Source organism: Terrabacter lapilli (assembly GCF_039531305.1).
GTDB classification, from domain to species: Bacteria; Actinomycetota; Actinomycetes; order Actinomycetales; family Dermatophilaceae; genus Terrabacter; species Terrabacter lapilli.
This window is the reverse complement of sequence record NZ_BAAAPU010000003.1, coordinates 642,854-700,132: the sequence shown is the minus strand read 5'-3', so window position 1 is coordinate 700,132 and position 57,279 is coordinate 642,854. Positions and strand designations below refer to the sequence as shown.

Here is a 57,279-nt window from a genome sequence, read left to right as displayed (position 1 = left end):
GGAGCGGATCCGCGGCAGCGAGGTGAAGTTGTGCCGCGGCGGCGGGCAGGAGGTGGCCCACTCGAGCGAGGCCCCGTAGCCCCACGGGTCGTCGGACTCGACGAGCGGGGCATGCCGCCAGGTCTTCCACACGTTGTACATGAACGGGATCATCGAGGCGCCGAGCAGGAAGGCACCGAGGCTCGAGACGATGTTGTCCGCCTGGAACCCCTCCTCCGGCAGGTAGTCGGCGTAACGACGGGCCATGCCCTCGACGCCCAGCCAGTGCTGGATGAGGAAGGTGGTGTGGAAGCCGATGAACAGCATCCAGAAGTGGATCTTGCCGAGCTTCTCGTCGAGCATCCGACCGGTCAGCTTGGGCCACCAGAAGTAGAAGCCGGAGAACATCGCGAACACCACGGTCCCGAAGACCGTGTAGTGGAAGTGCGCGACGACGAAGTAGCTGTCGTTGAGGTGGAAGTCCAGGGCCGGGCTGGACAGGATGATGCCGGTCAGGCCACCGAAGAGAAAGGTCACGAGGAAGCCGATCGCCCACAGCATCGGGGTCGCCAGGACGACCTTGCCGCCCCACATCGTGCCGATCCAGTTGAAGAACTTGATGCCAGTCGGTACGGCGATGAGCATCGTCATGACGGCGAAGAAGGGTAGGAGCACCTGCCCGGTCGCGTACATGTGGTGCGCCCAGACGCTCCCGGACAGCGCGGCGATCGCGATGATCGCAAACACCATGGACTTGTAGCCGAACAACGGCTTGCGGGAGAAGACCGGGACGACCTCGCTGATGATGCCGAAGAACGGCAGCGCGATGATGTAGACCTCCGGGTGGCCGAAGAACCAGAACAGGTGCTGCCACAACATGGCACCGTTGTTCTCGGGCGCGAAGATGTGCGCGCCGAGCCTGCGGTCCGCCCCGAGCAGGAACAGGGCCGCGGCGAGCAGCGGGAAGGCCAGGATCACGAGCAGCGAGGTGACCAGCACCGTCCACGTGAACATGGGCATCCGGAACATCGTCATCCCAGGCGCCCGCAGGCAGATGATCGTGGTGATGAAGTTGACCGCACCCAGGATCGTGCCGAAACCGGCCAAGATGAGGCCGAAGACCCACAGGTCGCCGCCGAGGCCGGGGCTGTAGCTCACATCGGACAAGGGCGCGTACGCGTACCAGCCGAAACTGGCGGCGCCGTCGGGTGTTAACAGCCCGGCGCACACCGTCAAGGCGCCGAAGAGGTAGAGCCAGTAGGCGAACATGTTCAGGCGCGGGAACGCAACGTCGGGTGCGCCGATCTGCAACGGCATGATCGCGTTCGCGAAGCCGGCGAACAACGGTGTTGCGAAGAGCAGCAGCATGATCGTGCCGTGCATCGTGAACAGCTCGTTGTACTGGGCGGGGTTGTCGACGACCTGCAGGCCGGGAGCCGTGAGCTCGGCTCGGATGAGCAGGGCCATGACGCCGCCGAGCAGGAAGAAGGCGAACGAAGTTCCGAGATAGAGGTTGCCGATCACCTTGTGGTCAGTCGTCGTGAGCACGGCTACGACACTGACGCGCGGTGCGAGCGCGGGATCAGGAGGGGTGACTGACGCGGGATCACGAGGGGTGACTGAGCCGTGCCGCTCCGACCGACGGCTCGCGAGCTGTGTCACCGCCTTTCCTCGAAGCAGGCGACCGGGCGAGCCGATCCCCGGCGGGTCGCGTCATGGTTCAGCACCACCGGCGCGCAGGGGTGCTCGGTGTCGACACGACCACCGAGCGACGGGACGTCGAAGTCCCTGGTCTGGTGCTGGGTTTCCGTCATCAGTGCCATGTCCTCAAGGCCGGAGGGAGCGCGCCAGATGAGCTTGATGGCGCATCAGGATGCGCGGGCGAGCGCAAACCGGACGGACTGGGCGGACTCTGTCGAGGACCGCCTTTCTTGCTCACCCGCAGCCCACATTCGCGGGAAACCGCGAGGGTCTTCATCGGTCAGTCGACTGCACCTGCGCGCCGGGGCGGCTGCCCCGTGCACCAGCGGGCCGGTCTGAGCAGCGCCATGGAAGGCAGGACGGGCCGAGTGAGCGGGTGTCGGCTCGACGAGTGGGGGCGGGTTTCGCGCGGTCGGCCAGAGGCGTGGATCAACGAGGGTTGTGCGAAACCCCCTGCTTGGCAGTCAGATTCGGTGTGGGCTCAGAGGTCGAGCACCAGGTCGCTCGTCGGTCGGCAGATGCAGATCAGCACTTCTTCCGGGCCTGGCACCTCAAGTGGCTCGGTGGTGTACGCGGCCTCTCCTGCCATCACCGACGTGACGCACGTGTGGCACACGCCGCTGCGGCATGACCACCGCGTGGGCACATCGCACGCCTCGGCGAGTTCCAGGACGGCGTCGAACCGGTCCGACCAGCTCACCGTCAACCCGGTGCGTGCGAAGGTGACGGACGGGCCATCGCCGGGGGCACCGGGTGGCTGGTGGGGTGGACGGGTCGGGGCCGCGACGACGCCAGGGTTGACAGACGCCACCGACCCGAATCGCTCGGTATGGATCTTGCTCGCCCTGACTCCGGCCGCCACCAGGGCTGCGGTGATGTCATCCATGAAGGCGGGAGGTCCGCACACGTACGCCGAGGCGTCCGTGGGCAGGCCCATGGTGGTGACGACCTCAGCGGTGAGTCGCCCTGGTTCCATCCCCGCCGGCAAAGGTTCCCGGCCAGCGCTCAGGTACACCGTGGAGTGCGCCGACGACATCGAGGCGAGCAGCTGTTCGACTTCGTGGGCAAACGCGAGGGTGTCGAGACTCTTCGTGGCATGAACCCACCAGACGTCCCGACGGGTGTGAGTCTCCGCGAGCTCGTGCAGCATCGCCAGCACCGGAGTGGCTCCGATCCCGGCTGAGATCAGCAGGACTGGGTCGGTGCTGGCGTCGAGCACGAACTCACCCCGCGGGGCGGCGACCTCTACCGGGCCACCACGCTGCAGGTGTTCATGCAGGTAGCTGCTGACTGCCCCAGCCCCCTCCCTTTTGACGCTGATCCGATAGGTGGCGCCGTCTGCCCGGGATCCGGGTCGTGGTGTGATCGGTGAGGTCACCCGGGAGAGGGAGTAGCTACGTATGGGAGCAGGCTCCCCTGCGCCGGCGACGCGCAGGGTCACATACTGCCCCGGCCTCACCCGGGGAAGCGGCGTCCCGTCCGCGGCGCCGAGGTAGAACGAGGTGACCAGCTCGCTTTCCCGGACCACGTCTTGAACCAGAAGCGTGCGGAAGCCCGACCACGCAGGCTGAGCCCGGACCATGACGCCTCCGGGCGAACGTGTGCCGCTTCCCGCTTGCAGCATCTCCCGGAACGAGCCCTTCCAACCGGGACTCAGCGCCGCGATCTGGGCTGCTTGCTCCACCAGGTTGTAGTCCGGGTCAGGAAGGTAGAGCAGCGCGTCCACCGTGGCCACGCTCAGCGCGTGCGGCCCGCGCTCGAGGAGCGTGATCGGGTTCCCGGCTTCGACGTAGCCTTCGGTGAGTACGCGCATGTAGAAGCCCGGTCGGCGATGGGCCACGAGGAGCGCAGGCAGTTGAGGTTGGCCAAGTCGCATCCCGACGCGGAAGCACGTCACTCGGGGCTGGGTGACCTCGAACTGGGCTTCCCCGATGGCGAACCGGTCGCCGATGCACACCTCGTCGTCTGCCAGACCCTCGACGGTGAAGTTCTCGCCGAAGGCAGCCGCTGGGAGGCGGTCGATGTCGAAGTGTTCCTCCCAGTGCCGGTACGAGGCGGTCTGGTACACCAGGACGGCCCGTTGCTCCCCGCCGTGCCCGGCAAGGTCTCCCTGCCCGTCGCCGTCAATGTTGAGGCGCCGCACCAGTCGACGTCCCTCCACCGGACGCTTCCAGACCCCGGTCAGGACGGTGCGACCCGACCAGTCGACCCGCTTCGGGAGGCCAACGTTCACAGACACCAAGGACGCCATCTCAACTCCTTCGAAGCGACCATCTGGCTGCCCCAGCCGTGTGCCCCTCTCGGCTCACGCGGCACTGGTGAGCGGGTTCACGGGGTATCCGGGAAGCGCAACGCGGACCGCGACCCGGTCTCGATGGTACGACCGCGATATAGGGCGTCCGCGTCAGGCGTGAGCCCCAAGGAACCCACGGATGTAGCTGGCGATGGTGTCCAGTTGGCTCTCGAGGGCGAAGTGTCCGGCATCGAGCAGATGGATCTCCGCGTCAGGCAGGTCTTCCTTGAAGGCCGGGGCTCCAAGTGCGCCGAAGATCTTGTCGTTGGCACCCCAGACGGCGAGCAGCGGCACCTGGGTCGTGCGGAAGTAGTCGTGCAGTGCCGGGTATCCGTCGATGTTGTTGATGTAGTCGTGGAACAGCTGGAACTGCACCTTGTCGTTGCCGGGCCGGTCGAGAAAGGCCTGGTCGATCGCCCAACAGTCGGGATCGACAAGGTCCGGCTCGTGGACGCCGTGGAGGTACTGCCACTGGGTGGCTTCGGCGCTGACGAGGAAACGCACTCCGGGCTCCGTCTCCGGACCGGGATTCTTGGCGTAGGCCCAGATCGGCTCCCAGAACTCCTCGACGAATCCGGCCTCGTACCCGTTGCCGCTCTGGGTGATGATGGCCGTGATACGTCCCGGCTGCGCGAGGGCAAGGCGCCAGCCGATCGGTGCACCGTAGTCGTGGACGTACATCGCAAAACTGGCGATCTCGAGCTTCTCGAGCAGCTTCGAGGTGACGTCGGCCAAGGCGTCGAAGGTATAGGGGAACTCGTCGAGTGACGGCATGGACGACTGACCGAACCCGATGTGGTCCGGGGCGACCACGTGATACGTGTCGGCCAGGAGGGGAATCAGCCTGCGGAACATGCGCGAGCTTGTCGGGAACCCATGCAGGAGGACCAGGGTCGGTGCCTGCGGGTGGCCGGCTTCGCGATAGAAGACGGACAGACCGTCGATGTCGACGCTTCGGTGGTGTGTGGCGATCATGGCTGCAACTCCTCAGAAGGTGCCAAGGTGGACGCGCTCGCTGCCGCAGCGGGCGCGTGAGATGCGAGCGGCCCGGCAGGGGGTGCGGCGCGGAGAGGGCGGTGGTGTCCGGCCTGCTCACCGGCCTCAGTTTCCGGACGAGCCGCCAGAGGACGCATCGGTCAGACGACTGCCCGCGACCTCGGGACGCGGAGGACGCAGCACTGTCACTAGCGCTGTCTGACGGTGGCCGCCGGCGCAGCGCTGACGACGTCCTCGATGATGACGGGGCGGGCCAGATAGAGCCCAGTGGCGCACTGTGGGACCGCCAGCGCGGCCAGCGCGAACAGCGGAACCGTCCATGCCCCGGTCAGCGTGTGCAGGACCCCGACCCCGAACGGACCCACCACCGAGAGCAGGTAGCCCACTGACTGGGTGAAGCCGGACAGAGCGGCTGTCCCATTCTCCGTCCGCGCCCTCAGACCGATCAGCAGCAGGCTGACGGGGAAGATGGCGTTGGCGACCCCGAGCAGCACCGCCCACAGCCACGCTCCGCTCACGGGGGCGACGGCGAGGCCGATGTACGCCACTGGGTAGAGCAGCGCGAGGGCGCACACCAAAGGCCCTGGGTGCCCGGTGCGGGCGACGAGCAGCGGCATGGCCAGGGACAGCGGGACGACGGTGGCGGTCACGACTCCCAGAAGCATCCCCGCCGCCGATGCGCTGAACCCCGCGTCGCGGTAGATCTGCGCGAGCCAGCCGAAGCCGGCGAAGGCTTGGATGGACTGCAACCCGAAGAAGAGGGCCATGACCCATCCGAGACGCGTCCGGGCGACCGCCCGGAAGGTCAGGCCCGAACGCGTACCACGGACTCGGCGCCCTCGTTTCCGAGCCGGCTGGATGGCGTCGAGGTGTCTCCGGTGGGCTGCCGCCCATACGTGCGGCACTCGTCGGACGAGGCCGGCGACAGGAAGGACACCGATGCAGGCCACCGCCCCCCACAGTGCCAATCCCCAACGCCACGATCCGGCGAGGGTCGCCACCGGCACGGTGAGCACCGAGGCGGCGAGGATGCCCCCGGCCAAGACGGTCGTGTAGATCGACGTGACCTTGCCGACCCGCGATGCGAAGTGAACGTTGACCAGGGAGGGCAGTATCACGTTGCCGATCGCCATCCCGGCGAACGCCACCGCCGACAGCACCAGGAACGAGAGGCCGTTGGGCGCCGCGGACCGAGCCAACAGCCCGGCAGCAATCACCGAGCCGGCCAAGACCGTGAGGTTTCGCAAGCCCACGCGAACCTCCAGCCACGGCGTGAGCGCCCCCACCAAGCCGAAGCACAGGACCGGCAGGGTGGTCAGGGCCGACACCAGTACCGGCGTCAGCGACAGATCACTCTCGAGTTCCTCCAGGACGGGACCGGCGCTCACGACCCCCGGCCGCAGGTTGAAGGCGAGCATGATGATGCAGGTGATGCCGGCACCGAGCGGGACCCGCCTGAGAAGGTGCACACTGCGCCGTGCGTCACCTTCACGTGTGTTCGTTCCCATCGCGACCTCCGGATATTGGTGCCGCGGTGCCCGGCGCGACGGACACGCGCCGGTGCTGCCGTGGGCCTCGACGACTCCGTGGACCGACCATGAGGCATCGCGGCGGTGTGGCCATCGGCCGTTCGACAGCGAGACGGCTACCGCTCGACACCGTGAGGGTTGGCTCAGCTTCTCGAGGAGGGTGGCCCCATGCGTGCTGCCCGTGCATCCAGCGCGCCGCGTAGCGCGGCCCGGGAGGTGACACCGAGCTTGGGGAAGACGCGGTAGAGGATGGCGCCGATGCTTCGGTGCGAGAGAAAGAGCCGTTCGCCGATCTCGCGGTTCGTCAAGCCCGACGCGGCAAGCTCGGCAACCTGCCGTTCCTGAGGCGTCAACGGCTGCGCATCGACCTCCGAGGTGCTCGGCAAGGTGGGCTGACCGGTCACGCGAAGCTCCCGTTCAGTGCGTCGCAGCCACGGATGCGCCCTGAGCTGCTGGAAGCCGGCGTGAGCTGCGTGCAGGTGTCGACGTGCCTCAGGCAGTCGATGCTCGTGGCGCAGACGCTCTCCGAAGCCGAGCTGGATCCGGGCCCGGTCGAAGGGCCACCGGGTGGTGGCCGGGTCCGCCAGCGCCTCGGCGAAGAGGGCGGACGCGTCCTGCGGGTCGGGCGCCGCCAGAGCTGCGCTGCCTGCGGTGAGCATGGCGAGCCGGGCGGAGACCTTGGGCAGCTCCGCCTCACGCATGGCTGCCACGTGCGCGGCAGCGGCCCCACGGCGGCCGGTCTTGACGGCCGCTTCCACAACGTCGTACAGCATCCAGAGGCGGTGGGGTGCGTACCGGCCCAGGTCGCCGGGTGGGCTGGCGGCGGTCACGTGCCCGTATGCGGCCTCGAAGTCTTCCTGCGCGATGGCGTGCAGCGTCTGCAGGTGCGCGGCGAAGGTCGTGCACATGCCGGCGCCGCGTTCGCTGCCCCAGTCGGCCATCTCGTCCACGGCTTGCAGGCGGTCGTCGAGGTCGCCCCGGCAGACCTGGACGAGCCGCTCCATGTAGCCCGCCAGGATGACCCGGTAACGGCGGTACCCGTGCGTGTCGCCGAACGCGCTGCCTTCGGCAGCCAGATCCAAGGCTTCGTCCCACTGGCCGGTCAGCCAGTCGTCGATGCAGCTCGAGATGAGGGCATGGATGGCAAGCGCGACGCCCTCCCCTTGCCGGCCGTCGTTGATGAGGCGCCGCAGCGTGGGTCGGCAACGGTCGAGACGGTCGGTGTAGAGGCCGGCCAGGGCCAAGCGCGTCACCCGGATCGGGTCGAGCTCATCGGCCAACCCGGCCAAGGCCGCGTCGAGCTGATCCATGCCGTGCGCTGCATGGCCAACCGGGTCACCGAACATCCGGTGGCACAGGTCGACGTCCGCAGGCACGTTCTCTCCCAGCCTGGAGAGCGCGCGCCGGAACGGTTCCCAGAGCGTCTCCCGACCACCGAACGAGTTCATGATCATCAGACTGTGGAGGGCGTCGATGAGGTGCGGGTCGGACGGGTCCGAGTTGCCCGGATGGTTCTCGATGGCGCGGACCAGCAGATGGTGCGCGGCATCGACCTCGCACTGGCCGTTCAGCAGTAGGTAGGACGCGGTGACCGTCGCGGCCAACGAGCCGGTCAGGGCTGGCTCGAGCCGGGTGGCGTCAGCGAGCAGTTCGGCTGCTCGTTGTAGGTCGCCTGTGACGTTGGCGCCGACGAACGCCGCCTGGATCTCTCGCTTGGCCCGCTGCGTACGGTCGGGGCTGAGCTCCGCCGCGCGCTGCAGCGCGGTCATCGCCGCCTGCACGCCTCCTGTGGCGAGGGTGCGCACGGCCAGCGCCTCGAGCATCGACGCCACGGTCTCGTGTGGCCCGGTCGCCGCGTCTGCCAGGTGCCAGGCGTGCGCGGCGGACTCCGTGGGGTACACGCCGGCGAGCGCGAGGTGGGCTGCGCGCAACTGTTGCGGTGCTGCTTGGTGCACGACTGTGGCGCGCACCAGTGGATGCACGAACTGGACCCGTGCCGGTAGGTCGCGAACGCGTACCAGCTCTGCCGCCTCGGCGGCGATCACCCCGCGGACGTGCGGGTCGAGCGAGGCGGCCTGGATGGTGGACAGATGGTCGTCCGCCCCGGCGACCGCGGCCAGAAGCAGTTGGGCGCGGGCATGCTTGGGCAGTTGTTCGATCCGGTCGCCGAACAGTCGGGTGAGCCGGTTCGCCACGGGCATGCGGGCCGGAAGCGGCGCGTTGCCGGACCGCTGTGCCGCGGTGAGAGCCATCGGCATCTCCAGCAAGGCGAGGGGAAGCCCGTCAGCCTCCTCGACGATGCGTGCCTTGACCGGTGTGGCGAGCTGGGGAAAGCGCACCTGCAGCAGGGCGTCGGCGTGGGCCCGGTCCAACGGACGCAGCTGACGGTCGGGAAGCCCCGCCAGCAGCAGCGGCCCGTGCGTGCCGGCCCGCACGGTGGCCAGCACCCCGACCCGGCTTCCTCGCAGGCGCCGCGCGACGAAGGCGATCACCTCCGCGCTGGCGGGGTCCAGCCAGTGCGCGTCGTCGATGAGCAGCAGCAGCGGACCGCCCTGGCACGCCTTCTGCAGGAGGGTGAGCGTGGCTGCGGCCAAGACCTCGCGCCGCGCCGGCGGTCCTTCGCGCAACCGCAACGCGACCTCCAGCGCCTCCTGGGCATTCGGCGGCAGCTCACCGATCGCCCCTCGCAGTGGGGTCAGCAGCGTGCCCAATGACGTGAAGGGGTCAGGGGTGTTGAACTCCGTCGCGGTGACGCCGTGCACGGGAACCATGGCTTCTGCAGCGAGGTCAGCGGCGGCACTGAGCATCGCGGTCTTGCCGACCCCGGGCGGCCCGGTCAGCAGGATCGCTGCGCCGCTCTGCTGGAGGTAGGCGACGAAGTCACGTAGAAGCGTCAGTTCGTCGGCGCGCCCTGTCAGCCGGGGCGGTCTCGGGCTCACGAGGCTGCTTCGCCGTCACGCGCTGGAGCGGCACGAACGCGGCCTCGCGCGTCTCCAGCGGGTTCGCTCTCGCGCGGCGCGGGGTGTGCCGGCGAATCGGGCACCGCGTCGGTAGCGTGACCCGGCTCAACGGCCGGTGCGTCCGCCACGTCGCCGGCCACGTCGCCGGCCACGTCGCCGGCCTGCGCGCCGGCCTGGGCGCCGGCCAGAGCGTCGGCCAGGGCAGCGCGGGTGCGGACGCCGAGCTTGCCGAAGACGTTGCGCAGGTGCGCCCCGACGGTCCGAGGCGAGATCTGCAGCCGGGTGGCGATCGCTTTGTTGGCCATGCCGGTCGCAGCCAGGTGGGCCACCACGCGTTCCTGGGCGGTGAGCGGGTCGGCGCCGGTGGGTGCGCGGGTGGACTTGATGCGGCTGGTTGCCAGGAGCTCGGTGCGGGCCTGCTCGGCCCACCCGCGCGCCGAGAGCTGTTCGAATGATGCCAGGGCGTTCTGCAGATGGTGGCGTGCGTCGCGCGTGAGTCTCGCTCGACGCAGCCCTTGCCCGTAACGCAGCTCGATCCGGGCCAGGTCGAAAGGCCACCGGCCGGCATCGGGGACAGCGAGTGCGGCTTCGAACAGGTGAGGGTCGAAAGCTGGAGCGGCTATGGCGGTCGCGCCGGCCAGGACCAGCGCGCACCTACTGGACAGGGCACCCATCTGGTGTGCGTGCATCGCCTCGACATGGGCGGCGGCCTCTGTCGGGTGCTGTGAGAGTACGGCGGCCTCGACGACGTCCAGCGACATCCAGATCGCCCACGCCAGGTGAGGTGCGAACGTGCCGGGTTGGCAGACGGAGGTCACCTCTCGGTAGGCGCGGTCGAAGTCGCCGGCGCCCAGAGCGAGGATGGTCTGGGCGTGGGCTGCGTACACCTGGGCTATGCGAACCCCGCGTGGGACCGCCCAGCTGAGCAAGTGTGCGCACGTGCGTCCAGCCGCTTCTGAGTTCCCCTGGGCGGCCGCGAGCATGGCGATCGAGAACTCGAACGGGGCGGTGTAGAGCAGGTATCCGCTCTGCTCGCACAGGGCCAATCCTGCACGTGCGCACCGCTCGGCCTCGGCCCAGTGACCTGTCTTGATGCACTGGATGGCGAGCAGCGACAGCGCCAGTATGCCGGGGCCGACCGGGCCTCCGGCTTCGGCGTCTTTGGCCTGCCGCAGTAGCAGTGCCCGGACCTGGTCGACCCGGTCGAGGTGCAGGGCGGCCATCGCCACCCGTCCGATACGGCTGGCATCCGTGCGCTCACTCAGTCCAGCCATCGCCGAGTCGAGACGAGGCAGCGCTCGTGACGCGGTCCGGATGGGGTCGGCCAGTGTGTCGATCCTCAGCTGAAGGTCAGGCAAGTCGGCGAGGTCGAGGCCAGCGACGACCGTGTCGAACGTCGCCCACAGCCGGTCGTCGGATGCGTAAAGGCACAGGTTCAGGAGGTGATGCAGCGCGTCGGCGACTGCCGCAGGGGTGGCGCTGCCTGAGTCCGCAGAGGGATCGAGCCAGGTGCCGACCGGGTTGGGACCCCTTGTGGTCGCCACGCCGGTCGTCGCGCGGGTCGCGGGGTGGATCGCCGAGGTGATGGCCGGGGCCAGCATGCGGTGGGCGGTGCCCAGCTCGCCGGTGGTGCTCATGAGAACGTGGGCAGCGACAGTCGCGGCTTGGACCGTGCTCAAGGCTGCCGGTTGCGCTTGGCGTGCCTGAGCGAGCAGGTTCGATGCTTGCTGCAAGCTGCCGAGGCTGTTCGCGCCGACGTGGGCGGCACGGGTCAGTCGCCGTGCCCGGTCGTCGAGCGAGGTGCTCAGCTGCGCTGCCAGCAGGTGAGACTGGATCGCCAGGTTGGGGCTGCCGCGGCGCAGCGCCCGTTCTGCGACACCCTCGAGCAGTGCAGCGACCTCCTCGTCGGGTCCGATGAGGCCTGCAGCCATGTGCCACGCGTACCGGTCGTCGTTGGGGTTGAGCTGGTGCGCGAGGGCGAGGTGGGCGGCGCGGCGGGCGCTGCTCGTCGAGAGGCGAAGCACGGTCGTGGCGATCAGCGGGTGCCGGAATCGGATGGTCCCGGTGCGCGGGTCTGTGCGGATGAGCCCGCGCTCCTCCGCTGCCGACAGCCCAGTCCGTTCCTCCTCGGCGAGGTGAGTCATCAGGGCCGGAGGCCCGTCGTCGAGTGCTGCCAGAAGCAGCGTCTGCCGGGTGTCAGCGGGCAGCGCAAGGATCTGCTCGGAGTACACGCGCTCCAGCCGTGGGCTGAGCGGGAGGGTGTCGGCACCCGGTGCCGCTCCGCGCGACTCCCCGGCGCTCATCGCCGCGGGTAGTTCGACAAGTGCCAGCGGGTTCCCCGCTGCGGCTGTGACGAGCGCGTTGAGGACCGGCTCGGAGATGGTCGGGTTCACCTTCCGGACCAGCGCCCGGCCGAGCGCTCCGCTCAGTGGCCTGAGTCGGTGCACGGGCCATCGCGGCGCTGACGCGGCGGACCAGGCGGATGATGGTGCAGGTCTGCAGGCGGCGAGTAGGCCGACTCCCGGGGCGCGGGTCGCCAGCGCGCTCGAGGTGAGGACCTCCGCGCTTTCCGCGTCGACCCACTGGAAGTCGTCGACCACGAGGAGTAGCACGCCATCGAGGCGCCGGACGAGTTCGCTGAAGGCCGCGGTCACCGAATCCACCGCCGCCGGGACGGTCGTTTCGAAGCCCAAGGCGGCGTCCAGGGCTGCGCGCATCTGACGCGGCAGCCGGGCCGTCAGATCCCTCACGGGAGTGAGCAGCTGCCCCACTGCCGCAAACGGGATGTCCCTCTCCGAGAGGCTTCCTTCCGCCCACCAGACTTCGAACCCCCGGGCCATGGCGGCACGTCCTGCCCAGTGCATCAAGGAGGTCTTCCCCAGCCCGGCCCGTCCCTCCAGGCACAGGCTCCCGCCGCGTTCGGGAATCTCGTCGAGGAGCTCCTCGAGGAGGGCGAACTCGGACTCACGCCCGAACAGGTCGCCGGTCTGGTGCGGCACGAGGGCGAATGGGAGCACAGTCATCACCATCACCCCTTCGGCAATCGGTCCACTGCGCCGCACGGAGGGCCAGCACTCCTCGGCGGAAGCCGCTCGCACGGGAGGACCGGACCGAGGCGAAGCGCGGGCCTTGAGAACTGCAGCGCCCCAGCCTCCCGCCGGGCGATCGCGGCTGTCTACCGCTGAGGGCCGTCGCGAACATGCCGATCGGGCATGCCCTTTTCGAGCAGTCCGGCGGGGAACTGTCGCGGCAGGCACGAGCCGGGCAGCTGCTCGTCCGGGCCTGTGACAGGGAGGTACGTCCATCGGCTTCACGTTTTGGGCAGTCGCATGGCCGATGTGAGCGACGGCGATCCGGCGGGAGCATCGGGGCTGCTGGGGGCAGAGCCGCCTGGGGACGACGCCGGGGCGGGGATGACCTCCAGTGGGGGCCGGAGCCCACCGAACACCGTTGAGACAACCCATTACCTCGGAACGGTAGAGGCCGCTCGTGCTGGCGACTGCGCCGACAGGTCCCGGCGCAGCAGGAGCGCCCGCCGCTGAGACACACCAGAAGGAGCCTGACCATGACCGACACCGAAACGACACCAATCACCGTCGCCCTCGTGCACGGTGCCTTCGCCGACAGCTCGGGCTGGGCCGGCGTCGTCGAACGCCTCCAGGCTGAGCTCGTGCCCGTGCAGGCGGTCGTCAACCCACTGCGAGGGATCGCGCACGACGCTGACTACGTGGCGAGCGCCCTTGCTCAGATTCCGGGCCGCGTCCTGGCCGTCGGACACTCGTATGGGGGCGCCATCATCACCAACGCTGCCAGCCGAGCGGGCAACGTGGTGGGGCTGGTGTACGTCGCTGCGTTCGCGCCGGACGAGGGCGAGGTGCTGGGCGACATCACCGCGGACTCGAAGGACTCCGTTCTGAACACCGCACTCGTGGAGCTGCAGTTCCCGACTGCGGACGGAGGGCACGCGACCGAGTACGCCATCCATCCCGACCACTTCCAACACGCGTTCGCGGCCGACGTCTCCGAGGTCGAAGCCCGGGTCATGGCTGCCGTGCAGCGACCGGTCGCTGCCGCCGCCTTCACTGAGAAGTCCGGTCCTCCCGCGTGGAAGACGCTGCCGTCCTGGGCTGTCATTCCGACCGCCGACACGGCTGCGGGCGCCGACGTCGTCCGCGCCATGGCCAAGCGTGCCAACGCCACCGCGGTCGAGGTCGACGCCTCGCACGTCGTCATGGTCTCGCACCCAGAGGCAGTTGCCGCCCTCATCCAGCAGGCACTCGACGCCCTGTCCTGACCATCCCGCAACAGGCACTCGAGCGCGCCCTGACGCGTCACGTCGATGCTTCAGCGGCAATCGCCACGCCGGGCCGTCGATCACCATGGTCCCCTCGTGCCGGCACACCGGGAGTAACACGATGAGTCACAGCTACCACTCACTCGCCTTCACTGACGCCGTCCTCGCCGCCCAAGCACGGTACGGCAGCAGAGCGGCGATCGAGCGCTACCACCGCGCCCACGGTGCGCCGCAGCCGCGACACACCGCCGTCGGAGCACAGGCGTCCACGCCGCAAGCGCGGCCCGGCACCGGCGATGCGCTCACCCAGCTGGAACGTGAGTTCGTCGGCGAGCTCGACGGCTTCTACCTGGCGACCGTCTCCCAGACAGGCTGGCCGTACGTGCAGTACCGCGGTGGCCCCGCGGGATTCGTGCGCACTCCGGACGAGCACACGATCGCGTGGGCCGACTTCCGCGGTAACCGCCAGTACATCAGCATGGGGAACCTGGCCCTCGAGGGACGGGCTGCGTTGATCTTCATGGACTATGCCCGCCAGGCCCGGTTGAAGGTGTACGGCTGGGCCACGGTGCACGACGTACCTGCACCTGGTCGTGGCGCCCACGGGCTGCGGGACACCCATAGAGCGCGTATCCGCCCGGCTGACCCCGCGTCGGGCGACTCGTCGCTGGCCGTGCCGGGCTACCCGGGACGAGTCGAACGAGAGCTGCACGTCGACGTGATCGCCTACGACTGGAACTGCCCGCAACACATCACCCCGCGGTACACCCTCGATGAGCTCGCACCGCAGCTCGATCCGATTCTCAACCGCGTCACGCAGCTCGAGGAGGAGAACCGCGAGCTGCGCGCTGCGGCTTCTCGCGGTCGTGGTGAGGGACGCGGAAACCCACACCGGACGGGATCGCCGACATGAGCACGTCGCCACCCGAGGAGCACTCGCGCACCCGCCCCCGGACTCGGACTCGGACTTCTCCACGGTCGAGCAAGGCAGGGCGGTCGACGTGGAGGGCCCCCCGCCCTCCCGGTCGTCTGCATCCGCGGGCCAACCTGTTCGGGGTGCCGATGGGCGTAGCCGGGCTGGCGCAGTGCTGGACTGCCGCGGCCGCCGCGGACCACGTGCCGCAGTGGCCCGGCCTCAGCCTGTGGGTGCTGACCGGGATGCTGTGGCTGGTCATCTCGGTGGCCTTCGTGGGGAACGCCGCTCGGTCCCACCGGTGGCGCTCCGAGGTCACCGACCCCACGTTCGGCGTGTTCAGCTCGCTGGGGGTGCTGGTTCCGACACTGCTGGCTCTCGTACTGGCCCTCCATTCCGTCGCAGAGTGGCGGGTCGTGTTCCTCGTGTTCGTGGGCCTGTCCACCGGCTACGGCGGATGGGTGACCGCCGGCTGGGTCGTGAACGGTGGTTCCCTGGAGCGTTGGCATCCCGGCTACCTGTTGCCGACGGTGGCGACCGGCCTGGTGTGCGCGGCCGGGGCCGGGCAACTCGGGTATCGCACGCTCGCAGTCGCGCTGTTCGGGTACGGCCTGGTCTGCTGGTTCAGCCTGACGTCCATCATCTGGCTGCGTCTGTTCACGCTGCCGCCGATGCCGCCCGCTCTGGCCCCGACCTTGGCGATCGAGCTCGCCCCACCGGTAGTGGCGGGCAACGCATGGTTCACGGTCACCGGAGGCCGGGTGGACGCCGTGGTCCTCGTCCTTGGCGGCTATGCGGCCCTCATGGCCGTCGTCCAGCTGCGGCTGCTGGCACTGTATCGGCGCCTCAGCTTCGCGGCAGGTTGGTGGGCCTTCGCGTTCTCCTACGCGGCTGCCGTCGCCTTCGCCATCCGATGCCTGACTGCCACCGGGGCCGCCACAGGGCTCGTGGATGTCCTCCTGGGGGTCATCACGCTGGGCATCGGTGCCCTGACCGTGCGGTCACTGGTGGCCCTGCACGCCGGCACGCTGCTCCCCCGCGAGCTTCCGGCTGCGGCTCCGGGCCTCCCGGTCGGGCAATCTGGCCAGCGCACGAGCTGAGCTCCATGGGGCGCCTTCTCGGCGGAACCGGTGCAGTCCGTGCACCTCGCCTCGTCCGGCGTCACGTCGTGGCCGACGCATGCGGACCGGCCGATCGCCTCACTGGGAGGGTGACCAGGAAGCAGGTGCGTCCGCGCTCGCTCTGTACGTCGATGGTGCCGCCGTGCCGAGCCACGACGATCCGGGCGGCGACGTCCAAGCCGATCCCGGTGCCTTCCCCGATCGGCTTCGTGCTGAAGAAGGGGTCGAAGACCTGAGCACGGATGTCCGCTGGGATGCCGGGCCCGTCGTCGATGATCTCGATTCTCACGTGACCGAGGTGGCCCCGGGTCCTGATCGTCAGCGTGCCGCCACCCTCGAGCGCGTCCACAGCGTTGTCGATGAGGTTCGTCCACACCTGGTTCAGCTCGGCGGCGAATCCGGTCACCCGCGGGGCGCTGCGGTCGTAATCCCGCACCAGCTGGACGTGTCCGTCAGCGAGGCGACGCCGGAACATCAGCAACGTCGCATCGAGCAGGTCGTTCAGGTCGAGCAGCTGCTGTTGATCGCGGCCGGTCGGGCCGTACGCGCTGACACTCCGGAGCAGCGTTGAGATTCGGGCGGTGGCCTCATCGATCTCCTGCAGGAGCAGGTCCGTCTCCAGTGCGTAGTTCAGCCACCGCAGGGCGTCATCGGCCATCGCGGGGCCAGCCTGCGTGACCACCGTGTCCAGGAAGGGCGTGTCGAGGCCGACTTGGACGAAGGTCGGGGCGAGGTCCCAGCCGTCGCGGATCCCGTGCTCTTCCAGCCAGGTCGCCATCTGGTCTTGGCGGTCTGCGATCTCCAACCCGGACAACCCAGCGGAAGAAAGGGCCGTCTGAGTCACCCGCTCCTGCAGGGTCAGCAGCGCGCGCAGCTGCTCCGGGGCAGACGCGGTCGCCGCGAGGCGGGCCAGCAATTCGCGGCTGCGCCGAACTCGGTTTGTCAGGGCGACCGCGGCCGCACGCGCTGCCGCGGAGGGATTGTTCAGCTCATGAGTCAGGCTCGAGGCCATCGCACCCAGCGCTAGCAGTCGATCGCGCTGCTGCGGAGCGGCTGGACCTGTGACCACGTCAGCCGGGTCCTGCTCTTGCAGGTGGACCGGCAGCGGGAACCACTCGCGCATGACGGCGGCGAGGGTGGCGGCAGGGAGCACGAAAAGCCGGCACGTCCCCAGGGCCCGCATGGAGGTGGTGTACACCTGCTTGTCCGGCTCCCCGAGGTGCGCGTGGGTGGCCCCGCCGCAGGCGCCGGGCTGGTCGGTTCGGAAGACCTCGACCTCCTCGGCGCCGACGTCGGCGGTGACACTGATGTGCCCGTCGAGCAGGATGAACAACGACTGGGCCCGTTCTCCTCGGCGGTAGACCCACCCACTCTCGCGGTGCTCGACATGCCCTTGGCTGCTCAGACGCTCGAGATGCGCCTTCGCAAGCCCACGGAACAGTGGTAGGGCGCCGAGCTGCGCCGCGAGGTGCTCTCCGGCGGAGGTGCTCATTGCTGAGCCAGGTAGCGGTGAACCAGCATCACGGCCATGGCACCTTCCCCGACCGCCGACGCGACCCGTTTGCCGGACTGCGCGCGCGCGTCACCAGCGACGAACACCCCGGGCAGGCTCGTCTCCAAGTGGTAAGGGGCTCTCGGCAGCGGCCAGATCGTTGTCGGCGCCAAGGCCGAGGAGTCCGCCGTCTTCCGCATGTCCGGACGTCTGACCGTGGGCGGGGAGTGCTTCCCGGGTGGGCCGTGCCCCAGGTCGGGACCAGCGAGGATGAAGCCGTGACCGTCTCGGGCGACGACACCTTCGAGCCACGCGGTGTGCGGCTCTGCTCCGATGAAGACGAACAGCCACCCGGTCGGCAAGGTGTCGGCTCGACCATCGCGGACGTCGCGCACTGTGACGGATGACAGGTGCTCCTCACCGTGCGCGGAGACGATCTCGGTGCAGGCTCTCACGGTGATGTTCTCGAGGGACTCGACCTGTTCCACGAGGTAACGGGACATGGAGGCCTCGAGGGAGGGGGCGCGCACCAAGATGGTCACCGACCGGGCGAGTCGCGCGAAGTGCACCGCTGCCTGCCCCGCGGAGTTGGCGCCCCCCACGATGACGACGTCCTTGTCTGCGCAGTCTTCTGCCTGTCGCGGACTCGCGCCGTAGTAGACGCCGCGACCGGTCAGCTCGTCCAGGCCCTCACCGGCGAGGCGTCGGTAGGAGACTCCCGTCGCCAGAATGACCGCGTGGGCGGCCACGCTGACGCCGTCATCCAGCACGACGCTGTGCTGGGAGCCGGCACCACGCAGCCCGACGACCGTCCTGGTCGTGACCACCTCGGCGCCGAACTTCAGCGCCTGCCGACGAGCCCGCTGCGTCAGCTGCGCCCCGGAGACCCCGTCCGGGAACCCGAGGTAGTTCTCGATGCGGGAGCTCTGCCCCGCCTGCCCGCCGGCAGCGGTCCGCTCGACGAGCAGCGTACGCAGGCCCTCGGATGCGCCGTAGACGGCCGCCCCGAGCCCGGCGGGTCCAGCGCCCACGACCACCAGGTCGTACACCGACTCGGACGGGACCGTGCCCAGACCGAGTGCCTCAGCGACCTGCGTGTGCGTGGGGGCCACCATGACCTGCCCGGTTGTGGTGATGACGACCGGTAGTTCGGTCACGTCCGCGCCGGTGGCCGCGAGCAGCCGCAGCGCCTCCGGCTGGTCCGTGGGGTACCACCGGTAGGGGACCTGGAGACGGGCCAGGAAGTCACGCAGGTCAGCGGTCCGTCGGCACCACTGGTGACCGACGACGCGCAGCTCGGCCTGCGCCCTGTGCCCTCCGGCCAGCCAGGCACTCAGCAACTCGTCGAGGACCGGGTAGAGCATCTCTTCCGCAGGGATCCAGGGTTTGAGCAGGTAGTGGTCCAGGTCGACGACGTTGACCGCGTCGATGGCAGCACCGGTGTCGGCGTAGGCGGTCAGCAGGACGCGTCGGGCCGAGGGGACGAGGTCCATCGCCTGCTCGAGGAACTCGATCCCGGACATCCGCGGCATCCGGTAGTCCGCGACGAGCAAGGCCACCTGCACCCCACGCAACATCAGCTCGCGCAGCGCTGTGAGTCCTTCCTCACCGGACTGGCATCGCACGATGCGGTAGTCGCCGCCGTAGCGTCGGCGCAGGTCTCGAGCGACCGACCGGGACACCTCGGGGTCATCGTCTACCGTGAGGATGACCGCCGACGCTGTGGCCGGTCCGCCGCTGGGGATGGCGGCGGAACGGCCGTGCACGGACACGTCACTCCACCAGGGTCGCGACCGGCTCCCCGGACTCGACGATGTACGTCGACAGCATCCGCCCCGTGCCGGGGCCGAGATCCAACGCGTTGTGCGGTGTCCGGGGCGGGATCAGGAAGCCGTCACCGGCGTTGAGTACCAGTGTGTCCCGGCCGCGGATCTGCATCTGCACGGTCCCGGCCAAGATGTAGCCGACCTCCTCCCCGGGGTGGAAGTGCCAGCCCGACTCGACCCCTTCGGGAATCTCGGTTAGGACTTGGACGATGTCGCGCCCCGGGATCGAGGAGCTGCTGTGCTGCACCTCGGTGCGTTGCAGGGCGGATGCCAGCTCGTCAGACGGGCGCGAGTGGCCCGTGGCTTCCTCGGCGGGGTTCCTTGTCATGGATACCTCCTAGAGCCCCGCGGCGGCGGCGATCATGGCGGTGACCTCGTCGGGGTGGGAGATGCCCACGACGTGTGATGCGCCGGCGACCTCCACCACCTTCTGGGCTTTCGCCCGGTCTGCCATGATCTGGTGCGCTCCGGCGGGGATGTTGTGGTCGAGCTCGCCGAAGATGAACCAGCTGGGCAGGGCCTGCCACAGGGCCGTGCTCCCGGACGGTTCGGACAGTGCCGCCTCGGTGATCGGGCGCTGGGTCGCGGCCATGGTTGCGGACGCCTCAGCGGACAGATCGGCCGCGAACTGAGCGTGGTAGCGATCTTGCGCGATGTACACGTCGGTGCCGCCGCCGGGCAACGGCACAGTGCGCAGCGTGTCGCCCAACGTGCCGCCGCTCACCAGGGAGGACGCTTCAGCGCAGCTCTCCCCCGGTGCGAGTGCGAAACCGGCGACGAAGACGAGCCCCGTGACCTCGCCTGCATCGACCGGGACGTTCGTCATGACGGCGCCCCCGTAGGAGTGCCCGACCAGCACGATCTTGCCCGGGATGCTGCGCAGGAGCGCCGTCAGCTGTTCGGCATCGGCAGCGACGCCACGCAGCGGATTCGCCCACGCGATCACGGGATAGTCCTGCCCCAGCAGGGCAGCGACGACACCGTCCCAACTCGCGGAGTCAGCGAAGGCGCCATGGATGAGGACGACAGACGGTTTCATGCAAGCTCTCCTGGTCATCGACGACGGCATGGACCTCGATCCCACCTCCCCTGAATGTGACGTGGCGTCGGGGCGAGGCGGGTGCCGGTCGATCCGGCCCCTCAACACTCGCGCGCCGCCTGGCGCCTTGCATCCGCCATCCGACTGCGGCGCGGCCAGTTCAGTGCTCGATGTGCCCGGCCCACCTGCGACCCGGCTGTTGGCTTCGCATGAGAACGGGGATGCGGCTCGGACGCACCTCGTGTGCCTTGCGTGTGACTCGACGAGACAGTCGATGACCGGGTGGACACACCGGCATTCCGAGCGCTCCATGGGAGTACTGCGATAGAGATACGAAACCAGCAAGAGACCGTGATAGGAGCGCCGATGAACCGCCCCGAACCCAACGAGACAGCGCCCGGTGACGACGCCGCCATCAATCTCGACGCGCCGCCGAGCGGAGACGGCTGCCGGGACTGCGAGGTGGCCACCCCACCCGGGTGGTGGCTGCACCTGCGTCGGTGCACCGCCTGCGGGCACATTGGGTGCTGCGACTCCTCCCCCCGCCAGCATGCCAGCGCGCACTTCCGCAGCACCGGGCACCCAGTCATCCAGAGCTACGAGCCGGGAGAGGACTGGTTCTACGACTACCGCACCGCCCGCGAGTTCGCCGGCCCGGCGTTGCCCGCGCCCACGTCCCACCCCGCGACGCAGCCGACCCCGGGGCCTTCTGGGCGTGTTCCGCTCGACTGGCGTCGGCAGCTGCATTGACCGCCCGCGTGGGTCCCGGCTGACTGCTCGAGCGTGTTGGGGGGCGATGTCGGCTCCTGATGAACAGTCATGCGGCCGATGCCGACGCCGCCTGGTCGCGGCGAACCTTGTTGGCGAGCCCGGCGTCCCGCACTCATCTATCGGGTGCTGAAGGCCGGAGCGACCCCTTCAGACACCCAGGAGCCGACTATGACTGAGGACGCGAAAGTCGTCGTGGAGCAAGCCGCACAAGCATTCGCCGACGCGAACGCGAACCCGCCCTTCACGAACCAGCGGCCCATCGTGGAGACGCGAGAAGGTCTGAACGCCCTGCAGTCGGAACCGGTCGTCGCCCCGTACGCCGATGTCAGCGACCTGACTGTTCCCGGCCCCCAGGGGGACATCAGCATCCGAGTGGTGCGACCTCCCGGCGCGCACGGTCCGCTCCCAGTGATCCTGCATATCCACGGTCTCGGCTGGGTGTTCGGCGGCAAGGTCACACATGACCGGCTGATGCGTGAACTCGCAGTGGGCAGCCATGCCGCGGTCGTCTTCCCGGACTACAGCCTCTCCCCCGAGGCGAAGTACCCCACCGCGCTCGAGGAGATCTTCGCCGTGGCTCAGTGGGTGACCAAGGCCGGGACTGAGCAGAACTTCGACACTGACCGCTTCGCGATCGTCGGCGACTCCGTCGGAGGGAACATGGCTGCCGCCACGACCCTGCTGGCCAAGCAGCGGGGCGGAGTGCACTTTGTTCAGCAGGTGCTCTTCTACCCGGTCACCGACGCCACCTTCGACACGCCGTCGTCGCATCAGTTCGCCGAAGGCTACTTCCTGCGCCGCGACACCATGCTGTGGTTCTGGGAGCAGTACGTCGCCGACCCGAAGCAGCGCACCGAACCCACGGCGTCGCCGCTGCTGGCCACCGTTGAACAGCTCGCCGGCCTGCCGCCGGCCCTCATCGTCGTCGGAGAAGCCGACGTGCTGCGGGACGAGGGAGAGGCCTACGCCCACAAGCTGAGGCAAGCCGGGGTCCCGGTCGTTGCTGTGCGTTATCAGGCCGCCATCCACGACTTCGTCGGTCTCAACCCCCTTCGTGGCACCGACGCCGCCCAGGGAGCGATGACGCAGGCGACCGCAGTGCTGCGTGCCGCCCTGCGCACGTAGGTCCTCCGCGTTGATGAGAGCGCCGCGCAGCAACCGTGCACGTGATCGGGCACCCTTCTTCCCCCCCAGGGCGCCGGCCGTCGCGTACGACCACTGCGGCAGCCGAGCCGCGAGCATCGGCGGCTCCCCCGACGGCCGCGCAGCCGGGCTCGTCCGACGGTGCCGAGGCCCCGAGTACCCCTTGGGCCGCGCGGACGCCCTACGTCACGTCGCTGCCCTGGATCAGGAGTACGGACGGGTCGTCACGGCGCACCGGTCAGCGGCCCATCGTGCCGAGGCCGATCCCGTAACGCACGACCTCTTGACGGCGCAGAGCGCCGAGTTGGAGAGGTTCCACTGGTTCGTCTCCGCCCACACGCAGTCCGATTCGTCGTGATCCCGACCGCCCTGCGATGGGTGGGTGCCACACCCGCTGGCGACCGGCCGACGAGAGAGCGGCAGCCCGGACGCCTGAACCGAGCCTCGCCATGAACGGGTGCTGGGTAGCTGCAACAAGCAGCCGCCAGTCGGTCGTGCCGAACAGCGGACGTTCGCCCAGTTCAGCGCATGCACCGGCCCACCCGCGGGGTGGGCACGGTGCGGGCGCTGATCGCCGGGCACGCTCGTCGAGCCGGAGACTCAGTGCCGGTCGGCGACGACGCCGTGTTGCTCGGCCATGTGCTGGTCGGCCCGACGTTGCGCCTGGGCGCCGGTCAGTCCGTGCTGGCGCGCGTGCAGGTACGGGGCGTACCAGTTCCACCAGTCGTGCTCGGGCGCTGCCTTCTCGAAGGTGTCGTGGTGCTGCGCGGTCTCGTGCAGCAGCTCAGCGAGGCGGTCGACATCGCTCGTGGGGGCGGCCTCGTCCTCTTCGAGGTGCTCGGACCCGGATCCGGAAGCATCGGTCTCCCAGAGGCGGCCGGGCAGCCGCGTGGTGATCTCCTGCAGGACCCATCGGTTGCCTTCTGAGTCCTGGAACGAGGCGTAGGTGGCGTAGGACCGCCGCTCCGGGTCCGGGCCTGGGGCCTGGCCCTCGAGGCCGGGGTGGAAGCCGCCGGCGAGCCCGCCGCCGGCGTCGTGGAAGGCGTCGCTGACCTGGACGCCGCGTGACCGTAGTGCAGCTCGGGCCTCCTCGATGTCGTCGACGACGAGCAGCAGTCCGTCGATGGCTCCGGCCGGGGCCGCGGTGACGCGGGTGCCGAAGATGACGGAGGCTTGCGACCCGGGTGGGGTCAGCTGCATGAGCCGGTAGCCGGCCTGGTCGTCGACGTCGGCGTCCACCCGCCAGCCCAGGCCGGTGTAGAAGGCTTTGGCGCGGTCGTAGTCGGCGACGGGGACGACGACGGCCTCGAGGCGCAGCCGGACCGTGGCCAGGTCAGCAGGGTCAGCAGGGTTGGCCGCGTCGACGGTGGTGCGTGTGTTGGTGGTGACGGTGTCGGGAAGGGTGGTCATGGTCGTTCTCCTGGTCATTTCACGGTTGGTGTCGGTGGATGTTGGTGCGTCGGGCGCCTGGTGCCGGCTGCCTCGGATCGGCGGGCGGGTAGGAGACCGCGCGGTGTGCCGCGGGTGCGGTCGGGATGACTGGCTGGTCTGTCGGGTCGGGTCGAGTCACGACAGGACTGTGAGGGTCTCGCTCTCTTGTCCCTGGCGGATGGCCCGGGCGCCCTGCACGGCGAGCCCGAGCAGGGCCAGGATGACGACGACGGCGGCGTAGGAGTCGAAGGTCGGCACCAGACCCCATCGAGGGGCGAGCTGGCCTGCGATGACGACGGGGACGCCGAAGGCGAGGTAGGCGACGGTGTAGACGGCGGAGAAGAGGCTGGCGCGCTGGTGGGCGCCGGCGTGCGGTGCGATGAGGCGGACCTGACCGCCGAAGGTGCCGCCGAAGCCGGCTCCGCCCAGCAGGGCGCCGACCCACACGAGCGGCAGGACGGTCGCCGTGACGCCGGCGAAGACCACGATCATGCCGAGCAGGACCAGGCCGAGGCCGAGGAGCGTGCCGCGTCGGGGGTCGTGACGGGCGAAGACGAAGCCGGCGACCGCGGCGGCGAACGGGCCGACGAAGGCGGTGAACCCGGTGACGAGGCCGCCGTGCAGGCCGAAGTGCAGGCGCAGCACGGCCGGGGAGAGGCCGAGGAAGAACGCGGGGAACATCCACCCGGCCACGTGCACGGGGATGCTCGCGAGGAACTCACCGCGGGCCGCGGTGGGCACCGCGATCGTCGGGGCGAGCGACCGTCGGGCGCCGGGTCGGCGCACGCCGGTCTCGGGAGTGGCCAGGACGAAGACGATGGCTGCCAGCATCAGGGCGGTCAGGGCCGCGAAGACGATGGTGTTGGCCGAGTCGGTCAGCTGGATCGCCGCGCCTGTCAGCAGGGCCCCGAGGCCGAGGCCGCCGGCCACCGACGCGGCGGACAGGCCGCCGGCGAGCTTCTTCAGATGCGCCGGCGCATGCTCGGCGATGGCGGCGCTGAACGCGCTGGTGCCCAGCCCGGTCGCGACACCCTGCAGCACGCGGGCCACGATGAGCCAGCCGATCGACGGGGCGAGCAGGAACCCGACCATCGAGACCGTCTCGACGACCAGGGCCCCGAGCAGGACCGGCCGGCGCCCGAGGTGGTCCGAGAGCGAACCGCCGACCAGCAGGGCCACCAGCAGGGCCACCGCATAGACCGAGAAGGCGATGGTGAGCAGCCCCGCGGAGAACCCCCACTGCTGCTGGCGCAGCCCGAGCAGCGGCGTGGGGGCTCCGGCGGCGAGGAAGAAGACGGCGAAGATGCCGGCGGTGCCGGCGAAGGCGACCGAGGGACGCATGGTGGTGGTGGACATCAGAGACTCCTTGAACCGATCTGTCTAATGGACATGAGCCCAGTTAGACAGATCGGTCCAAGAAAGTCAAGAGCCTGTTAGACAGATCTGTCTGATACCATCGAACCCATGACAACGCGTCGACCCAGCGCCCGAGAGCGGCTCCTGACCGCCGCCGACCGGCTCTTCTACGCAGAGGGCGTCCACGCCGTCGGGATCGACCGACTGCTCGATGAAGCCGGAGTGGCCAAGGGCTCGCTCTTCTACAACTTCGCCGGCAAGGAGGAGCTCGTCGGCGCCTACCTCGAGGGCCGCGCCGCGCAGCGCCGCGAGCGGATCGCCGCACATCAGGAGGGCCTCTCCGACCCGGTCGAGAAGATCCTCGCCATCTTCGAGGCCCTGGCCGAAGCGGCCGCCTCGCCGACCTACAACGGCTGCCCGTTCGCCAACGCCAACGCCGAGGCCACGGCCGACGGAGTCGAGGCACGCGCGCTGCGGCAGTTCCGCGACTGGCTCCACGAGCAGTTCCGCACGCTCACACAGGAAGCGGGTTACGCCGATACCCACGTGCTGGCGGACCAGCTGCAGGTGCTGTACGACGGGGCCGTCTCCACCTCACACCTGGACCAGCGAGCCGAGCCCGTTCGCGTCGCCGAGGGGATTGCCGCTCAGATCCTCACGAGCTCGACCCGGCGCCTGGATCCGCCCTTCGAGCCTCAGGGTGCCGCTCGCGAACCCATGGACGCCTGATCCACACCGTCAGCATTTCGGTCGACCGGCCGCTCCCCGGCGTTGCGGAATCGCGCGCCACGTGGCGCGCCATCGTGGCCGTCGACGGAGTCGCCGACATCCTGCGGACCAACGGGGACACCGGAGACACGAAACCGCAGGTCACAGGCTTAGAGGTGGATGAGTCGGCCGATACGCCGGGTTCTGTTCCACGACCCCGTTACCGGAGACGCGGCGACGGCCATCCATCTAGGCCGGCCATTGCTGGCCGGCTCGAGCGTCCTACCCGCGCACTCGACCGGGCCGGTCTCCCAACGCCCGGGGGCGTCGATCGTGCGCTGTCTGGACTTGCTCCGGGTGGGGTTTACCGAGCCGCTCCAGTCACCTGGAGCGCTGGTGGTCTCTTACACCACCGTTTCACCCTTACCGGCTGCCGAGGCCGCCGGCGGTCTGTTCTCTGTGGCACTGTCCCGCGGGTCACCCCGGGTGGCTGTTGGCCACCACCCTGCCCTGTGGAGCCCGGACGTTCCTCGGCAGGACCGAGGTCCTGACGCGACCGCCTGGCCGACTCATCCGCGACCAGCATAGAGGGCGTATGCCGTCCGCTGCGTCCGCCTGCCGGGCGCGCCCGCTGCCCCACGCCTTCACCGACGCAGCCGTCGCCGCGTCGCCTTCCGACGACGTCTTCACACCAGCCGACGGAAGGCGAGGACAGCCACGTCGTCGTGGCGGTCGGGGTCCGAGACGACCTCGGCGAGCTGCTCGAGCACCTCGTCGAGGTCCGCGTCGTCGCCGAGGTCGGTGAGCAGCTCGGCGGCGGTGGCCTCGAGCCGCGCCATGCCTGTCTCGATGCTCTCGGTGCGACGCTCGATGAGGCCGTCGGTGTAGAGGAGCAGGATGTCGCCCACGTGGAAGGTGGTGTGCGCTGCCGGCCGGGGCACCTCGCCGAGGCCGTGGACCGGGGACCCGTTCTCGGTGATGAAACGCGGCTGGCCCTGGTGCACCAGCAGCGGGGGCGGGTGCCCGGCGCGGACGAGCGCGAGCTGCTCCTCCGCCGGGTCGAACAGGACGTAGACGCTCGACGCCATCTGGGTCGGTGGGTCGGCCGTCATCAGCCGGTCCATCGCGCAGGCCAGAGCGTCCGGCTCGGGGTTCTGGGTTGCGAGGATCCTTGCGGCAGTTCGCATCTGGGAGCCGGCGACCGCGGCGTCGATTCCCCGTCCCATGACATCACCCAGCACCGCGAGCACGCGTCCGCCGCTGCCGCCGCTGACGTCGTAGTAGTCGCCGCCGACGTCGGTGCGTCCCGCCTGGCGGTAGACGGTGCCGATCTGCCACCCAGGCAGGTCGGGCAGGTCCTGGGGCAGCAGCGTCGCCTGCAGCACGGACGCGACACGCCGCGTCTGGGAGTAGAGGTCGGCGTTGTCGATCGCGATCCCGGCTCGGCGTCCCAGGTCTTCGGCGAAGGCCACGTCTTCCGCGGTGTAGTGCCTGCCGGACTCGGCCGAGACGAAGCTCAGCACGCCGAGCACCCGGTCCTTGGCCATGAGCGGGACGGTCATCGCGCTCTGCAGGCCGAGCTCGCGAGCCACCCGCAGGTGCTCCTCGTCCTGCGCGGCGGCCACGAGCATCTCGTCGGTGATGGTCTCGATGAGCAGGCTCTCACCCTTGCGCACCACGTCGCCGGCCCCGCCCGGCCGATCGGGGTCGTTCGGCCAACGGGTCTCGAGCTCCTTGGCCAGCTGCACCTTCGCCGGGTCGACGTGGGCGACCGCCAGGGTGCGGAGCACGCCGTCGTCGACCATCTGCACGGAGCACCAGTCGGCATGCGTCGGAACCGCCAGGGACGCGACCTGGCGCAGCGTCTGCCGATAGTCCAGCGACGCCGCCAGGGCCTGGGAGGCGTCGGCGAGGAACTCGAGCTGGGCGGCCCGGGCGGCGCTCTGCTCCTCGGCCCGGAGCCGCAGCATCGTCTGGGCGCACACGTCGCTGAGGACGCCGAGGACCCAGAGCAGGTCCGGGTCCACCGGCCCGACGCGGTTGTCGAAGCGGAACCCGAGGGCCCCCACCGCTTCGCCGGTCGAGCGGGAGATGAGGGGCAGGGTCACCGACGAGCGTTCCGAGCCGTCGTCGAGCTCGGGATAGCGCGCGACGAGGTCCGCGCGACTGGTGATGCTGACGACGCGGTTGGTGCGCACGGCATCCGTGAGCGGTGACCGCTGCTCGAGGAGCAGCTCTGCCCACTGCTGCGCCTCCGAGGTGCTGACGCCGTGCGTCGCGATGGTGCGCAGTCGTCTGCCCCCGTCGTCACGCACAGCCAGCACGGCCCGCGAGGCCCCCATGACCTGGCAGGCCCGCTCGGTGATGACCTCGGTGAGGTCTGCCATCTTCGTGGCCGCTGCCACCTGAGCCGCGATCCCGGCCAGCGCCGCGAGCCGGGGCGAGACCTGGCTACGGCTCGCCTCGGGTGTCTGCCACGGCGCGTTCATGGGTCATTTTTACAGGCTGTGACCCCAAACGCCCACGGATGGCGCGGAAGTGGGAGCATGCACGTGTGACAGGATCAACGGTCCCTGCCTGCAGGGAGATCGGGCGGGTCGAGTTCGGCCCCGATGACCTGCGTCGCGTCCGGGAGGTCGTGCGCTCGATCGCCCACGAACGCATCCCCGACCGTGCGGACAACGCCGTGCTCGCCGTTCACGAGGTCGCCGTCAACAGCATCGTGCACGGTGGCGGTCACGGGGTCCTGCTCATCGCCGAGACGGCGGACTCGCTGATCTTCATCGTCGAGGACGAGGACGGTACGGGCTCGATTCCCCGGCTGCGCGCCGCTGACAACGACGCCACGAGCGGTCGAGGCCTCTGGATCGCCGAGCGCCTGAGCGACCGGCTCGTCATCGACTCCCGCCCGAGGCACACGCACGTCGGGGTGCACCTGTCTCTCGTCTCCTGAGGTCCGCTCCGGTTGGTCGGGTGTGGACCGCATCCTGAGCGCGTGACCGATCCCGCGCGCTTCAGTCGCCCGTGTCGACCACGTCGATGACCTGGTCGAGACCCATCAGCCGCAGCAGCTGCAGCGGCATGCCCGTGCAGAGCAGCTGGAGCCGCCCGCGTGCGCTCTCGACGCGCTGGTGGAGTCCGATGAGGGCTCCGATGCCGGAGCTGTCGAGGAACGTGACCTCTCGCAGGTCGACGACGACCGCCCCGCCTGGCCCCACCTCGATCGCGTCGAAGGATCTGCGGAGCTCGGCGACGGTGTACGTGTCGATCTCGCCGGCGAGCCGGGCGGTCGTCACGCCGTCAGAGTCGGACACCACAGCGCTCACATCGTTCCCTCCCAGGACGGTGACCTTCCCACCGTAGGGGGTCCGGGCGTGTCGCGGCTGGAATGTCGGCTGAGACTTTGCCGTGCGGGGCGTCATCCGGTCGTCGAGAGCGACGACCCGACCGGTGCGATCACGACGAATCAGCCGAAGATGGGCGTGAGGCTGCCGGGGGGCAGGTCCTTCTCCACCGAGGCGAGCCGCCACTTGTCGGCGAAGACCGCCACGTGCATCCCGTCCTCGCGGACCAGTGCCTCGGCGCCGGGTCGGCTGTCCACGATGGACGTCACGGCGGCAGGGACGGCGCGTGCCACCGAGTAGCCGAGCGTCTCGAGCCGGATCGGCGCGCCGAACTCGTGCTCCATCCGGTGCTTGGCGACGTCGAACTGCATCGGCCCGACGGCGGCCAGCACCGGCGCCTGCGCGCCGCGCCGGTCGGAGGTGAGCACCTGCACGACGCCCTCCTCGCCGAGCTGCTCGATGCCGCGGCGGAACTGCTTCTGCTTGCCGGTCACCGCGGCGCGCGCCACGGCGAAGTGCTCGGGGGCGAAGAGCGGGATCCGGGGGAAGGCGACCTTCTCCTCCGCGAAGAGGGTGTCACCGACCCGCAGCGCGTTCGCGTTGACCAGCCCGATGACGTCACCGGGGAACGCCTCGTCCAGGGTCGATCGGTCCCGCCCGAAGACGCTCTGCGCGTACTTGGTGGCGAAGGGCCGTCCGGTCTGCGCGTGCGTCACCACCATGCCCCGGGTGAACTGTCCGGAGCAGACCCGCACGAAGGCGAGGCGATCGCGGTGCGCGCGGTCCATCCCGGCCTGGATCTTGAAGACGAACCCGGAGAACGGCGCGGTCACGGGACGCGGTGTGCCGGCCTGGTCGGGACGCGCACCGGGAGCGGGAGCGAGCGTCACGAGCGTGTCGAGCAGCTGGCGTACCCCGAAGTTGAGGACGGCCGAGCCGAACAGCACGGGCGAGGCCGCGCCCGAGAGGAAGAGCTCGTGGTCGTAGTCGTGGCCGGAGGACCTCAGCAGGTCGTACTCCTCGACGGCATCCGTCCAGACCGACCCGAGCAGCCGCTCCGCCTCCGCGGCGCTCATCCGTTTCGCGAGGGCCTCGGTGGCGCCGCCGGGCGTACGCGTGAACTGCACGAAGTCCCCTGTGGCACAGTCGAGCACGCCGTGGAAGTCACCGGCGACCCCCACCGGCCAGGTGAGCGGCATCGGATGCAGGTCGATCCGCGTCGAGAGCTCGTCCATGATCGCGAGCGCGTCGAGACCGGGACGGTCCCACTTGTTGACGACGGTGATGACCGGCACTCCCCGCGCCCGGCACACCTCGAAGAGCTTGAACGTCTGCGGCTCGATGCCCTTGGCTGCGTCGACGAGCATGACCGCCGCGTCGACGGCAGCGAGCACGCGGTAGGTGTCCTCGGAGAAGTCGGCGTGGCCGGGGGTGTCGAGCAGGTTGACGACCGTGCCGTCGTAGGCGAACTGCAGGACGGCGGAGGTGATCGAGATGCCGCGATCCTTCTCCATGTCCATCCAGTCGGAGACCACGCCGCGCCGGTTGCCCTTGCCGTGCACGGCGCCGGCCTCGCCGATGGCGTGGGCGTGCAACGCCAGGGCCTCGGTGAGGGTCGACTTGCCGGCGTCGGGGTGGGAGATGACGGCGAACGTACGCCGGCGGGCGGCCTCCGCGGCCAGCGCGCTGTCGCCGGAGACGGCGTGGGGGCCGGCGGGGGCGGCGGCGGGCGGGGTTGCGTGCAGGGTGGTGTCCATGGTCCTCCAGTGATCGCTCCCGAGTGTGTCACCGCGGCGCCCGGACACTGGAATCGGCACGGCCGGAGAACGGTAGGATGGGTGGCCTGAGTCACAAAGAGGGCAGACGGCAACGATCCCCTGCTCCCGTTCGTTCGTCCCTCGGACGAACACGATCGCAACCGACTCCGGGAACATGACGCACCAGCCAGCTGAAGACCTGACCACCCCCAGAACCGGCTCCGCGCCACCCCCAGACCCAGAGACACACCCAGGGCCACCGGACACCCAGACCGAGCAGCGTCCCAAGGCCAAGCTCCTCGACCTGTCACTGACCCAGCTGCTCGGCGGCTCCCTGGCTGCCGCGACCGCTGCGGCGCTCGGCTCGCGGCTCGGCGTCGTCGGCACGATCACCGGCGCCGCCGTGCTGAGCGTCATCTCGGCCATCGCGGCGAACGTCTACACCAACTCCATGGCGCGTGCCCGCGACGCCGTGGTCGTCGTGCGGTCGCGCCGGCTCGCCGACGGCCGCGTTGTCCAGGTGGCGACCGAGCGGGTCGCCACGCCGCGTGACCACGCCGGCGGGCCCGGCTGGTGGCAGCGGCTCGACAGGGCCACCACGCGGCGGCTGCTGGTCATGGCCGCGGCGGTCTTCGCCATCGCCGCCGCCGTCATCACCGTGCTGCAGCTCACGACGGGGGCACAGGTCACCGGCACGGACCTCGGCACCCGGACCTCCCTGAGCCGTGTGCCCGCCCCGGATCGCTCTCCGGCCGGCCCCCCGGGCGGCTCGGCGCCCGCCCACACGGGAGCCACCTCGCCGAGCACCACGCCGTCGACCTCCGGTGCCGCGACCGGGCCCACGGGCACGATCACGCCGTCCACGACGATGGACAGCCCTCCGCCGACGACGGTCACCCCGTCGGCCTCGAACCCCCAGCCGACCCCGTCAGGCACGCCGGCGCCCGCCGGCGCCTCGGGTACGGCGACGGCGCCGGCCGAAGCCGGCCCGACCGCCCCCTGAACCCCTCACCCACGAGGCCCGAGGGCGTACGCGGCCACCGGGCTCAGCGGCATACGCACCCGCTCGACGGCGGGAGGCGTCAGACCAGCGTGAGCGTGAGCGAGCCGGTGGAGACGTCCGCGGCGTCGACGCGTACGGCGACGGTCTCGCCCGTCGTGGCGCGCCCGGCCGCCCTCGCCACGACGGCGAGCTCGATCAGCTGGACGACGACGCCCTTGTCGTTCTCGTCGACGACGACCGCATCGAGGGTGCGCCCGAGGTAGGGCCGCAGCTCGGCTGCCTCGACGGCGTCGGTGCACGCGCGCTCGACCGCGTTGGTGCGACGGTCGGAGGTCGCCATGAGGTCGGGCAGCGTGGGCAGCGCCTCGCGGACCCACTGCGGCACCTCCTGCCCGGAGCACAGCGCCTCGCAGACCACCAGGCCGAAGCGGTCGACCAGACGGCGCAGCGGCGCGGTGACGTGGGCGTACGGGTTGGCGACGGCCGCGTGCAGCGGCTGCTCTGGCGCCGTCCCGTCGAACGGGGTGTAGCCCGCGCCGCGGAACAGGGACGTCGCCTCGTGGATGAGGGCGAGGTGCCGCGGGTTCGTCCGGTCCAGCGTGCGCAGGAACTCGCCGTAGGCCAGGCCCTCGGGCCACGACACACCGGCCGCGGCTGCCTGTCGGCGGAAACGGGCGAGGTCGCGCGGCTCCGGCGGAGGCATGGTGCGCAGGATGCCGACCTTGCCGCGGAGCATGAGGTCTGCCGCCCCCATGCCCGTGAGCAGCGAGATCTGGGCGTTCCAGTCCTCCGCGGCCAGCACCGGACGGAAGGAGATGCGGAAGGCGCCGTGCTCGTCCTCCTCGACCTCCTGCTCCGGCATCGGGAGACTCGCGCCGCCACGCCTGCGCTCGAGCAGCACGCGCTTCTCGCCGACCTCCTTGAGCAGCACGAGGCACTCCTCGGCCGTGCCGGCGTCGACCTCCTTCTGCACCTGCTCGTAGTCGTAGCGGCGGACGCTGCGCACCAGGGCCCGGTAGACCTCGACGGCTGTGCCCTCCCCGTCTGCGTCGAGCGTGATGTCCCAGACGAAGGCCGGCCGCACCTGGTCCGGCAGCAGGCTGGCAGCGCCCTCGCTGAGCTCGGCGGGGTGCAGCTGGACGCGCTCGTCGGGGCAGTAGACCGTCTGGCCGCGGCGCCGGGCCTCCGCGTCGACCGCTCCCCCGGCCCGCACGAACGCCGGCACGTCGGCGATCGCGTAGCGGACGCGGTAGCCGTCGCCCCGGCGCTCGATCGACATCGCCTGGTCGAGGTCCATGGAGCTCGGCGGGTCGATGGTGACGAACGGGACGGCCGTCTCGTCCCGCCCCGGGAGCGCCGCCGCACCGGCGGCAGCGGCCGCCTCGGCCACCACGTCGGGCGGGAACCGGTCGGGCACCTCGAACTCGCGCCGCACCGCCTCGAAGCGCTCCGCGAGCTGCTGTGCCACCCCGCCGGGCTGCGCTGCCGGGCGGAAGACGATGTGTCGCTTGGCCATGGCGCCACCCTATGCACGCGGCCACGGGGCCGCCCGGGGGCGCGCCTGTCCTCCCTGCGGGTCCCGACACGCGGGAGCAAGCGGACATCGGTCGGCTGGTTGCCTAGGCTGGCCCCCGTGCTCATCCTGCTCCCGCCGTCCGAGGGCAAGCTCCCACCACGGCGCGGACGCCCGCTAGACCTGTCCTCGCTGTCCTTCCCGGAGCTGACACCACTGCGGGAGTCGGTCCTCGAGACGGTGGCCCGGCTGAGCACGGAGCCCGATGCCGCGGCGCGCCTAGAGGTCAACCCCAACCTCGTCGACGACCTCGAGCGCAACACCCGGCTGCTGACGGCGCCCACGGCGACCGCCTCGCACGTCTACAGCGGCGTGCTCTACCAGGCGCTCGACCTCGACTCCCTCGACGCCGCCGCCAAGCGACGCGCGAACCGGTGGGTGGTCGTGGTCTCGGCCCTCTTCGGCGCCCTGCGGCTGTCGGACCGCATCCCCGCGTACCGCGTCAACATCTGCAGCGCCCTCCCCGGCGTCGGCCACCTGGCGCACGAGTGGCGTCGGGAGGTCTCCGCCGCGTTCGAGGAGTCGGTCAAGCCGCGCGAGCTCGTCGTCGACTGCCGGTCGAGCACGTATGCCTCCGTGTGGCGTCCCACCGGCGAGCGCGCCGAGCGCTGGGTGCACGTCACCGTCCCCGGCGCCTCGCACATGGCCAAGCACACCCGCGGCCTCGTGACGCGGGAGCTCGTGCAGGCGGAGGCTCCGCGAACGCCCGAGGCCCTGGCCGAGCGCCTGTCGGGGCGGTTCGAGGTCGAGCTCACTGCCCCGGTCCGCGCCGGCCGTCCGTGGCAGCTCGCCACGACGCCGAGGCCCTGAGGTGGTCGTGGACCTCGGCCAGCTCGTCGAGCGCGTCACCCCGATCCTGGTCTTCCTCGTCGCGATCACGGTGGTCGCGGAGATCTGCGACCTCGCCGGTCTGTTCGATGCCCTGGCCCACCGGGCGGCGCGTGCGGCCAGGGGCAGGGTCGTGCTGCTGTGGCTGCTCATCGTCGGGCTCGCCGTCGCCTGCACCGTCCTGCTGAGCCTGGACACCACGGCCGTGCTGCTGACGCCGGTCGCCATCACGGTGGCGCGCCAGGTGCGCGCCCCGGCACTGCCCTTCGCCATGACGACGCTGTGGCTGGCCAACACCGCCTCCCTGCTGCTGCCGGTCTCGAACCTCACGAACCTGCTGGCCCTGCATCCGTTTGCGGAGCTCCACGTCGGCACGCTCGACTACATCCGGTTGATGGCATGGCCGGCACTCGCGGCCATCCTCGCCACGGTGGCCGTGTTGTGGCTGCTGCACCATCGCGACTTGCGCCTCACCTACTCGACGCCACCGCCGGCCTCCCCGCACGACCGGCTCCTGATGCAGATCAGCGGCGGCGTGTGCCTGCTGCTCGCGCCGGCGTTCGTCGTCGGCATCCAGCCGGCCCTCGCGGCCCTGCCTGCGGCCGTGGTCCTCCTGGCCGCGACCTACTGGCGCGCCCCCGAGCTGCTCCGCCGCATCCGGCTGCCGTGGCTGACCGTGATCGGCATCTGCGTGCTCTTCGTCGTGGTCGACGCCGCCCTTCGGCTGGGCCTCGAGCAGTGGCTGCGCACCGTCGTGGGGCACGGCAGCGGCGTCGTGGCCCTGCTGCGGGTCAGCGGCGTCGGTGCCCTCACCTCCAACGCGATCAACAACCTGCCCGCCTACCTCGCGCTCGAGCCCACCGTGACGGACTCGGCCACCCGGCTGGCGGCGCTGCTGGTCGGCGTCAACGCCGGGCCGATCGTCACGATGTGGGGATCCGTGGCCACCCTGCTGTGGGCCTCCCGCTGCCGCTCCGCCGACCTGTCGGTCGAACCCGGCCGGATCGCCCGCACCGGCCTGCTCTGCGCCGTCCTCGCCGTCAGCGCAGCGACCCTCGCCCTCGCCGCGACCTCCTGATCGAGCCTCGGGCCTCCTGCCGGTTCGAGGTGATCCCGGCAGAGTTCCGCGACCGGTATCACCTCGATCGGGAGCCACCTCCTGCGGGTTCGAGGTGATCCCGGGAGAGTTCCGCGACCGGTATCACCTCGAACCGCGAGGAGAGAGGCTCCTGGCGAGGTCAGCCGAGGGCGCGGGCCAGGTCGTCGACGAGGTCGCGGACGTCCTCGAGGCCGATGGAGACGCGAAGGACCCCGTCGGTGATGCCGACGGCCGCGCGGGCCTCCGGGGCGAGCCGCCGGTGGGTCGTCGTCGCCGGGTGCGTGATGAGCGACTTGGAGTCACCGAGGTTGTTGCTGATGTCGATGACCTCGAGCGCGTTCATGAGCGCGAAGGCCTCGTCCTTGCCGCCGTCGAGCTCGAAGGTGACGACGGTGCCGCCCGCGGCCATCTGGCGCTTGGCGAGGTCGTGCTGCGGGTGCGACTCGAGGAAGGGGTGCACGACGCGCGTCACCTTGGGGTGCGACTCGAGGAAACGCGCCACCTCCAGGGCGCTGTCGGCCATCCGCTCCACGCGCAGCGACAGGGTCTCGAGACCCTTGACGAGGACCCACGCGTTGAACGGCGACATCGAGGGCCCCGTGTGGCGCATGAGGTTCTGCACCGGGCCGTCGACGAACTCCTTGGGGCCGAGCACCGCGCCGCCGAGGGTGCGCCCCTGGCCGTCGATGTGCTTGGTCGCGGAGTAGACGACGATGTCGGCGCCGAGCTCGAGCGGCTTGGAGAAGACCGGGGTGCCGAAGACGTTGTCGACCACGACCTTCGCACCGGCCGCGTGCGCCAGCTCGGTGACAGCGGCGATGTCGACGAGCTCCTGCATCGGGTTGCTCGGCGTCTCGAAGAAGACGGCGGTCGTCGGCTCGGACAGCGCCGCACGCCACTGGTCGAGGTCGGCCCCGTCGACGAAGACCGTCTCGACGCCCCACCGGGGCAGGATCTCGTCGAGGATGACGAAGCACGACCCGAAGAGCGCGCGCGAGGACACCACGCGGTCGCCCTTGCCGAGCAGCGCCGCCAGCGCGACGAAGACGGCGGACATGCCCGAGCCGGTGGCGAAGCACGCCTCCGCGCCCTCGATCTGGCGCAGCCGCTCCTCGAACATCGTGACCGTCGGGTTGCCGTAGCGGGAGTAGACGAAGCGGTCCACGTCGCCCTTGAACGCGGCCTCGGCGTCCTCGGCGGTCTGGTAGACGTAGCCGGAGGTCAGGAAGATGGCCTCCGACGTCTCGTCGAAGTTGCTGCGGGACAAGCCGCCTCGCACCGCGACGGTGTCCGGTCGCCAGGTGCTCCCGGACCGCTCGGACGGGTCGGCGTTCGGCTGGTTCGCTTCGGCGCTCATCCCTGCACCCACGGCAGGCCCGCGACCTTCCAGCCGGCGACGGTGCGGTGGCGGGTCTCGTCGTGCGGGCCCTCGAAGCCGTGCAGGACGTTGTGCGACCGGGACCACCCCTGCTGGGTGGCCGTCGTCGCCGCCGAGACGGATCGCACGCCGGAGCGGCACAGGAAGTAGACGGGCGCGTCCTTGGCGACCCCTGCCGCCTCCAGCTGCGCGGTGAAGCGGTCGTTGACGCGGCCGTCGGGGTAGGTCTGCCACTCGATGAGGACCGGCTCCTTGCCGATCTCGGCGAGGTCGGGCAATCCCACGTAGGACCACTCGGCCCGGGTGCGCACGTCGACGAGCACCGCACCGGGCTCGTCGCGCAGGGCCGTCCAGGCCTGCTCGGGGGTCACGTCACCGGCATAGCTCATGGACCGAATATCGCACAGCGTCCGTCAGGCGAGATGGTCGGTCCGATTGGTGAAAGCGACTGAGGCGGAACCGTCCTCCCACACCTCGACGGCTGTGAGGCTCCCGGGCGCGGTCGCCAGCGCCCAGAACCTCTCGGGCGGGGTGCCGAGGACGTCGCTGAGCACCGAGAGGACGCCTCGCCGGTTCGTCAGCGCCACGACGGTGCCGCCGCGAGCCACGAGCGAGCGGTATGCCGTCCGCACCGTCTCGTCGACGCCGTCGCCCGGCGCCTCTCCCGACCACTCGCGCGAGGTCGCGGCGGTGGACCCCAGCGCCGCAGCGAGCTCGCCCGCGAGGCGACCGGCGAGGATCTCGTCGGATCCGACCACCGCGGCGGACGGACCGACGAGGCGCCGCACGGCCGCAACGATCCTCGAGGTGGACGCCTCCTCGAGGGGGGTCTGGACGAGCAGCAGCCGCAGCGGCCCGCCGCGCGGCTCACCGGATTCGCGCTCGCCCGGCTGCTCGGCGGGGGTGCCGGAGCCGGCCCCGTCGCCCGCGTCGTGCGCGACGAGGACGCGGTGGACGCTCTTGCCGTCCATGGCCTCGTTGCTCAGGGCGTCGGCGTCCTTGTTCTTCTCGCGCGGCACCCACTCGAAGTCGACGCTGCCGCCGGCCCGCGAGATCTGCGTGCACAGCTCACGCGCCTCGAGCGCGAGGCGCCGCATGTCCTCGTGCTTGATCTTCCAGCGCCCGGACATCTGCTCCACGACGAGCTTGGAGTCCATCTTCACGCGCACGCCGGCACCGGGGTCGATGTCGATCACCGCCCGCAGTCCCGCGAGCAGGCCGGAGTACTCGGCGACGTTGTTGCTGGCCGTGCCGAGCGGCTCGGCGAGCTCGACGAGCACGCGGCCGGTGGAGGGGTCGCGCACCAGGGCGCCGTAGCCGGCGACACCGGGGTTGCCGCGGGAGCCACCGTCGGCCTCGACGACGAGCCGGCGGGCGGAGCCTCGGGAGGCGGCGCTCACCGGCCGCTCACAGGCCGGACTCTCCCGTGCGGATCATGATCCGCCGGCACTCCTCGCAGCGCACGACCTCGTCCTCCGGCGCCTTGCGGATGCGGTCGAGGTCGACGTTGTTCAGCTCGAGGCGGCAGCCGCCGCACCGGCGGTGGCGCAGCTCGGCCGCGGCGAGGCCACCGCTGCTCGCGCGGATCTTCTCGTAGAGGGCGGCGAGGTCGTCACCGATGCCGGCGACGATGTCGGCCCGCCCCGCACCCACCGTGGCGGCCTCAGCGTCAAGGGTCGTCAGCGCGGCGTCGCGCTCGGTCTCGAGCCCCTGCACGCGCTCGACCAGCTCGGCACGGCGGGCCTCGAGCTCGGCGACGCGCGCCGTGAGGGTCTCGGCACGCTCCATCACCTCGAGCTCGAGCTCCTCGAGCTCGGCCTGCCGCCGGGCCAGCGAGGTGAGCTCGTGCTGGAGCGCCTGCAGGTCCTTGGCGCTGCCGTGTCCGGCGTCGAGGCGGGCCTGGTTGCGCGCCGCCCGGTCGCGCACCAGCTGCACGTCCTGGTCCGACTTGGTCAGCTCGCGCTGGACGTCGCCGGCGGCCGTGCGGGCGTTGACGATCTGCGTCTCGAGGGTCTGCAGCTCGCGACGGGCGGCCTCGAGGGCGGGCGTCTGGGGCAGCGTCGCCTTCGCGTGCCTGATCTGGTCGAGCCGGGTGTCGATGGCCTGCAGGTCGAGCAGGCGCCACTGGCGGGACGGGTCGGCTTTCAGGACACACCTCCGGTTGGGGGGACCGCGCGGTCGGGCTGCGCGGCATTGGCACCGACGACGAACGTCCACGGCTCGGTGCGCTGGGTTGAGACTCTGGCCTCGACCCTAGTCGCTGCCGCGAGCTCGCCGAGCGTCGCCAGCAGGCGCTCCCGGCAGCTCTCGAGCCACAGCGACTCGGTCGCCCAGTGCCCGGCGTCGATGAGGTACGGCCGGCCACCACGTGCCTCCTCGCGGGCCTCGAGGACCGGGTGGTGACGCAGGTCGGCGGTGACGTAGACGTCGGCGCCGCTGGCCCGCACGTCGTCGAAGCGGTCGTCGCCGGTGCCGCCCATCACGGCGACCGTCCGGACGGTTCCCTCCGGGTCGCCGCTGACGCGGATGCCGCCCGCTGTCGCCGGCAGCGCCGCGGCCACGGCGTCGGCGAACTCGGCCAGGCTCACGGGTGCCGCCAGGTCGCCGACCCGGCCGGCGTTCTCACCGGAGAGTGGGCGCTGGTCGGTCAGGCCGAGGGCGTTGGCGAGCACGGTGGACACACCCGGCTCGGCGACGTCGGCGTTGGTGTGACCCACCCAGAGCGCCACCCCGGCGCGCACGAGCGCGGTGACGGAGGAGCCCTTGGCGCTCGTCGTCGCGACCGAGTGAACCCCGCGGAGCAGGAGCGGGTGGTGCGTGACGAGCACGTCGGCGCCCCACTCGCGGGCCTCGTCGATGACGGCGAGGGTGGGGTCGAGGGCAAGGAGGATGCGGCGTACGGGCTGGTCGAGGTCGCCCGTCACGAGGCCCACCCGGTCCCAGTCGGCCGCGCTGTCGAGGGGGTAGAGCGACTCGAGCGCCGCGACGACGTCGCGAAGACGCAGGTCGTGGTGCTCGTGCTCGCGGGCGGGATCGTCCACGTGGGCCCGGCCGGGCTCGAACCGACGACACCCGCGGTGTAAACGCGGTGCTCTACCAACTGAGCTACAGGCCCCTGATGCGCCGGGTGACCAGGAGTCACCGGCAGGCGGCGGTCAGCCTACGGCATCGGGCGAGCTCGCGCGGAGGCTCGCCAGCGCCTCCCGGTAGGCCGTGAAGTCGCGACCGTGCCCGATGTCGCGCACCTCGGTCCACACGATGGTCCCGGACCGGTCGATGAGGAAGGTGCCCCGCAGCGCGAAGCCGTCCTCGTCGTTCAGGACGCCGTAGCGCCGGGCCACCTCACCGTGCGGCCAGAAGTCCGACAGGAGCGGGAAGAAATGCCCTTCGGCGTCGGCCCACGCGCGCAGCGTGTACATGGAGTCGCACGAGATGGCGAAGACCTGGATGTCGCCGTCCTGGAAGTCCTCGAGCCCGTCGCGGATCTCGCGCAGCTCACCGCGGCAGATCCCCGAGAACGCCGCGGGGTAGAAGACGACCACCGCGTTCTTGATGCCGCGCACCGCCGACAGGCTGACGTCGACGCCGTACTGGTCGACCAGGGTGAAGTCGGGGGCGGGCTCGCCGACGCGGAGCGGCGCGGACGCCTGGACTCCGGTGTCGGTCGGGTGCGCGTTGGTCATGGCGGCAAGTGTGACATCACTGCCCGGGGGCGTGCGCCACCCTCGACAGGCACCCCGACAGGCACCCTCGACGACGCCGCGACGCGCGGCTCGGTCAGCGGCGCGGGCCCTTCGGCGGCATCAGGCGCGTGGCCGCCCAGTCCGCAGCCACGTTGACCTGCCCGCCGGTGATGAGGCCGGCCGTCGACGCGGCCTCCTCGACCACGCTGGCGTCCACGTGGCCCGGGCGCCCTGCCTTGGGGGTGAGCAGCACGATGAAGCCCTGGTCGAACAGCTTCGTGAGGCCGTCGACCATGAGGTCGACGAGGTCGTCGTCGCCGTCGCGGTACCAGATCATCACCCCGTCGGCGCCGTCGTTGAACTCCTCGTCCTCGAGCTCGCTCCCGATGACGTCCTCGAGAGCGAACCGCAGGTCGTCGTCGACGTCGTCGTCATAGCCGAACTCCTGGATGACCTGCCCCTTGGCAAATCCGAGCTTGCTGAAGGACGCCGCTCCCGCGGTCTCGCTCACTGTCACCGGTCCCTTCGATCGTCGCTGGCTGGTGGCGCTCTCGCGCCCTGTCGCCGCAGTACGTGCCACGACATCAGTGCACTGGCTCCGACGCTATCGCGCAAGGCGGGCTCGGGTCGGGACAATGCAGACGCCGCGCCCAAAGGCGCAGGCCCGGGCGCCCGAGGAGGCGGACGGCATACGCCCTCGCGGCCCTCCCTCGCCCGCACCCCGGCGGGGCGTATGCCGTAGCAGAGCGGACCGCGGGAGGGACCCAATTGTGACGGCCGCCACCGTTGGGTAGAGGATGGATGGGTGCAGCGCCGTGGCCGACCGGCCGCGGGCGCCGCCTCGCGACGAGAAAGGACCCACGACGTGGCATCCGAGGCCGGACCGATCCTCAACGGGATCCCCAGTCAGCTCCCGGACATCGACCCGGACGAGACGCAGGAGTGGATCGACTCCCTCGACGCCGTCCTCGACGAGAAGGGCCGGACGCGGGCGCGCTACATCATGCTCAAGCTCATCGAGCGTGCGCGCCAGCAGCAGGTCGGCGTCCCGTCCCTGACGGCCACCGACTACATCAACACCATCCCGCCCGAGCGCGAACCGTGGTTCCCCGGTGACGAGGAGATCGAGCGCGAGATGCGCCGCTACATCCGGTGGAACGCCGCGGTCATGGTGCACCGCGCGCAGCAGCCGGGCATCGGCGTCGGCGGCCACATCTCGACGTACGCGAGCGCCGCGACGCTCTACGAGGTGGGCATGAACCACTTCTTCCGCGGCAAGGACCACCCCGGCGGCGGCGACCAGATCTACTTTCAGGGCCACGCCTCCCCCGGCATGTACGCCCGCAGCTTCCTCGAGGGCCACCTGTCCGAGGCGCAGCTCGACGGCTTCCGCCAGGAGAAGAGCCACCTCGTCGACGGCAAGATCGAGGCCCTGCCGTCCTACCCGCACCCGCGGCTGCTCCCCAACTACTGGGAGTTCCCGACGGTGTCGATGGGCATCGGCCCGATGAACGCGATCTACCAGGCGCAGTTCAACAAGTACCTCCACAACCGCGGCATCAAGGACACCAGCCAGCAGGACGTGTGGGCCTTCCTCGGCGACGGCGAGATGGACGAGCCCGAGTCGCGCGGCCTGCTGCAGCTCGCGGCCAACGAGGAGCTCGACAACCTCACCTTCGTCATCAACTGCAACCTGCAGCGGCTCGACGGCCCGGTGCGCGGCAACGGCAAGATCATCCAGGAGCTCGAGGCGTTCTTCCGCGGCGCCGGCTGGAACGTCATCAAGGTCATCTGGGGCCGTGGGTGGGACCCGCTGCTCGCCGCCGACCGCGACGGGGCGCTCGTGCACGTCATGAACACCACGAGCGACGGCGACTACCAGACCTTCCGTGCCAACGACGGCAAGTACGTCCGCGACCACTTCTTCGGTCGCGACCCGCGCACGGCCAAGATGGTCGAGAGCTGGACCGACGACCAGGTGTGGTGGGACCTCAAGCGCGGCGGCCACGACTACCGCAAGGTCTACGCGGCGTACAAGGCGGCGCGCGAGCACAACGGCCAGCCGACCGTCATCCTCGCGAAGACGATCAAGGGCTACAGCCTGGGCTCGCACTTCGCCGGCCGCAACGCCACGCACCAGATGAAGAAGATGACGCTGGACGACCTCAAGGCCTTCCGCGACAGCCTGCGCATCCCGATCACCGACGAGCAGCTCGAGGCCAACCCCTACCAGCCGCCGTACTACCACCCCGGCGCCGACAGCGAGGTCATCAAGTACTCGGTCGACCGTCGCCAGAAGCTCGGTGGCACGCTGCCGAGCCGCCGCGTCGACTTCGAGCCGGTCAAGCTGCCCGGCGACGAGGCGTACGCCCAGGTCAAGAAGGGCTCGGGCAAGCAGGAGGTCGCCACGACGATGGCGTTCGTGCGCCTGCTCAAGGACCTGCTGCGCGACAAGGAGTTCGGCAAGCGGGTCGTGCCGATCATCCCCGACGAGGCGCGGACGTTCGGCATGGACGCGTTCTTCCCGACGATCAAGATCTACAACCCCAACGGGCAGAACTACACGCCGGTCGACGCCGAGCTGATGCTCGCCTACCGCGAGAACGTCAGCGGCCAGATCCTGCACCTCGGCATCAACGAGGCCGGCTCGGTCGCGGCGTTCACGGCTGCCGGCACGTCCTACGCGACGCACGGCCAGCCGATGATCCCGGTCTACGTCTTCTACTCGATGTTCGGCTTCCAGCGCACGGGCGACTCGATCTGGGCGGCCGCCGACCAGATGACCCGCGGCTTCCTCATCGGCGCCACGGCCGGTCGCACCACCCTGACCGGTGAGGGACTGCAGCACGCCGACGGGCACAGCCCGCTGCTGGCCGCGACCAACCCGGCCGTCGTGCACTACGACCCGGCGTACGCGTACGAGATCGCGCACATCGTCCAGGCCGGGCTCGAGCGGATGTACGGCCAGGGCAAGACGCCCGAGGAGTCGAACGTCATCTACTACCTCACCGTCTACAACGAGCCGCTGCAGCAGCCGAAGGAGCCGGACGACGTCGACGTCGAGGGCATCCTGCGTGGCATGCACCGGATCGCGCCCGCGAACACCGAGGGCTGGACGCACGAGCCGGCCCGCGCCCAGATCCTCGGGTCGGGCGTCGGCGTGCCGTGGGCGCTCGAGGCGCAGCAGCTGCTCGCCGACGACTGGGGCGTGGCCGCCGACGTGTGGTCGGTGACCTCGTGGAACGAGCTGCGCCGCGACGGCCTGGCCGCCGACGAGCAGGAGTTCCTCTCCCCCGACGCCGAGAAGCGCGTGCCCTGGGTGACGCAGTGCCTCCAGGGCACCGAGGGCCCGGTCGTGGCCGTGTCCGACTACATGCGGGCCGTGCAGGACCAGATCCGCGAGTGGGTCCCCGGCACCTACGCCTCGCTCGGCGCCGACGGCTTCGGCTTCTCCGACACCCGCCCGGCAGCGCGCCGCTTCTTCCACATCGACGGCCCGTCGGTCGCGGTGCGGACGCTGCAGCTGCTCGCCAAGGAGGGCAAGGTCGACGCCGACGTCCCGCGTCGCGCCGCGGAGAAGTACCGCCTCGACGACGTCACGGCCGGTACCTCCGGCAACGCGGGCGGCGAGAGCTGACCCTCTCCCGCTGACGTATGCCGTGTGGCCCGGTCCCGCTCCTGGGACCGGGCCACACGCATCCCCGGTGCCGGGCACCTCAGGACCTCGGAGGCGATTGGATAGGTATGCGCGCCTATGCATATACTTACATTCATGTCCAAGGTCCTGACCTCGCTCCCCGTCGGTGAACGTGTCGGCATCGCCTTCTCCGGCGGCCTCGACACCTCTGTTGCTGTCGCGTGGATGCGCGAGAAGGGCGCCGTGCCCTGCACCTACACGGCGGACCTGGGCCAGTACGACGAGCCCGACATCGACTCCGTCCCCGGTCGCGCCGGCCAGTACGGCGCCGAGATCAGCCGCCTCGTCGACTGCAAGGCCGCGCTCGTCGAGGAGGGCCTGTCGGCCATCGCGTGCGGCGCGTTCCACATCCGCAGCGGCGGCAAGACGTACTTCAACACGACTCCCCTGGGCCGCGTGGTCACCGGCACGCTCCTCGTCCGCGCCATGCAGGAGGACGGCGTCTCCATCTGGGGCGACGGCTCGACCTTCAAGGGCAACGACATCGAGCGCTTCTATCGCTACGGCCTCATGGCCAACCCGAGCCTGCGCATCTACAAGCCGTGGCTCGACGCCGACTTCGTCACCGAGCTCGGTGGCCGGCACGAGATGTCCGAGTGGCTCACGGCGCGCGACCTGCCCTACCGCGCCTCCGCGGAGAAGGCGTACTCCACCGACGCCAACATCTGGGGCGCGACGCACGAGGCCAAGACCCTCGAGTTCCTCGACGAGTCGATCGAGGTCGTCGAGCCGATCATGGGCGTCAAGTTCTGGGACCCGTCCGTCGCCATCGAGACGGAGGACGTCACGGTCCGCTGGGAGCGCGGCCGCCCCGTCGCCGTCAACGGCACGGAGTATGCAGACGCGGTCGCCCTCGTCGACGCGGCCAACCGCATCGGTGGCCGTCACGGCCTGGGTATGAGCGACCAGATCGAGAACCGCATCATCGAGGCGAAGTCGCGCGGCATCTACGAGGCCCCGGCCATGGCGCTGCTGCACATCACCTACGAGCGCCTCCTCAACGCCATCCACAACGAGGACACGATCGCCAACTACCACGCCGAGGGCCGCAAGCTCGGCCGCCTTCTCTACGAGGGCCGCTGGCTGGACCCGCAGTCGCTCATGGTGCGCGAGTCGCTCCAGCGCTGGGTCGCCTCGGCGGTCACCGGCGAGGTCACGCTCCGCCTGCGCCGCGGCGACGACTGGTCGATCGTCAGCACCTCGGGCCCGGCGTTCAGCTACCACCCCGAGAAGCTGTCGATGGAGCGCACCGAGGACGCCGCGTTCGGCCCGGTCGACCGCATCGGCCAGCTGACGATGCGCAACCTCGACATCGCCGACTCGCGCGCCAAGCTCGAGCTGTATGCCGCCCAGGGCCTGCTCGGCTCCGACGCGCACGACCTGGTCGGCGAGCTCACCCCGGGCGGCGCAGCCGCGATCTCGGCCAACCCTGCCGCGATCGACGTCGACGAGCAGGACGACGCGTTGGACCGCGCCGCGATGGAGTTCGGCACCGACTGAGCGTCGGGCGCGGCCCGACGGTCCGCGCCGACGGAAGGCTCCCGTCACACGGGTCCTCGATCGCCCCGTGTCCGGGAATGGCCGGGGTTAGCGTTGAGGCATGGCCCTCGAGGTCCGCGACGTGGCGTACTCCTACAGCGAGCGGGTGGCGCTCGCCGGAGTCGACTTCGAGATCTCGCCCGGCGTCCTCACCGGTCTGCTCGGGCCCAACGGCGCGGGCAAGACCACCCTCATGCGGATCATGCTCGGGGTGCTGGCGCCCGACAGGGGCGAGATCCGCCACGACGGCCGCCCCGTCGACAGCGAGGCGCGGCAGCGCTGGGGATACATGCCGCAGGAGCGCGGCCTCTACCCCGGCATGCCGGTCGGCGAGCAGGTCGTCTACTTCGGCCGGCTCCACGGGCTGTCCAGGACGGAGGCGACCATCCGCGCACGCAGCCTGCTCGACGAGCTGGGCCTGACGGACCGGTGGGACCAGCGCACCGACAAGCTCTCGGGTGGCCTGCAGCAGCGGCTCCAGCTCGCGACCGCCCTCGTCCACCACCCGGAGGTCGTCGTCCTCGACGAGCCGTTCGCGGGGCTCGACCCGGTAGCGGTGGCGGAGCTCTCGGACAGCCTCCGCGAGCGCGCCCGCGCCGGCTGCACCGTGCTCTTCTCGAGCCACCAGCTCGACCTGGTCCAGAACCTGTGCGAGGACATCCTCATGGTCGACGAGGGGCGGATCGTCCTGCGCGGTCCGCTCTCGGCCCTGCGCGCGGCCTCGACGGGCGTCCAGCTGCGCGTCAGCGTGCATGCCGCCGATCGGCGCTGGCTCGACCGCTGCCCCGGCGCCACCGTGGTCAGCGAGGAGGCCGACGAGGTCCGCATCGCGATCCCCCGCGGCACGGACCCCCTGACGGTCCTCGACGCCGCGCGGGCGGCCGGCCCCGTGGACGACTTCGGCCTCGACCTGCCCTCGCTCTCCCAGCTGTTCCTCGAGGCGGTGACACCCGACGCGGGCGCTCGCACGACGGGCGGGGCGGAGCAGGCGCTCGCCGCCGAGGCGACCCCCGGGAGGGCCCGATGAGCTGGTGGCACGGGACAGCACTGGTCTACGGCCGTGGGCTGCGCGAGCAGCTGCGCTCCAAGACCTTCAAGGTCGTGACGCTCCTGCTCCTGTTGCTGTCCATCGCCGCCGTCGTGGTCCCCAAGCTCATCGCCGGCGGTCCGGCGACGTACACGCTCGCCACCGTGGGGCCCGCCCCTGCGGCGCTGAGCACGACGGTGAGCGCGGCGGCCAAGGACGGAGGCTTCCGGACGGCATACGTCGAACGTGCCGACGAGGCCGCGGTCAAGGACGCGGTGCAGCACGGTGACGCGACCGTGGGCATCGTGGGGAACCGGATGTACGTCGCCGAGCGCAACGCGGGCGCCTTCCCCGGCATCGTCGCCCAGGCCCTCGTCCGGCTCGAGACCGCGCGCATGCTGACCGGCTTCGGTCTCACCGGCGACCAGCTGTCGCAGCTCGGCTCCATCCGGCCGCCCCAGCAGGTGATCGTCGCACCCACGCAGAACCAGGGCCGCGCGAACGTCGGCTTCGCGGTGGGCCTCGTCCTCTACCTGGCCCTGCTCTTCAGCGGCCAGGTCATCGCCATGACGGTCGCGACGGAGAAGGCGACGCGCATCTCGGAGGTCCTGCTCGCCATCCTGCGACCGAGCCAGGTCCTGGTGGGGACCGTGCTGTCCGTGGCGACCGTCGCCACGATGCAGCTGCTCGTCCTGGCGGTCCCGATGCTCGTGGGCGCCTCGGCGACGGGCTCGTCGTGGCTGCCCGCCCTCGCCGCACCGGACGTCGCACTCGCCCTGACGTGGTTCTTCCTCGGCTTCAGCCTCTTCGCCTTCCTCTACGCCGCGGGAGGGGCCCTGGTCGACAAGGTGACCGAGGCCGGCAGCGCCGTCCTGCCCGTGACGGTGCTGATCATCTCCGGCTACCTGCTCGGCGTCGTCGTCGTCCTGGGCAACCCGAGCTCGGTGTGGAGCGTCGCCGCGTCGCTCTTCCCCCTCACCGCACCCCTGACGATGCCCATCCGCTGGGGTGCGGGCGACGTGCCGGTCTACCAGCTCGTCCTCTCGCTGCTCCTCACGGCCCTGGCCTGCCTCGGCTGCATCTGGCTCGCCTCGACGATCTACCGCAGGGCGCTGGTCATCACCGGCCGTCGGGTGCACCTCGCCGAGCTCTTCCGGCGCGGGAAGGCATCGTCGCGCCGGTAGCCCCGATAGGGTCCACCGATGCGCGAGATGACCGACCGTGAGCACGTGGGGACCCAGTACGCCAGCGTCGACCGGCTGGAGACACGCAGGAGCGTGTGGGGACCGGGCCCCGACGGCGTGTCGCCGGTCGACGTGCTGCGGACGCTCGTCGTGTCGTCGGCGGCGCGGCGCGTCGTCGAGGTCGGCTGCGGCACAGGGAAGTTCGCTCGTTCCGTCCTGGAGGAGGCGCCCGGCACCGACTACGTCGCGACGGACCTGTCCCCCGCCATGGTCGAGGCCACCCGCGCGCTCGGCGTCGCCGCCGAGGTGGCACCGGCCGACCGGCTGCCCTTCGCCGACGGCTCGTTCGACGGCGCGGTCGCTGCCTGGATGCTCTACCACGTCCCCGACCTCGACCGGACGCTCGCCGAGCTGCGCCGGGTGCTGCGGCAGGGCGGTCACCTCTTCGTCGCGACGAACGGCCGCGAGCACCTGGCCGACCTGCTGCGCGCGGCCGGCGGCGAGCCGCTCGTCACGCAGTTCAGCTCTGAGAACGCGGCCGAGGTCCTCGGACGTCACTTCGAGCACGTCGTGCAGCGCGACATCGAGACCCGCGCCACCTTCCCCGACCACGCCGCCGCTCGCGCCTATCTGGCCACCTTCGCGCCCACGTTGGCCGACACGCTGCCGCACTTCGACGGCCCGAGGACGTATGCCGGCCGCACTGCCGTCCTGTCGGCGCACTGATCTGCCCGCCGGGACTCGATCGGGGTGGTGAGCGCACCTCGGAGACAGGGGTGCGCGCCTCCCCCAGAGGTGCGCGGTGCGGCTCGCACTCCTGGCACCTGGCCGCACGGCTGGCCGAACGCCGCACCTCCGAGGCACCCGGCGTAGCCGGGACGGGCGACCGCGCGCGGGCCGTTTGTGAGCGGCATACAAACTCTGCGACCGACCAGCCCTAGGCTGGCCCGGTGAGCGACCAGCGGCGGCATCCGAGCGAGGCGACGTCACGGGCCGTCGAGCGCAGCGCCGGCGAGCTCGCGACCCTCGCCTCCCAGCGCATGGACGAGCACCTGCGCTGGTACCGCGAGCTGTCGGCGGAGGAGCGCTCCCAGGTCGGCCTGGTGGCCCAGGCGGGGATCTCGCAGTTCATCGCGTGGTTCCACCAGGAGGAGAGCCACCCGCCGTCGGCCATCTCGATCTTCGCCAACGCGCCGCAGGAGCTGACCCGGTCGGTGAGCCTGCGCCAGACCCTCGACCTCGTGCGCACCGTCGTCGACGTCGTGGAGTCGCGGGTGGAGAGCCTCGCCGGACCCGGCGACGAGCAGCTGCTGCGCGAGTCCGTGCTGCGCTTCTCCCGAGAGATCGCCTTCGCGGCGGCCGAGGTCTACGCCGGGGCCGCCGAGGCCCGAGGCGCCTGGGACGCCCGCCTCGAGGCGCTCGTCGTGGACGGCGTGCTGCGTGGCGAGGCGGACGACTCCATGCAGTCCCGCGCCAGCGCCCTGGGGTGGGGAGACGTCGCCGACGTCACGTTCGTGGTCGGCACCACCCCCGCCGTGGTCGGCGGCACGGTGCCGGCGGTGGACGACCTGCGGCGCTCGGTGCGCCAGCACGGCGTGGAAGCCCTTGCCATCGTGCAGCGCTCGCGGCTCATCGCGATCCTCGGCGGCACCCGTGAGGCGCTCCGGGTGGTCGAGGAGGTGTCCGACTGCTTCGGTCCCGGCCCCATCGTGCTCGGGCCCACGGTGCCGCACCTGTTCGCGGCCGGCCGCTCGGCCCGGGCCGCGCTGAGCGGGCTCTCGGCCGCCGCCGCGTGGCCCGAGGTTCCTCGCGTGGTCGAGTCCGACGCCTTGCTGGCCGAGCGCGCCCTCGCCGGCGACCCGCAGGCGCGACGCCTCCTCGTCGACCGCGTCCACCGACCGCTCGCCTCGGCGAGCCACGCAGCCCTGCTCACGACCGCGACGGCATACCTCGAGAGCGGCGGGGCGCTCGAGGCCACGGCCCGCAGCCTGTTCGTGCACCCGAACACCGTGCGCTACCGGCTCGGCCGGATCTGCGACGCCACGGGCTACGACCTCACGGTCCCCAGGGAGGCCTGGACGGTGCGCGTCGGCCTCTCGCTCGGCCGCCTCGCGGGGGCCGGTACCACTCCGCCGCCGAGCGCCGCCGCAACCGGACGCGCCGGCTCGCTCGCGAGCTCGACGGTGGGGTCGCCCGGGGGCTCCTTCGCGCGCCTGTCCACGCCCAGCACCACCGGGCTCTTGGAGGAAACCTCCAAACTATCCGAGACGACTTCGTGACATTCGACGGCGGGGTCGGCGACCTCGAGCAGGAAGGGTTGGAGTCGTGCTAGCGATCGTGTGCCCCGGACAGGGCTCCCAGACCCCCGGCTTCCTCACCCCGTGGCTCGAGCTCGACGGCGTCCGCGAACAGCTGACCGCCCTCGGCCAGGCCGCCGGGCACGACCTCGTCGCGCACGGCACCGAGTCCGACGCCGAGACCATCAAGGACACGGCGGTCGCGCAGCCGCTCATCGTCGCTGCCGGCCTCGTGACCGCCTCGGCCCTGTTCCCCGAGCGCGACGAGCTCGACGCCACCGGTGCGGTGCTCGCCGGCCACTCGGTCGGTGAGCTGACCGCCGCCGCCCTGGCCGGGGTGCTGACCGACCAGCAGGCGATCTCGCTCGTGGCGACGCGCGGTCGCGCCATGGCGAAGGCGAGCGCGGTCACGCCGACCGGCATGACCGCGGTGCTCGGCGGCGACCCCGACGAGGTGCTCGCGGCTCTCGAGGCGCAGGGCCTGACCCCCGCCAACGTCAACGGCGCCGGGCAGGTGGTCGCTGCCGGCACGCTCGAGCAGCTCGAGGCGCTGCGGGAGACGCCGCCGGCCAAGGCCCGCGTCATCCCGCTGCAGGTCGCCGGAGCGTTCCACACCCGGCACATGGCCCCGGCAGTCGACGCCATGGCAGCCGCCGCGGCAGACATCACCCCCGCGAACCCCCACCTACGGCTGCTGTCCAACGCCGAAGGCGCCACGGTGGCCGACGGTCCCGACGCGCTGCAGCGCCTCGTGCGCCAGGTGAGCAACCCGGTGCGCTGGGACCAGTGCATGGAGACGATGCTGGCCCTCGGCGTCACCGGCCTGATCGAGCTGGCCCCGGCCGGCACCCTGGTCGGCCTCGCCAAGCGCGCCATGAAGGGCGTCGAGACGCTCGCCGTCAAGACTCCCGACGACCTCGACGCCGCCCGCACCCTCGTCCAGACCCACACGGCCTGATGGCACGGCCCCTGACTGGCGCGGCAGCCCCGGCAGGGGCACGCTCGAAGCAGGTGCTGCGCGGCGGTGACCCCGTCGTCGCACTCGCCGAGCGCCGCTCCACCCACCTGAACCCTCACCCTCGAGAAGGCCTCACGTGACTTCCCCCAGCACCGTGCCGACGCCCAAGGGCACCGGCACCCTCGTCGACAACGGCGCCCTGCGCCACTCGCGGATCCTGGGCGTCGGCGCCTACCGTCCCGCGCGCGTCGTCATGAACTCCGAGATCGTCGACAAGATCGACTCGAGCGACGAGTGGATCCGCGAGCGCTCCGGCATCATCAGCCGCCACTTCGCGGCCGATGACGAGAGCGTCATCGACATGGCCGAAGCCGCCTCGCGGCAGGCCATCGAGCACGCCGGCATCGCACCGGAGCAGATCGGGTTCGTCCTCGTGGCCACGGTGACGCACCCGTACCAGACGCCCGCCGCCGCGCCCGAGCTCGCCTCGCGCCTCGGCTCCACCGCGCCTGCCATCGACATCTCCGCTGCGTGCGCCGGCTACTGCTACGGCGTCGCCATGGCGAGCGACATGGTCAAGGGCGGCTCGGCCGACTACGTCCTCGTCGTCGGCGTCGAGAAGCTGAGCGACTTCACCGACCCCTACGACCGCGGCAGCGCCTTCATCTTCGGCGACGGTGCCGGCGCCTGCGTCATCGGCCCGAGCGACACCCCCGGCATCGGCCCGACCGTGTGGGGTTCCGACGGCACCCAGCGCGACGCGATCACCCAGAAGCAGGCGTGGACCGACGTACGCGAGTCCTGGCAGTCCGCCCAGGCCGACAAGAACGTCTGGCCCGCCATCGGGATGGCCGGCCAGACCGTGTTCCGCTGGGCCGTGTGGGGCATGGCGCCCGTCGCCCAGCAGGCCATCGACAAGGCGGGCATCAAGGCCGACGACCTCGACGCCTTCATCCCCCACCAGGCCAACATCCGGATCATCGACGCGATGGTCAAGCAGCTCAAGCTGCCGGCCGACATCCCCGTCGCCCGCGACATCGTGACCACCGCCAACACCTCGGCCGCCTCCATCCCGATCGCCACGACGCGCATGCTCGCCGAGAAGGAGATCCCGAGCGGCGGTCTCGCCCTCCAGATCGGCTTCGGCGCCGGACTGGTCTATGCCGCCCAGGTCGTCGTGCTGCCCTGAGCCCTCCCAGCCGGGCAGCCTTCACGCTCCCGCCGGTCCCGACGGGTCATTCGGGCCACGGAACGACATCCGCCACGCACACCACACACAAGGAGTAGACAGATGGCTCAGTCCGAGCAGGAGATCCTCGAGGGTCTTGCCGAGATCGTCAACGAGGAGACCGGCCTCGACACCGCGTCCGTCGAGATGGACAAGTCCTTCACCGAGGACCTCGACATCGACTCCCTCTCGATGATGACGATCGTCGTCAACGCCGAGGAGAAGTTCGGCGTGCGCATCCCGGACAGCGAGGTCAAGAACCTCAAGACCGTCCGCGACGCCGTCACCTACATCGCCGGCGCGCAGTCCTGACACGCCGGTCGGCGCCCGGCAGCACTGAGCCACCGGGCGCCGACCTGCAGGCCGGCGGCGCCGCCGCGTGACGCCCTCACGAGCCGCTCGTGCCAGCCTCGAACCGCCGCACCCGATCGCCGTCCACCAACCCCTCGCACCACCCGACCCCACCCAGAGGAGCACGTCACCATGACGTCCAATCGCGACCGACGCGTCGTGGTCACCGGCCTCGGCGCCACCACGCCGCTCGGCGGCACCGCCACGGAGACGTGGGAGGCCCTGCTCGCCGGCCGGTCCGGCGCCCGCCCCATGGACTTCGACTGGGTCGCCAAGTACGAGCTCCCGGTCACCTTCGCCGCCACCATCGCCACCAGGCCCGACGAGGTCCTGACCAAGGTCGAGACCCGCCGTCTCGACCCCTCCAGCCAGTACGCCCTCATCGCCGCCCGCGAGGCCTGGGCCGACGCGGGCAAGCCCGAGGTCGACCCCGAGCGCCTCGGCGCGGCCATCGGCTCCGGGATCGGCGGCGTGTGGACGCTGCTCGACCAGTGGGACAACCTGCGCGAGAAGGGCCCGCGCCGGGTCTACCCGCTCGCCGTCCCGATGCTCATGCCCAACGGCCCGGCCGCCGCGGTCTCGCTCGACCTCGGCGCACGTGCCGGCGCCCACACCACCGTCAGCGCGTGCGCGTCGGGTGCCGAGAGCATGGGCTACGCCATCGACATGATCCGCACCGGGCGTGCCGACGTCGTCGTCGCCGGCGGCACCGAGGCCGCAGTGCACGCTCTGCCGATCGCCGGCTTCGCAGCCATGCAGGCGCTCTCGACGCGCAACGACGAGCCGGAGAAGGCCTCCCGTCCCTACGACACCGGCCGTGACGGCTTCGTCCTCGGTGAGGGGGCGGCCGTCATCGTCCTCGAGTCGGAGGAGCACGCCCGCGCCCGCGGTGCTCGCATCTACGCCGAGCTCGCGAGCGTCGGCATGTCCGCCGACGCGCACCACATCACGGCTCCCGAGCCCAACGGCTCCGGGGCGTCCCGCGCCATGCGGTATGCCGTCGAGCGGGCCGACCTGTCGCTGACCGACATCATCCACATCAACGCGCACGCCACCTCGACGCCCGTCGGGGACGTAGCCGAGTACAACGCCATCAAGCGCGCGTTCGGCGACCACACCGAGGCCCTCTCGGTGACGGCGACCAAGTCCATGACCGGTCACCTGCTCGGCGCTGCCGGGGCGCTCGAGGCGGTCATCACCATCCAGTCGATCCACCACCGGCTCGTGCCTGCGACCATCAACCTCGACGACCAGGACCCGGAGATCCCCCTCAACGTCGTGACGGGCGAGGCTCAGCGACTGCCCGAGGGCGACATCGCGGCCCTCAACAACTCCTTCGGCTTCGGCGGCCACAACGTCGCCCTGGCGGTCCGGAGCGTCTGAGGCAGGGTCCTGCCGCACGCATCGCGTCGGTGAGCGACGAGGGCCCGGGAGCACGAACCGCCCGGGCCCTCGTCGTCTCCCACCGCCGACGAGCGGTCTGGCCGTGGCGCCGTGGCGCCGGTCAGCCGACCTTGTGCAGCCAGCGGACGGCCGCGCCGTCGCCGGCGTAGCGGAAGACCTCGAGCTCCTCGTCCCACGGCACGCCGAGCAGCAGGTCGACCTCGTCCTGCAGGGCCTCGACGTCCCCACGCGTACGCAGGATCGCCTCGCGGAGCCGGTCCTCCTGGACGACGGCGTCGCCCGACGCCGACGTCATGGCGTGGTGGATCCCGAGGCTGGGTGTGTATGACCAGCGCGCCCCGTCACAGCCCGGTGAGGGGTCCTCGGTGACCTCGAAGCGCAGGCCGTCCCAGCCGCGCAGTGCACTGGCGAGCGCGGCACCGGTGCCCGGCGCGCCGGACCAGGCCAGCTCGGTGCGCACCATTCGGGGCGCTGCCGGCTGCGGGATCCAGTCGAGCGTCACCTGCTGGTCGAGGACGGCCTCGACTGCCCACGTGATGTGCGGGCACAGCGGGGCGGGGGCCCCGTGTACGAACAGGACCCCACGTGTCGTGCTGCGCGGCATCGCCACAGACATCCGAACCTCCTGAAGTTGCAGGGACGTCTTCCCCAACGCCTGCTTCTTCACGGTCCCGGCGGCCTGCCCGGTGCCAAGCGATCACGACGTGCTCATCGGCGAGCACCCGCTCATTGTGCACCATGGGGCACAGCGGCACCAGCAACCCCACGGGTCGAAATGCCCCGATTTGGAACCGGACGCTCGCGCCGCTGGGCCGGCCGGCGCTCACGCCGTGGCGGGTACGCCCGGGTGGAGGTAGACGTCGTCGCCACGGACATCCACGCGATGGGTCCTGACCGGTTTCGTCGCAGGCAGGCACATCGGCCTGCCGTCGGCCAGGCAGAAGCGGGTCGCGTGCAGCGGGCACTCCACCTCCCCCGCCTCCACCCAGCCTTCGGCGAGCGACGCATCCTCGTGCGAGCAGGTGTCGTCCAGCGCGTAGTAGGTGCCGTCGTCGTCGCGGAAGAGCGAGATGGGCTCGTCGGTGCCCGTCAGTGCGGTGTCGAGCACGAGCGCCTCCCCGGGCTCCACGTCATCGACCGCGGCAACCCGGATGCCGTCACTCATGCTGTCTCCTCCTCGCACCGGCCAGGTCTGGTCCCCGCGAGCCTAGGGGGTGGCGCGGCGACCCTCCCGACGGCCCCGCCCCTCACCGGGCATCCGAGCTCGCGCGATGCCTCGCTAGACTCCGTGCCGACCTCGTCGGGCGACGTCCTGCGACGGTTCCGGGGCAGTAGCTCAGCCGGTCAGAGCAGCGGACTCATAATCCGTCGGTCCAGGGTTCAAGCCCCTGCTGCCCCACTCGACGGACAGACACCCTCAGGAGTGCGCAAACGCCCTCGTCACGCAGTGCGTGGCGAGGGCGTTGCTCCTCGTAGCCTGAAAGACGCTCCTGCCCCATGCAGTCAGGCAAGGGCCAGAGATTCGGTCACCAGCGCCGTGGCGGTGAGGGTTGGCGCTGCCGTCGGGACAGGCTGCCCCCGGTCAGTGGTCGCCCACCCTGTCGAGAGGGCCGCAGAGCGCCGGGGCCGTGGCCTCCATGGGGAGGCTCGCGCTCAGGTCGCTCACGCCGAGCACGTAGTCGTACTTCTTGTTGCCGTTGTAGTCGATCCCATGGACCACGATGACGGCGTTCTCGTGCCGGACCGCCATGGCCATGTCATGGGTGAGCTTGATGCTGCGGGTGTACGTGTACGTGCCCACCTGCGGGAAGCGGGCGATGGCCAGCGCGCTGGCGGGGCTCGTGTCACCCCTGGTGGTCAGGGAGGTGCCCACCGGACCGTAGTCCCCGAGGCCGTCCGTGGTGCTCATGGACCGGCGGCCGTTGTGCTTGGTGGCATCGTCGGCCTCCGGGCACTCGCCCTCGCCCTTGGCGTGGATGTGCATCGCGTGCGGGGCTGTGATCAGCCCTCTCACCCTGACCGTGACCCACGCGGTGTCACCGACCAAGCGCACTGAGGCGGATCCATGGGCATCCACGCGGTTGGTGGGGACCGGGTCGAGCGACGTGGAGAAGACGGAGGGGTCGCCACCGGTGTGGGCGGCCGCGACGGCTTGGGACCCGGACGCCGCCGCGAAAGCAAGGAGCACGGGTGCCGCACTGGCGGCGGCGATCAAGAATGTTCTGCGCATTTTTTATCCCTTGAAGGTTTGGGAATTATCGCGATCTCGTGTGTTTCGACAAGGTTTGCGAAGCACCAGTTCTTTTCCTGGATCGCGCTGGACGACGCACCGGAGCACCCGATACGGCGGGAACACGGCCAAAAGCGCCGAAGCTGGACGCAGCGCAGATCAGCCGCGAATCACTCTCTCCTGCAGCCATATTGGGCTGCTTATCGACCGTACGCGCATGACGAGTGGTGAAACAAGGCACCCAGCCGCCATAGGAATACGACATCGGGAAGGCATGTCACGCATTCTGCGGTTCTGCACCCGCTGTTCGACGCACAAGTTTCAATCAACAGACCCTTGGTCATTCGGATAACGGCTGGTCTCATCGGCCCCCGGCGCTCACGGGCGCGTATTCGGCGCGACGGAGCGCATTTGATCGGTACGTTCGTGACCGTCGACGGAGCTGCGACCGGAGCCCTTGCCGGGCGATCCACGCTCACGCTCACCTGCCCACCCACCAACGGCCGGCGAGTGGGGGCCCGCCGGCCGTCTGCGCCTGAGGTCCGCTCACGGCCCTTTCAGCATCCAGACGGCGTTGGGGGTGCAACACGGGCCGGGGGTGGGAGGCAGGCCACGAGCGCGTCGACCGCGAGCGGTCGCACCATCTGGAGGAGGCGACACGACCCTTCTCCCGAGAAGGGGCCGCAGCGCATCCAGTGACTAGTCTGCACCTTCTCCACCCGCGGTGGTGGCCCAATGCACAGATCCGATAAACCGGACAAAGCAGCTGCTCGGCCGCGCGGCGCCGAGGACGAGGGCCTCGTCGCGGCGGAGCACCAGGACGAGTGGCGCTGGACCTCTCGGGAGGCTGACAAAGTGCCACATCCGTCACATCCGGCACTGATCGCGTCCGCTTTTCGCCGGAAGGCGCCCTCCGCCCGAGAGCCACCCATATGGTGAAGGGGACCGGCCGACCCGGACGGGGAGCGCGTGGGGGCGCGCGACCGCAGGGCACGTCCGGTTACGGCGGAGGTGTCTGCCGGGAGAGGTTCGTGGTGACAGTTTCGCCTTCGAGGGGGTGGCCCGCAGGTGCGTACAGCCGATGAGAGACGTGGTCCGCGTGTCCTGAACATCAGGATGAGTGGTCGTCTTGTCCCGTTCGCAGCAG

General features: G+C 70.6%; 49 protein-coding genes, 2 tRNA genes and 1 other RNA gene (2 of these 52 only partly in view). 23 read left to right on the top strand and 29 right to left on the bottom strand.

All coding sequences use genetic code 11. The features are described 5' to 3' along the window. From ctaD to ABD241_RS04580, 7 genes are all read right to left on the bottom strand, one after another. Positions 1-1,641, bottom strand: the 5' portion of a protein-coding gene (gene ctaD / locus ABD241_RS04610) for an aa3-type cytochrome oxidase subunit I (protein ID WP_425580683.1). Its footprint begins 57 nt before the window's first position; 1,641 of the gene's 1,698 nt are visible here — the first part of the coding sequence; its start codon is at positions 1,639-1,641; its stop codon lies beyond the left edge, outside the window. Beyond that, the gene (locus ABD241_RS04605) at positions 1,638-1,802 is read right to left on the bottom strand and encodes a hypothetical protein (RefSeq protein ID WP_344058872.1); all 165 of its coding nucleotides are present in this window, start codon (positions 1,800-1,802) and stop codon (positions 1,638-1,640) included. The genes ctaD and ABD241_RS04605 overlap by 4 nt, the downstream gene beginning before the upstream one ends. 359 nt (positions 1,803-2,161) lie before the next feature. Beyond that, positions 2,162-3,931 carry an MOSC domain-containing protein gene (locus ABD241_RS04600; protein ID WP_344058870.1) on the bottom strand — a complete coding sequence of 590 codons (1,770 nt, stop codon included), beginning with the start codon at positions 3,929-3,931 and terminating at the stop codon, positions 2,162-2,164. A 153-nt stretch (positions 3,932-4,084) separates the two neighbouring features. Beyond that, positions 4,085-4,948 carry an alpha/beta fold hydrolase gene (locus ABD241_RS04595; protein WP_344058867.1) on the bottom strand — a complete coding sequence of 288 codons (864 nt, stop codon included), beginning with the start codon at positions 4,946-4,948 and terminating at the stop codon, positions 4,085-4,087. A 209-nt stretch (positions 4,949-5,157) separates the two neighbouring features. After that, a complete protein-coding gene (locus ABD241_RS04590) occupies positions 5,158-6,477 on the bottom strand; it encodes an MFS transporter (protein ID WP_344058865.1) in 1,320 nt (439 codons plus the stop codon). A 164-nt stretch (positions 6,478-6,641) separates the two neighbouring features. After that, positions 6,642-9,437 (bottom strand): AAA family ATPase, encoded by a 2,796-nt coding sequence (locus ABD241_RS04585; RefSeq protein WP_344058863.1) that lies wholly within the window; start codon positions 9,435-9,437, stop codon positions 6,642-6,644. Continuing rightward, positions 9,434-12,481, bottom strand: coding sequence for a helix-turn-helix transcriptional regulator (locus ABD241_RS04580; RefSeq protein ID WP_344058861.1), 3,048 nt, complete (start codon positions 12,479-12,481; stop codon positions 9,434-9,436). Before ABD241_RS04580 ends, ABD241_RS04585 begins: the two co-directional genes overlap by 4 nt. Before the next feature lie 542 nt (positions 12,482-13,023). Between ABD241_RS04580 and ABD241_RS04575 the strand changes: the two genes are divergently transcribed. The 3 genes from ABD241_RS04575 to ABD241_RS04565 all read left to right on the top strand — a co-directional run bounded on the left by ABD241_RS04575 (position 13,024) and on the right by ABD241_RS04565 (position 15,765). Then, a complete protein-coding gene (locus tag ABD241_RS04575) occupies positions 13,024-13,752 on the top strand; it encodes an alpha/beta fold hydrolase (protein ID WP_344058859.1) in 729 nt (242 codons plus the stop codon). A 121-nt stretch (positions 13,753-13,873) separates the two neighbouring features. Continuing rightward, positions 13,874-14,665, top strand: coding sequence for a pyridoxamine 5'-phosphate oxidase family protein (locus tag ABD241_RS04570; protein ID WP_344058857.1), 792 nt, complete (start codon positions 13,874-13,876; stop codon positions 14,663-14,665). Beyond that, positions 14,662-15,765, top strand: coding sequence for an SLAC1 family transporter (locus ABD241_RS04565; protein WP_344058855.1), 1,104 nt, complete (start codon positions 14,662-14,664; stop codon positions 15,763-15,765). Before ABD241_RS04570 ends, ABD241_RS04565 begins: the two co-directional genes overlap by 4 nt. Before the next feature lie 61 nt (positions 15,766-15,826). On the opposite strand, the gene ABD241_RS04560 is transcribed toward ABD241_RS04565, so the two are convergent. From ABD241_RS04560 to ABD241_RS04545, 4 genes are read right to left on the bottom strand one after another with little or no spacing between them, the layout of a single operon-like run. Then, positions 15,827-17,278 carry an ATP-binding protein gene (locus ABD241_RS04560; RefSeq protein ID WP_344058853.1) on the bottom strand — a complete coding sequence of 484 codons (1,452 nt, stop codon included), beginning with the start codon at positions 17,276-17,278 and terminating at the stop codon, positions 15,827-15,829. Further along, positions 17,275-19,050, bottom strand: coding sequence for an NAD(P)/FAD-dependent oxidoreductase (locus ABD241_RS04555; protein ID WP_344058851.1), 1,776 nt, complete (start codon positions 19,048-19,050; stop codon positions 17,275-17,277). The genes ABD241_RS04560 and ABD241_RS04555 overlap by 4 nt, the downstream gene beginning before the upstream one ends. A gap of 1 nt (position 19,051) precedes the next feature. Next, positions 19,052-19,432: a cupin domain-containing protein gene (locus tag ABD241_RS04550; protein WP_344058849.1), complete on the bottom strand. Its 381-nt coding sequence runs from the start codon at positions 19,430-19,432 to the stop codon at positions 19,052-19,054. A gap of 9 nt (positions 19,433-19,441) precedes the next feature. Beyond that, positions 19,442-20,173 (bottom strand): alpha/beta fold hydrolase, encoded by a 732-nt coding sequence (locus ABD241_RS04545; protein ID WP_344058847.1) that lies wholly within the window; start codon positions 20,171-20,173, stop codon positions 19,442-19,444. 336 nt (positions 20,174-20,509) lie between these two features. Between ABD241_RS04545 and ABD241_RS04540 the strand changes: the two genes are divergently transcribed. From ABD241_RS04540 to ABD241_RS20660, 3 genes are all read left to right on the top strand, one after another. Next, a complete protein-coding gene (locus ABD241_RS04540) occupies positions 20,510-20,893 on the top strand; it encodes a UBP-type zinc finger domain-containing protein (protein ID WP_344058845.1) in 384 nt (127 codons plus the stop codon). A gap of 189 nt (positions 20,894-21,082) precedes the next feature. Further along, on the top strand, positions 21,083-22,039 hold the full coding sequence (locus tag ABD241_RS04535) for an alpha/beta hydrolase (RefSeq protein WP_344058843.1): 957 nt from the start codon (positions 21,083-21,085) through the stop codon (positions 22,037-22,039). Positions 22,040-22,052: 13 nt separating this feature from the next. Continuing rightward, positions 22,053-22,415, top strand: a complete 363-nt coding sequence (locus ABD241_RS20660; protein WP_425580680.1) for a ferritin-like domain-containing protein — start codon at positions 22,053-22,055, stop codon at positions 22,413-22,415. A gap of 242 nt (positions 22,416-22,657) precedes the next feature. Here ABD241_RS20660 and ABD241_RS04530 read toward each other — a convergent pair whose 3' ends face one another. Both ABD241_RS04530 and ABD241_RS04525 read right to left on the bottom strand, forming a co-directional pair. Beyond that, the gene (locus ABD241_RS04530; protein ID WP_344058841.1) at positions 22,658-23,467 is read right to left on the bottom strand and encodes a VOC family protein; all 810 of its coding nucleotides are present in this window, start codon (positions 23,465-23,467) and stop codon (positions 22,658-22,660) included. Positions 23,468-23,623: 156 nt separating this feature from the next. After that, complete coding sequence (locus ABD241_RS04525; RefSeq protein ID WP_344058839.1) at positions 23,624-24,844, bottom strand: MFS transporter; 1,221 nt, start codon at positions 24,842-24,844, stop codon at positions 23,624-23,626. Between the two features lie 108 nt (positions 24,845-24,952). Between ABD241_RS04525 and ABD241_RS04520 the strand changes: the two genes are divergently transcribed. After that, positions 24,953-25,573 carry a TetR/AcrR family transcriptional regulator gene (locus tag ABD241_RS04520; protein WP_344058837.1) on the top strand — a complete coding sequence of 207 codons (621 nt, stop codon included), beginning with the start codon at positions 24,953-24,955 and terminating at the stop codon, positions 25,571-25,573. Positions 25,574-25,729: 156 nt separating this feature from the next. On the opposite strand, the gene rnpB is transcribed toward ABD241_RS04520, so the two are convergent. Next, an RNA gene (gene rnpB / locus ABD241_RS04515) (RNase P RNA component class A) lies at positions 25,730-26,124 on the bottom strand. Positions 26,125-26,238: 114 nt separating this feature from the next. Beyond that, a complete protein-coding gene (locus ABD241_RS04510; RefSeq protein ID WP_344058835.1) occupies positions 26,239-28,041 on the bottom strand; it encodes a SpoIIE family protein phosphatase in 1,803 nt (600 codons plus the stop codon). A 65-nt stretch (positions 28,042-28,106) separates the two neighbouring features. On the opposite strand from ABD241_RS04510, the gene ABD241_RS04505 reads away from it, so the two are divergent. Then, positions 28,107-28,505 (top strand): ATP-binding protein, encoded by a 399-nt coding sequence (locus ABD241_RS04505; RefSeq protein ID WP_344058833.1) that lies wholly within the window; start codon positions 28,107-28,109, stop codon positions 28,503-28,505. Between the two features lie 61 nt (positions 28,506-28,566). Here the strand turns inward: ABD241_RS04505 and ABD241_RS04500 are convergent, their stop codons facing one another. Both ABD241_RS04500 and ABD241_RS04495 read right to left on the bottom strand, forming a co-directional pair. Next, positions 28,567-28,974: an STAS domain-containing protein gene (locus ABD241_RS04500; protein WP_344058831.1), complete on the bottom strand. Its 408-nt coding sequence runs from the start codon at positions 28,972-28,974 to the stop codon at positions 28,567-28,569. 44 nt (positions 28,975-29,018) lie between these two features. Further along, complete coding sequence (locus tag ABD241_RS04495) at positions 29,019-30,653, bottom strand: peptide chain release factor 3 (protein ID WP_344058829.1); 1,635 nt, start codon at positions 30,651-30,653, stop codon at positions 29,019-29,021. A gap of 175 nt (positions 30,654-30,828) precedes the next feature. Here ABD241_RS04495 and ABD241_RS04490 point away from each other — a divergent pair, with 175 nt between their 5' ends. Beyond that, positions 30,829-31,656, top strand: a complete 828-nt coding sequence (locus ABD241_RS04490; protein ID WP_344058827.1) for a hypothetical protein — start codon at positions 30,829-30,831, stop codon at positions 31,654-31,656. 79 nt (positions 31,657-31,735) lie between these two features. Here ABD241_RS04490 and ABD241_RS04485 read toward each other — a convergent pair whose 3' ends face one another. Beyond that, positions 31,736-33,172, bottom strand: coding sequence for an RNB domain-containing ribonuclease (locus ABD241_RS04485; RefSeq protein ID WP_344058824.1), 1,437 nt, complete (start codon positions 33,170-33,172; stop codon positions 31,736-31,738). Positions 33,173-33,289: 117 nt separating this feature from the next. Here ABD241_RS04485 and ABD241_RS04480 point away from each other — a divergent pair, with 117 nt between their 5' ends. Then, positions 33,290-34,039 carry a YaaA family protein gene (locus ABD241_RS04480; protein ID WP_344058822.1) on the top strand — a complete coding sequence of 250 codons (750 nt, stop codon included), beginning with the start codon at positions 33,290-33,292 and terminating at the stop codon, positions 34,037-34,039. Positions 34,040-34,046: 7 nt separating this feature from the next. Further along, positions 34,047-35,135: an SLC13 family permease gene (locus tag ABD241_RS04475; RefSeq protein WP_344058820.1), complete on the top strand. Its 1,089-nt coding sequence runs from the start codon at positions 34,047-34,049 to the stop codon at positions 35,133-35,135. Positions 35,136-35,295: 160 nt separating this feature from the next. Here the strand turns inward: ABD241_RS04475 and ABD241_RS04470 are convergent, their stop codons facing one another. The 8 genes from ABD241_RS04470 to ABD241_RS04435 all read right to left on the bottom strand — a co-directional run bounded on the left by ABD241_RS04470 (position 35,296) and on the right by ABD241_RS04435 (position 40,728). Continuing rightward, complete coding sequence (locus tag ABD241_RS04470; protein WP_344058818.1) at positions 35,296-36,513, bottom strand: O-succinylhomoserine sulfhydrylase; 1,218 nt, start codon at positions 36,511-36,513, stop codon at positions 35,296-35,298. Further along, a complete protein-coding gene (locus tag ABD241_RS04465; protein ID WP_344058816.1) occupies positions 36,510-36,923 on the bottom strand; it encodes a rhodanese-like domain-containing protein in 414 nt (137 codons plus the stop codon). Before ABD241_RS04465 ends, ABD241_RS04470 begins: the two co-directional genes overlap by 4 nt. A gap of 24 nt (positions 36,924-36,947) precedes the next feature. Further along, the gene (locus tag ABD241_RS04460; protein WP_344058814.1) at positions 36,948-37,934 is read right to left on the bottom strand and encodes a reverse transcriptase-like protein; all 987 of its coding nucleotides are present in this window, start codon (positions 37,932-37,934) and stop codon (positions 36,948-36,950) included. A gap of 7 nt (positions 37,935-37,941) precedes the next feature. Then, positions 37,942-38,751 carry a zinc ribbon domain-containing protein gene (locus ABD241_RS04455; protein ID WP_344058812.1) on the bottom strand — a complete coding sequence of 270 codons (810 nt, stop codon included), beginning with the start codon at positions 38,749-38,751 and terminating at the stop codon, positions 37,942-37,944. Beyond that, complete coding sequence (locus ABD241_RS04450) at positions 38,679-39,575, bottom strand: Nif3-like dinuclear metal center hexameric protein (RefSeq protein ID WP_344058810.1); 897 nt, start codon at positions 39,573-39,575, stop codon at positions 38,679-38,681. The genes ABD241_RS04455 and ABD241_RS04450 overlap by 73 nt, the downstream gene beginning before the upstream one ends. Before the next feature lies 1 nt (position 39,576). Further along, positions 39,577-39,649, bottom strand: a tRNA-Val gene (locus ABD241_RS04445). Positions 39,650-39,689: 40 nt separating this feature from the next. Next, positions 39,690-40,217 (bottom strand): peroxiredoxin, encoded by a 528-nt coding sequence (locus ABD241_RS04440; RefSeq protein ID WP_344058808.1) that lies wholly within the window; start codon positions 40,215-40,217, stop codon positions 39,690-39,692. Positions 40,218-40,311: 94 nt separating this feature from the next. Beyond that, on the bottom strand, positions 40,312-40,728 hold the full coding sequence (locus ABD241_RS04435) for a DUF3052 family protein (RefSeq protein WP_142183838.1): 417 nt from the start codon (positions 40,726-40,728) through the stop codon (positions 40,312-40,314). Between the two features lie 354 nt (positions 40,729-41,082). Here ABD241_RS04435 and aceE point away from each other — a divergent pair, with 354 nt between their 5' ends. The 10 genes from aceE (at position 41,083) to fabF (ending at position 53,881) form a co-directional block, all read left to right on the top strand. Continuing rightward, positions 41,083-43,854 carry a pyruvate dehydrogenase (acetyl-transferring), homodimeric type gene (gene aceE, locus ABD241_RS04430; protein WP_344058806.1) on the top strand — a complete coding sequence of 924 codons (2,772 nt, stop codon included), beginning with the start codon at positions 41,083-41,085 and terminating at the stop codon, positions 43,852-43,854. 135 nt (positions 43,855-43,989) lie between these two features. After that, the gene (gene argG, locus ABD241_RS04425) at positions 43,990-45,414 is read left to right on the top strand and encodes an argininosuccinate synthase (protein ID WP_344058804.1); all 1,425 of its coding nucleotides are present in this window, start codon (positions 43,990-43,992) and stop codon (positions 45,412-45,414) included. A 100-nt stretch (positions 45,415-45,514) separates the two neighbouring features. Continuing rightward, entirely contained in the window at positions 45,515-46,480 is a 966-nt protein-coding gene (locus tag ABD241_RS04420) for an ABC transporter ATP-binding protein (protein ID WP_344058802.1), read from the top strand. Continuing rightward, positions 46,477-47,664 carry an ABC transporter permease gene (locus ABD241_RS04415; RefSeq protein ID WP_344058800.1) on the top strand — a complete coding sequence of 396 codons (1,188 nt, stop codon included), beginning with the start codon at positions 46,477-46,479 and terminating at the stop codon, positions 47,662-47,664. The genes ABD241_RS04420 and ABD241_RS04415 overlap by 4 nt, the downstream gene beginning before the upstream one ends. 18 nt (positions 47,665-47,682) lie before the next feature. Next, positions 47,683-48,390, top strand: coding sequence for a class I SAM-dependent methyltransferase (locus ABD241_RS04410; RefSeq protein ID WP_344058798.1), 708 nt, complete (start codon positions 47,683-47,685; stop codon positions 48,388-48,390). Positions 48,391-48,614: 224 nt separating this feature from the next. Then, a complete protein-coding gene (locus tag ABD241_RS04405) occupies positions 48,615-49,943 on the top strand; it encodes a PucR family transcriptional regulator (protein WP_344058796.1) in 1,329 nt (442 codons plus the stop codon). A 46-nt stretch (positions 49,944-49,989) separates the two neighbouring features. Then, entirely contained in the window at positions 49,990-50,919 is a 930-nt protein-coding gene (locus ABD241_RS04400) for an ACP S-malonyltransferase (RefSeq protein WP_344058794.1), read from the top strand. A gap of 136 nt (positions 50,920-51,055) precedes the next feature. Further along, entirely contained in the window at positions 51,056-52,108 is a 1,053-nt protein-coding gene (locus ABD241_RS04395; protein ID WP_425580679.1) for a beta-ketoacyl-ACP synthase III, read from the top strand. Between the two features lie 102 nt (positions 52,109-52,210). Further along, a complete protein-coding gene (locus ABD241_RS04390) occupies positions 52,211-52,459 on the top strand; it encodes an acyl carrier protein (protein WP_142183856.1) in 249 nt (82 codons plus the stop codon). Between the two features lie 171 nt (positions 52,460-52,630). Continuing rightward, on the top strand, positions 52,631-53,881 hold the full coding sequence (gene fabF / locus ABD241_RS04385) for a beta-ketoacyl-ACP synthase II (protein WP_344058792.1): 1,251 nt from the start codon (positions 52,631-52,633) through the stop codon (positions 53,879-53,881). Positions 53,882-54,002: 121 nt separating this feature from the next. Here fabF and ABD241_RS04380 read toward each other — a convergent pair whose 3' ends face one another. Beyond that, entirely contained in the window at positions 54,003-54,518 is a 516-nt protein-coding gene (locus tag ABD241_RS04380) for a DUF3145 family protein (RefSeq protein WP_142183860.1), read from the bottom strand. 207 nt (positions 54,519-54,725) lie between these two features. Then, positions 54,726-55,067 (bottom strand): bifunctional 3-phenylpropionate/cinnamic acid dioxygenase ferredoxin subunit, encoded by a 342-nt coding sequence (locus ABD241_RS04375; protein ID WP_344058789.1) that lies wholly within the window; start codon positions 55,065-55,067, stop codon positions 54,726-54,728. A 160-nt stretch (positions 55,068-55,227) separates the two neighbouring features. Between ABD241_RS04375 and ABD241_RS04370 the strand changes: the two genes are divergently transcribed. Further along, positions 55,228-55,301 (top strand) — tRNA-Ile (locus ABD241_RS04370). Positions 55,302-55,484: 183 nt separating this feature from the next. On the opposite strand, the gene ABD241_RS04365 is transcribed toward ABD241_RS04370, so the two are convergent. Continuing rightward, positions 55,485-56,132, bottom strand: a complete 648-nt coding sequence (locus ABD241_RS04365; RefSeq protein ID WP_344058787.1) for a hypothetical protein — start codon at positions 56,130-56,132, stop codon at positions 55,485-55,487. 1,116 nt (positions 56,133-57,248) lie between these two features. Between ABD241_RS04365 and ABD241_RS04360 the strand changes: the two genes are divergently transcribed. Then, positions 57,249-57,279, top strand: the 5' portion of a protein-coding gene (locus ABD241_RS04360) for a M23 family metallopeptidase (protein ID WP_344058785.1). Its footprint extends 1,265 nt past the window's final position; 31 of the gene's 1,296 nt are visible here — the first part of the coding sequence; its start codon is at positions 57,249-57,251; its stop codon lies off the right edge, out of view.

Coding starts and splice junctions, on each gene's coding strand:
- ABD241_RS04485 (WP_344058824.1), bottom strand. CDS start 33,172: ATGGCCAAGCGACACATCGTCTTCCGCCCGGCAGCGCAGCCCGGCGGG.
- ABD241_RS04390 (WP_142183856.1), top strand. CDS start 52,211: ATGGCTCAGTCCGAGCAGGAGATCCTCGAGGGTCTTGCCGAGATCGTC.
- ABD241_RS04420 (WP_344058802.1), top strand. CDS start 45,515: ATGGCCCTCGAGGTCCGCGACGTGGCGTACTCCTACAGCGAGCGGGTG.
- ABD241_RS04415 (WP_344058800.1), top strand. CDS start 46,477: ATGAGCTGGTGGCACGGGACAGCACTGGTCTACGGCCGTGGGCTGCGC.
- ABD241_RS04510 (WP_344058835.1), bottom strand. CDS start 28,041: ATGAACGCGCCGTGGCAGACACCCGAGGCGAGCCGTAGCCAGGTCTCG.
- ABD241_RS04365 (WP_344058787.1), bottom strand. CDS start 56,132: ATGCGCAGAACATTCTTGATCGCCGCCGCCAGTGCGGCACCCGTGCTC.
- ABD241_RS04545 (WP_344058847.1), bottom strand. CDS start 20,173: ATGCCGTCGTCGATGACCAGGAGAGCTTGCATGAAACCGTCTGTCGTC.
- fabF (WP_344058792.1), top strand. CDS start 52,631: ATGACGTCCAATCGCGACCGACGCGTCGTGGTCACCGGCCTCGGCGCC.
- ABD241_RS04410 (WP_344058798.1), top strand. CDS start 47,683: ATGCGCGAGATGACCGACCGTGAGCACGTGGGGACCCAGTACGCCAGC.
- ABD241_RS04490 (WP_344058827.1), top strand. CDS start 30,829: ATGACGCACCAGCCAGCTGAAGACCTGACCACCCCCAGAACCGGCTCC.
- ABD241_RS04500 (WP_344058831.1), bottom strand. CDS start 28,974: ATGACGCCCCGCACGGCAAAGTCTCAGCCGACATTCCAGCCGCGACAC.
- ABD241_RS04570 (WP_344058857.1), top strand. CDS start 13,874: ATGAGTCACAGCTACCACTCACTCGCCTTCACTGACGCCGTCCTCGCC.
- ABD241_RS04540 (WP_344058845.1), top strand. CDS start 20,510: ATGAACCGCCCCGAACCCAACGAGACAGCGCCCGGTGACGACGCCGCC.
- ABD241_RS04470 (WP_344058818.1), bottom strand. CDS start 36,513: ATGAGCGCCGAAGCGAACCAGCCGAACGCCGACCCGTCCGAGCGGTCC.
- ABD241_RS20660 (WP_425580680.1), top strand. CDS start 22,053: ATGAGAGCGCCGCGCAGCAACCGTGCACGTGATCGGGCACCCTTCTTC.
- ABD241_RS04580 (WP_344058861.1), bottom strand. CDS start 12,481: ATGACTGTGCTCCCATTCGCCCTCGTGCCGCACCAGACCGGCGACCTG.
- ABD241_RS04380 (WP_142183860.1), bottom strand. CDS start 54,518: ATGTCTGTGGCGATGCCGCGCAGCACGACACGTGGGGTCCTGTTCGTA.
- ABD241_RS04495 (WP_344058829.1), bottom strand. CDS start 30,653: ATGGACACCACCCTGCACGCAACCCCGCCCGCCGCCGCCCCCGCCGGC.
- argG (WP_344058804.1), top strand. CDS start 43,990: ATGTCCAAGGTCCTGACCTCGCTCCCCGTCGGTGAACGTGTCGGCATC.
- ABD241_RS04550 (WP_344058849.1), bottom strand. CDS start 19,432: ATGACAAGGAACCCCGCCGAGGAAGCCACGGGCCACTCGCGCCCGTCT.
- ABD241_RS04565 (WP_344058855.1), top strand. CDS start 14,662: ATGAGCACGTCGCCACCCGAGGAGCACTCGCGCACCCGCCCCCGGACT.
- ABD241_RS04525 (WP_344058839.1), bottom strand. CDS start 24,844: ATGTCCACCACCACCATGCGTCCCTCGGTCGCCTTCGCCGGCACCGCC.
- ABD241_RS04520 (WP_344058837.1), top strand. CDS start 24,953: ATGACAACGCGTCGACCCAGCGCCCGAGAGCGGCTCCTGACCGCCGCC.
- ABD241_RS04535 (WP_344058843.1), top strand. CDS start 21,083: ATGACTGAGGACGCGAAAGTCGTCGTGGAGCAAGCCGCACAAGCATTC.
- ABD241_RS04575 (WP_344058859.1), top strand. CDS start 13,024: ATGACCGACACCGAAACGACACCAATCACCGTCGCCCTCGTGCACGGT.
- ABD241_RS04440 (WP_344058808.1), bottom strand. CDS start 40,217: ATGACCAACGCGCACCCGACCGACACCGGAGTCCAGGCGTCCGCGCCG.
- ABD241_RS04375 (WP_344058789.1), bottom strand. CDS start 55,067: ATGAGTGACGGCATCCGGGTTGCCGCGGTCGATGACGTGGAGCCCGGG.
- ABD241_RS04600 (WP_344058870.1), bottom strand. CDS start 3,931: ATGGCGTCCTTGGTGTCTGTGAACGTTGGCCTCCCGAAGCGGGTCGAC.
- ABD241_RS04465 (WP_344058816.1), bottom strand. CDS start 36,923: ATGAGCTATGCCGGTGACGTGACCCCCGAGCAGGCCTGGACGGCCCTG.
- ABD241_RS04560 (WP_344058853.1), bottom strand. CDS start 17,278: ATGAGCACCTCCGCCGGAGAGCACCTCGCGGCGCAGCTCGGCGCCCTA.
- ABD241_RS04590 (WP_344058865.1), bottom strand. CDS start 6,477: ATGGGAACGAACACACGTGAAGGTGACGCACGGCGCAGTGTGCACCTT.
- ABD241_RS04595 (WP_344058867.1), bottom strand. CDS start 4,948: ATGATCGCCACACACCACCGAAGCGTCGACATCGACGGTCTGTCCGTC.
- ABD241_RS04605 (WP_344058872.1), bottom strand. CDS start 1,802: ATGGCACTGATGACGGAAACCCAGCACCAGACCAGGGACTTCGACGTC.
- ABD241_RS04530 (WP_344058841.1), bottom strand. CDS start 23,467: ATGACCACCCTTCCCGACACCGTCACCACCAACACACGCACCACCGTC.